Genomic DNA, 57,671 nt, shown 5'->3' with positions numbered 1-57,671 from the left:
GAATACCGCGCTCACAAAGGATAATATTTTCATTACCTTTTGACATAATGTATTCAGCAGCATGAATAAATTCATCAATTGTAGCAGCTAAGCCTCTTTTTAATAAGACTGGTTTATTTGTTGCGCCAACTGCTTTTAATAATTCAAAGTTTTGCATATTGCGGGCACCGATTTGGATAACATCAACGTAATCTAGAGCTTCTTCAATATGCGTTGGAGTAACAATTTCCGTTACAACTGCTAAGCCGTACTCTTTTGAAATTTGCTTTAAGATTTTTAACCCTTCTAACCCAAGACCTTGGAAATCATATGGAGAAGTACGAGGTTTATATGCCCCTCCGCGAATTAACTTCAATCCTTTTGATTGGATAGAAGCTGCAACAGCTGCTACTTGTTCATAGGATTCTACAGAGCAAGGACCAAATACAAAAGTTGGATCCCCTATTCCTACTTTTTCATTATTAATCTCAATTATAGTATCTTCGGATTTTTTCTTACGAGATACGAGTAATTCCTTTTTCTTGTCTGCCTCTAGTTGTTTTAGTGCCGTTTTAAAAATTTGTTTAAATATATAATCAACCGTCATTTGATTTAACGGGCCTTTATTGTGTTCTTTTAATAAATCTAACATATGTCGTTCACGAAGAGGATCATATCGGTTTACCCCTTGTTTTTCTTTAATTTTACCAATTTCATTTACAACCTCAGCTCGCTCATTAATTAGACGTAGTATTTCGAGGTTTAAAGCGTCTATTTGACTGCGAAGGATTTCTAAGTTTTTTTCACTCATTTCCTTTTCTCCTCTCCCTGTACCGAACTCTTTCAGAACGTTGAAATGTATGATACATTGTTAGTTATAGTCTTATTATAGTCAACAATATACATATTGTCACGCAATTTTAATTTAGCGCTTCAACTCGCTAAAGTTAGTATAGATTCCATCTGAAAGGAAGCGATTTCATTGAGTTCCAAACTATTCGCTTTAGATATAGGTACCCGTTCTGTCGTTGGTATTATTTTAGAAGAACAGGACGACCATTTCCATGTTATTGATATCCTTATAAAAGAACATAAAGAACGGGCTATGGTAGATGGCCAAATACATAATGTGTTATACGTTGCGGAATTAATAAAAGAAATCAAAATGGAGCTTGAAGAAAAGCATGGCCCTCTATCTAAAGTAAGTGTTGCCGCAGCTGGACGTGCCTTAAAAACAGAGCAAGCAAGTGTTACGATTAATATAAAGAACCGACCTATCTTCACGGAGGAAGATATAAATAGACTTGAACTACAGGCTGTACAACATGCCCAACAACAACTCCTTTCCACGAAGGAAGAGGAATCGTTTAATCATTATTATTGTGTAGGCTATTCTGTCCTATACTATAAGTTGGACGGCGAAGAAATCGGTAGTTTACTAGACCAACAAGGCAATGAAGCGACAATTGAAGTAATCGCAACTTTCCTACCCCGCGTAGTCGTAGAATCATTACTCGCTGCCCTGAAACGGGCTGATTTAGAAATGGAAGCATTAACTTTAGAACCGATTGCAGCAATCAACGTGTTAATCCCCCAATCGATGAGACGATTAAACGTTGCCTTAGTCGATATCGGTGCAGGAACTTCTGATATTGCCATTACAGATAAAGGAACCATTGTCGCCTATGGAATGGTGCCAACAGCGGGAGATGAAATCACGGAAAGCTTAAGCGATCATTATTTATTAGATTTCCCTGTGGCTGAAATGGCAAAACGGCAATTAGCAACGGAAGAAAACATTCTGATTAAAGACATATTAGGATTCGATCAATCTTATCCAAGAGATGAAGTGATCCAAGCTATTCAACCGTCTATTCAAAATTTAGCAAAAGCAATTGGATCAGAAATTTTACGATTAAACAATCAAACACCTCCAAAGGCAATTATGTTAGTTGGTGGTGGTAGTTTAACTCCTAATTTAACAAATGAACTAAGTCATGTTTTAAACCTTCCTGCAAATCGGGTTGCGGTTCGTGGAATTGACGCCATTCAAAATGTAACAAAAGATGAAACAATCCCATCAACCCCTGAGTTAGTCACTCCAATCGGTATTGCGATTGCTGCAAAAAAGGCACCCATCCAGTACATGACGGTAACAGTGAATGATCAAGTTGTTCGCTTGTTTGAAATGAAGGAGATGACTGTATCAGATGCCTTTTTGGCTGCAAATATACGAGCAAAACAACTCTATGGTAAACCTGGTCAAGGCATTTCCATTACAGTGAATGGCCAAGACATTTTTTTACCAGGAGAACATGGTGAGCCAGCAACAATTATGGTGAATGGCGAGCCTGCATCTACAAAAACACTCATTCAAAATGGAGATTGTATTACATTGGTAGAAGGTAGACATGGTAAAGATGCGAAAGTAACTGTCCGTGATATAGTGGATGATGCCCTATTTAAATCTATAACGGTACAAGGTACTCTTTATCCTATTGAACCGAAAGTAAAAGTAAATAACCAATACTGTTCGCTTGATATAGAATTACAGGACCGAGATCAAGTTTACATTGAAACGATTGAAACGGTAGAAGACGTATTTAAACATATAAAAGCAATTGATCTAATGCATAAATTACAGCCTTTTTGCATTCATGTGGATGGTCAACCAATGTTTTTACAGGATTTCACACCAACCTTATTGATTAACGATAAACCAAGCAAACTTCACTATCCAGTAAAAAATGGTGATCGTTTAAAAGTAGAAGTGAGCTCCCTTCCTACGGTAGAAGTAATTATGGCTAAATTAAATTTAACATTAGAAGAAAAAATCATCGTAACTTTCCAAAATGAAACAGTAGAATTAACTAAACAATGTCGTGAAGTATTGCTAAATGGAACTGCTTTGTCGCCTTCATCAACAATTCGAAACGGCTCAACGCTAACAATTGTAGAAAAGGATTTAAGCCGATGGAAATTTCAAGATGTGTTCCGTTTTTCAAATTGGCAACTTCCCCGGGATTTTCAAGGTACTTTTACGATTTTAAGAAATGGGACAGCTTCATCCTTTGACGAAGAAATTTTCGGTGGCGACCAATTAGAAATTATTTTATCGGAACAACCTATCTCGAACTAAAATAACAGGTTCAAAACAAAAAAACTGCCCATTTCCATTTGGAATGGGCAGTTTCTATAATCATGGTATTTTCCATTAAATTGATGAAGGTTTTGAAGCTTCTGCAATGTCTATCCCTTCATACGTATCATTTTCTAAAGGTTCTTCCCCTTCGTATGAAACCGTACCATCGTCAAATACAGTTGGTACTTTTGCAGTTTTTGATTTTACTTTATCAACTAGTTGGCTCGATTGTTCTTTCAACTGATTGGATAATAGAACGGTTTTTTCTTTCGCAGTAGATGATAATGTAACACCTTTATCCTTTAGATTTGCCGCTTGGCTTGCTACATCACTTCTTAAATCTCTACCTGTTTTCGGAGCAAGTAATAATCCTACCGCTGCTCCTACAATCCCTCCTACAAATGCTCCAATAACAAAATCTTTCATATTCACCGACTCCTCTTCGTAAATAGCATCTGCTCCTGTATAAAGTTGTGGTAAATTTGGTATCGCATTTTTCACTTCGTTATAATTTGGTTTTTCCCCTACCATGTTCAACATCCCCCTATTTGTTATTTTCGTCGTTTAAATTTAGAAGATTTTTTGACGATTTCATCTGTTGCTTCATCCACATCATGTTGGCTAATTGCTTTACGTTGTTTCCATTTATCAGCAATTTCCATTGCCACATTGCTCCATTGGACTACTTGAGCAATTTTTTCTTCATTTTTACTTACTTCTGAAGAAATAGAAGATGTAATTTGTTGAATAGAAGTATTCAATCCATTTACGGATACCCCAATATTTTTCACTGCATCAACGACTGTGTTCAATTTTTCAGATTTCTCCGTAATATCTTCAGCTAATGTATTTGTTTTGGCTAATAGGGAGGTTGTCTCACGCGTGATTCCTTCCATTTGTCCTTCAATTCCAGCAATAGTACCTGCCATGCTATTTAGCGTATTTTTTAATGAAAACAACGTCATTCCTACACTAATACATAAAATTAAAAAACCAATTGCTGCAAGTAATGCTGCGATGTATAAAATGATCTCCATTTACAATAAAACCTCCTACGTCTACTTACATCTTACTATTCGACAAAATATGTGAAAATCCTTCATTTAGAAAAAACAGCCTAAACATAGGCGTTTAAGCTGTTTCTTCATTGTCTTTCAACACTTCCTCAAAAGCCTCTTGATACTTATGAACATCACCTGCACCCATAAACAAGAAGACAGCATCGTTATGTTCTTTCAACATGTCAATTTGATCTGTTTGAAGGATTTTACTTCCTTCGATTAAAGTTGCCAAATCATTGATCGATAAAGCGCCTTGTTTTTCCCGTGCAGAGCTGAATATATCACATAAATACACAGCATCTGCCTTTGTTAAACTATCGGCAAAATCTTGTAAAAATGCTTCAGTACGGCTAAATGTATGAGGTTGAAAAACAGCAACAATTTGTCGCTCTGGGTATTTCTGACGTGCAGATTGAATCGTCGCATTAATTTCGGTTGGGTGATGTGCATAATCATCTACAAGTACACTATTCCCAATTTTCGTCTCCGTGAAACGTCTTTTTACCCCACCATAAGTATTTAAACGTTCTTGAATAAGTGACGCAGGGATTCCTTCATAATGACATAAAGAAATGACTGCCAACGAATTTAAAACGGTATGGTCGCCAAACATTGGAATGAAAAACTTATGGTAAAATTCGTTTCGCACGTAAACTTCAAAGGATGTACCTTCTGTTGTTTTTTCGATATTTCTTGCTGCAAAATCATTATGGGTACCAAATCCATAAAAGACAACTGGTACATTTGCTTGAATTTTTTGAAGATGTTCATCATCTCCGCAAGCAATAATCGCTTTATTTACTTGTAAAGCTAATTGTTGAAATGCTGCGTTAACGTCTTCTATATCCGAAAAATAATCGGGATGATCAAAATCGATATTCGTCATGACCGCATAATCTGGATGGTACGCTAAAAAGTGACGACGGTATTCACATGCTTCCATCACAAAATAAGAAGCATCTTCCTTCCCTGAACCTGTACCATCACCAATTAAAAAGGATGTTGGCATATAGCCGCCTATCACATGACTCATTAGTCCAGTCGTAGACGTTTTACCGTGCGCTCCTGTAATCGCAATCGAAGTATATTTATTAATATAATCACCTAAAAATTTATGGTAACGAATCACTTCTACCCCTATTTCCCTCGCTCGAATAAGTTCAGGATGCTCATCAGGAAAGGCATTACCAGCAATCACAGTCATCCCTTCTTGAATGTTTTCCGGGTCGAAAGGTAGTATCGTGATATTACGATCTCTTAATGGTTTTTCTGTAAAATAATAAGTTTCATAATCAGATCCTTGTACTTGTTCTCCAGAATCAAACAAAATTTGAGCTAATGAACTCATACCTGAACCTTTAATTCCTGTAAAATGATAAAATGTCATATTGAAAACCTCCCGGGATACATGATCCCAATGAATGAACGTTTGTTATTTAAGTTAGTTTGTGCCAAATTTTAAAAACATACCCCATTATAGCATTAAATTTAATAAAGGATAATTACTTGTTAGCTCATTTTTTCTACTTATTCACTCATTCATGTATATTTTTATTATACCGAAAAAAATGAGAGGGAAATCTCCCTCATTTTTACATATTTGTGTAATTTCTAATCAAACATATTAGCTAGATCAGATTCTGTTATATAAACTTCCCTCGGTTTACTTCCTCTTTGTTCGGAAATAAAACCGTTACTTTCTAACATATCAATTAAGCGAGCTGCCCGATTATAACCAATATGATACTTTCTTTGGATCGATGATGTGGAGGCTGTACCTTGTTCAAAAACAAATCGGCATACCTCTTCAAATAATTCATCTTGTTCTTCCACCATTTCGGATTTTTTTAATAATTCATCTTGTTGGAAGAAATATTCTGGTTCTCCTTGTGAGCGGACATGCTCGATAATTTCCTCGATTTCATCGTCCGTTACAAAGGTACCTTGTAAACGGATTGGAGCACTCATCCCATTTCCTAAATACAACATATCTCCCCTTCCTAGTAAACGTTCCGCACCTTGACTATCTAATATCGTACGAGAGTCAACTTGTGACGAAACGGCAAAGGCAATACGAGTTGGAATGTTGGATTTAATTAAACCAGTAATGACATCAACAGAAGGACGCTGTGTTGCAACGATTAAATGAATTCCACAAGCCCTTGCTTTTTGAGCTATACGACAAATCGCTTCCTCAACATCCGCAGGTGACATCATCATTAAATCTGCTAGTTCATCAATGACGATTAAAATGTAAGGTAATTTATGACCATACTGCCCATTGGATTCTGCAAGTTTATTAAATCTTGTTAAATCTCGGACTCCTGCATGGGCAAACAATTGATAACGTCTTTCCATTTCCTCTACCGCCCATTTCAACGCTGCTGTTGCCGCTTTCACATCGGTAATAACAGGACTTACTAAATGGGGAATGTGATTAAATGGCGCAAGTTCCACCATTTTAGGATCAATTAACATTAGTTTTAAGTCATTTGGATTTGCTTTATATAATAAACTTACTAATATCGAATTAATACAAACCGATTTACCAGATCCAGTAGCACCCGCAATTAGACCATGAGGCATTTTGCGCAAATCAATCGTTAACGGTTTCCCAGTTAAATCTAATCCTAAAGCTGCTTCTAAAGGAGATTCGGAATTTAAAAAGGATTCACTGCTCGTGACTTCAGATAAACGAACTGCTCGAGAAATTCGATTCGGTATTTCAATTCCAATTGAACTTTTCCCTGGAATCGGTGCCTGTATTCGGATATCCTTCGCTGCTAAAGCAAGCTTTAAATCATCTGCTAAATTTCGAATTTTACTTACTTTCGTCCCGTGACCGACCGTTATTTCAAATTGGGTAACAGCTGGACCTTGCATAATCGATTCTACTTGAGCTGTTACTTGGAAATAAGATAATGCTTCGACTAAAACATCTGCTTGAGATTCCAACCATTCCCGATCCTCCGTTTTTTCTTCCGGAGGCGATAAAAATTCTAATGAAGGCTTTACATATAGTTTTGGAAGTATTTTTTCCTCTGTTTCGTTAGATACATCCAAAATTGTTGATTCTTCCTTATCATGGAGAACTTCCATCTCTGCCTCAAGGATTGGTTGTTTGACTTGTTGGGTTGCAGTTGTTTCCAACGCCACTGGATCCTTCTGTTGTATTTCCATCATAGTTTGCCGCTCTTGTAATTCTCCATTAGATGTTTGCCTAGAAAATTCTTTAATATCATCATTATGTTCGTTCTTTTGTTTTTGTGCTAATTTTGCGGCATATTTTTCTTTATCGGATTTCAGCATAAGGACATTAAAAGGCAATGTTTTTCGTTTAATTTCCTTCGTTTCTTCTTGTTCTACATATCTTTCTTGCTCATCTTGTTCAACTTGTTCTTCATATTCTGTATTTACTTCATGTTCAACTAGATGATTTTCTTTTTCGATTGTCTCAAAAGAATGACGTTTAAATTCATGTCCTTGTTCATCCAGCTTGTCCCTTAAAGCAATGTCGACAAGACGTTGAATTTGTTGATGCTCTACTTTTGTTTGTAGTATTTCCTCGACTTCTGCTTCAAACAGCTCTTTGTTTCCATATCCATTTTGAACTTCCTCCTCAATAGGAATTTGAATAGGTAACAATAGAGTGTTTTGTCCCATCCCTTGTTGAAGATCCTTTTGTTGAGTTTGGTTATCTTCTATTTCGCGTTCCTCTTGTTCTACGTCGACCGTCCATGCAGCACCACTTAAAGGAACATGAGGAGTTGATTGAATTTTATCAACCTTTTGATTGGATACAGATTCCCATAGTTGTTCTTCAATTCCATGCCCTTCCGTATTTTCGATTGGCACTTCTAATTCAGTTGTTGAGCCATCCAATACTTCCTCAGCTAATATAGGAAACGCTTCAACTTCGTTATAAAGAGTGTCTTGTAACACGATAGGTTTTTCTTCTAGTTCATCTTCTATTTGTAAAAAATGATTTGTAGAATTTTCTTCCGATTTTTCATTTGATAAATTTTGATTCTTACTTTCTAGCAAAGAAGTCGTATCAACTGTACTTGCCACTTCATCTTTTATTTTTAATACATCTACGTAAATCTTTTCAACTTTACTTTCCTGTTGTGCTACGATTGCACGATTATCTCCCTTTTCTTCTACTTTCTCTTCTACTAGCTCTGTCCTACTTTGTTTTTTTAATAATAAGTCATTAATATTACTCGGTCTCTTAAAACCGTATATAGGGGAAGGTACTTGACTAGGAACAAATTTCCTTTGGGCAACAGGAACATTGACATTTTCTATACTTTTATTATGAGAATACGTTGCCCCTTTCCTATCTTCTTTAATTGTTTCCTTTATTTTAGACGGTTCAACTCGTCGTACTTTGTACGTATCCTTCCGTACATGATTGGAGCTCCTTTTAGTAGAACTTCCTTTGCCATTTTGTCGTTTTTCCAGTAGCTCCCGAATTCCCGAAACTTCCACATCAAACACTTCGGAAATGGCATTTGGTTGGTAGAAATAATTTGACTTCCCATTCACCTGATGAATGTTTGTATGTATCCCTTGTTGTTCATATGGAGTAAAATGTTGATTTGAATGTTTCTTACCGCCCATTTCCTCATCATCGATTAAAGGAAATCGAAAACTTTTTCGATTATTTTGTACATTATCTTCCTCTATTAATTCATCATTCGTTATCGATTTTCGACGTTCATCTTCATAGTATTCCTCTTCATAATATTCTTCATTTTCTATTTCATCATATAGTAATTTATTTAACTGTTTTTTAAACCAATTCAATGTAGACCACTCTTTTCTATTAACATAGCATTTTTTATTATAAAGTAATTATATGTAAGTAGGCATCATTATTTAACCTTTCTATCACATTTGCTATAACTTTTTTAGGTATTTTTTCTATTTATTTTTCATTTGAAGTAGTTTAATAGATAAATAGTATAAATATGCCTTAGTTAGCAAAATCATATCATAATTACATTTCAATAAGATAACAATGTGAAAACATTTCGATGAAAACAAAAAGAACGCCTCTATTAAAGAGACGTCCTTTTAGATAATGGGTTTTTACTATTATAAATTAGAAGGAATTGTAAAAGATGCGCCAACTTCTGCATCCGGTTCTAATACTAAAATTCCTTTAGCAGATGGGGCATTCGGAATTGCTAATTCACGAGCTGAGCAAATCATACCACTTGATGAAACTCCACGTAATTCAGAATGTTTAATCACTAATCCAGATGGCATTACAGCACCTATTTTTGCTACAACGACTTTTTGCCCGGCTTCAACATTTGGTGCGCCACAGACGATTTGTAGCACTTCTTCCCCGACATTCACTTTACAAATACTTAATTTATCTGCATTTGGATGTTTTTCCTTTTCTTCTACATAGCCAATGACAAATTTAGGGGAAAAGTCTACATCTAATGAGATGGAAACATTATTTGCTCTCATTGCCTCTTCTATTTTTTGTACAAGTTCTGGATTTACTTCTACATTTCCTTGTACATTTAAGTCCATATACTTACTTGCATTAAATAAATTGAAAGCTTTTATTTCACCAGTTGCTTTCTCTTTTAAAATAGCAAAGTCTCCTACCTTTTCAACTTCTGTATGAACGATTTTTTCTGTAGCGAGTTGGACTAAAAGTACATCTCCAACAAATTGTTTATTATAAGCGGCGATCATTGTTCATCTTGCTCCTTTTTTACTCTGTTTTTTGCCAATATAAAAATAGGTTCTAATTCTCCTTTTTCATATACGAATGATAAGGAAGTAATTGGGACTGCACCTACGGAAAAGAAGTGCATCGTCATTTGGGCTAATACATCATACCCTACTTCGTTACGAATATCACCAATAATTAAAACATCTTGATGGGGAACGGATAACGTCATATCCCCTTCCACTTTTGATTCCATCTCTTTTAAAAAGGATTCATTTAAAATACGACTTGCATCATAACCATCATTTTCATTTAGGAAGTAAAAAATATTTCCCGCAACCTCATCTTTTTTCGTATTCGTTGGTAACTTTCGCACGGAAAAACGAGCTGCTTCCCTTATTTGATTTGCCGAAACGTTTAATTTCTCTAACATGGATTCATCTATTAAACGGTAAGTAGTTCCTAAATCAAGAGCATAAAAAATACGGGTTTCAGCAGTATGATCTGTTGTGATGAAGGCATGCCCTTCATTGGATTTTAACGGGAAAGAAGTAGAACGAATAACAGGATATACTAACGATAAATCATGAAACCCTTCTGTTTGTTCCTTTTCCATCGCATGAAAAGTATGTTCAATCGTATAGACCACTTCATCAATTGCTTTTTCCTTTATTGTTTGATATTTTGCAATGATTTCCGGAAGAGAAATATCCATCCCCCGATTTAATGATTTATGATTAAGCCGCAACATATCTTTTTCTTTATCAAATTGATATTCAAATTGCTCGGTACCTAAGCGCAATTGCAATTGTTCAACTAACTGTTTTGATTTCATATCCATTCACATCCTTTCTAATTTTACAATACTTGCTTTTCTTTACCATTGCTCGTAGCAAAAATATTTCCATAAAATTTGCAAGTACAAAAATAAACGGTTCACATAAAGTGAACCGTACTTTAAAGTATTACTCTTATTGTAGCAAAACTTTTCATTTTTAGTCGATTAGTTTGTCTGCTTCTTAAAAACTTACTTTTCAATCAACTTCACAGAACGAACGATTGTCATCATATCGACTAATTTCTCATCGATATTTTTATCTTTTGAGATGGTAGACATTTTGACTCCACCACAACTTACAACAAGTTCAAATTGTTCTTCATCATGTTCAATGACTGCTGTAAATCCAAAGGCACCATCAATTTCAACTGTTTCTTCTTTGATGATTTTTCTTGATTTATCGTCTTTTAGTAATTGATAATGTAATTTGCTATCTTCTGTTTCATTTTGATTAACAAAAAGAATGTAACTATCTTGCCCTTTTGTCACAATGAAATTATTTGGATCTTCACTATTTTCAGCCTTGTAACCAGATGGAACATATAATTCGATTCCCTCAAGTTTCGTATTCGGTTCTTGAGGATTTTCTTCAAAAACTGTTTGAGCGCTTGCCACACCAGAATCAATTTGCTCTTCGACGGTTTTACCACAGCCTGTTAAAGCGAACAATAACATAAAACATGCCGCAGCTAGAAGCCATTTACGTTTCATATGTACTCCTCTCTTTCTATTCTATTAATATTAAATGATGAATAGGTCATGATGCAAGAGACTTGTTTTTAGTAATATTTTCATAGACTCATTTGTCATTCTTTGATAAAAACAAATATTGTCCTATTAATAACTTTACAATATGTTCAAACATTTCCGTTCGATCAACAAGTCCTGCTGTAAATATGCCAACAGCTCCTAAAGAAGATCTTATATCTTGCTGTTTCGTATAGTCATCCATAATAGGACCTAATTCTTTACCTGCCCTTAACTGTTCAGCAATTTCTTCAGGCAATAAAAATTGGGCACCGCTGGCTGTAATGACTGTGCCATCTTTTAAAGCCACTGCCCCCCAATTACAGCAGTACATATGGCCTTCTATTTCATGGACACCGCCTTCAAGTCCGAAGTTCAAATCGGCTCCTGAAGCGTGCCATGTATTTAAAGCACGATTAACCGCACCTTGTCTCGTTTCATCACTAGTAAAAGGTTGTTCCGAAACGTTGGAAGGAACAGCAAATTGTTCAAATTCCAAGTTATCAAAATATTTACTGACGATATTTTGAATCGCAGCTGTTTTCGCTTTATTTTTCGTACCGATTGCAATAAACAAGTTTGTCATCTCCTAATGAATACTTTTACTGGACGCTTCACTCAATAAAAAAGATGCCTTATTCGGCACCTTTCTCCTTAGTAATTTTATCCATTGTGGATAATTGTATCCACTGTACTTCTGTCTAACGTACGAACTAATTTCACAAGCAACTCTTTTGCAGCTGCATAATCATCAACATGAATGATGGAAGCTGAAGTATGAATGTAGCGAGAACAAATACCAATAACAGTACTTGGAATTCCTTCATTGGAAATATGTACTTTACCAGCGTCCGTACCACCATTGGAAACAAAATATTGATACGGTATATCATTAGTTTCTGCCGTATCCAAAATAAATTCACGCAATCCACGGTGTGTAACCATCGTTGGGTCATAAATTCGTAGTAACGTTCCTTTGCCTAATTGACCAAATTGGGTTTTGTCTCCCGTTGTATCATTTGCAGCAGAAGCATCAAGGGCGAAGAAAATATCAGGTTTAATCATGTTTGCAGACACTTGTGCCCCGCGCAATCCAACTTCCTCCATTACGTTTGCACCTGAATATAGATTATTCACTACTTTCTCGCCTTTCAATTCTTTTAGCAATTCGATCGCTAAACCACAACCATATCGGTTATCCCAAGCTTTCGCCATAATTTTTTTCGGGTTTGCCATCGGTGTAAATGGACAAATTGGAATAATCGATTGACCTGGTCGAATACCCATTTGTAGGGCATCTTCTTTACTATCTGCTCCTACGTCAATTAACATATCTTTAATTTCCATCGTATGATTTTTATCTGTTCCTCTTAGTAAATGAGGAGGAATCGATGCAATTACACCTGGAATTTCTTGTTCTTTTGCATAAACAGTTACTCTTTGGGCTTGTAACACTTGATTCGACCAACCACCTAGTGGCTGGAATCGAAGCATCCCATTTTCCGTAATATCCTTCACCATAAAAGATACTTCATCCATATGACCAGCAACTAATATTTTGGGTGCATTTTCATCTTCAGCTTTTCTTACGCCAAAAATTCCACCTAGATTATCTTGAATAATTTCATCCGCATACTTTTCTAGTTCCCCACGCATAAACTTTCGAACAGCCGATTCATCGCCAGGGGCTGCAGGTAATTCCGTTAATGTTTTAAATAATTGTAATGTTTCAGTATTCATGAAAGAACACTCCCTATTTTATTTAATTATTCAATCTTATTCTATCATATATATTTCGCAAATCGAATTGTATCGATGAAAAATTTTCATCCTAACTGTCCATATTGAATCTTTTTAAAGCATGGTTCAATTTATTCCGTTCTATCCATAAGGGAATCTATTTATAGGATTGAACAAGACTTCTGTTTTAATTGGTGTTAAAATAAAGAATAGTTTAAAGGAGGATGGCAAATGAAATTAAGGGATTTTTTAATTGGTGTAGCAACAGGTTTAGCTGCATCCATTATTATTAAAGAAACTTCTGAAAGAATTTCGCCTTTTGTACCCGCCAATCAAGTATTAGACAATATAAAAGCCGAATTTAAAAAAGAAAGTCCTATTGATGGTTCTTGGATTTATATGAAAACTGATGATTATCACAATGGAATTATGACAATTCCTGTTTACCGCGGAGGTATTACTAGAGTTACTAATGGTGAGATGGAAACATTTGAATTTGCAGCAGATGCTCGTTCTGGAGTAGTTGTTGAGTTATTAAAAGTATAAATGTCCTTCATAAAAGAAATGGGCTGTTTGATTCAATCATCAAACAGCCCATTTCTTTTATACGTTTGTTTCAAATTGAATACGTGCTTCTTTACTGCGCTTCAATGAGTCCGTCACTTCTTTTCCATCGGCACTCCATTGAATTAATCGAAAATAAGCGTCATGATAGAAAATAAATTTATACCCTTCTGCTAAAGCTTCTTTCATTATTTTCTCTTTAGCAAATACACTTGTCATTGGATAATCGTCATAGGCTAATACCCATAAAGGATTTTGATGGGCATGGGTTGGCATAATGTCCGCCATATGAATTAATGTTTCCCCATTTTGAGTCAACTTAATAATCGCATGTCCATCACTATGTCCACCTGTATGAATCATTTCAATTCCTGGTGCTACCGTCAAAGAATTAGAAAAAGTCTCCACTTGATGTTGAACTGGTTCCCAATTTTCTTTCCAATACGTATTTTTAGATCGAATATTAGGATTACGCATTTCATCCCATTCAATTTCGGTCGTATATATTTTTGCTTTCGGGAATGTAGATACAAGTGTGTCCCCTTCCCAACGAGTTAATCCCCCTGCATGGTCAAAGTGTAGATGTGTCATTAACACATAATCAATATCTTCGGCCGTAAGTCCCATTTGTTCCAAACTTTCTAAAATGGTTGATTCTTCCGTAACACCAAAGTTACGAAGTTGTTTTTCTGTTAACTTATTAAAGCCGACACCACTGTCAATTAAATAATTTTTCCCTTCGTATTGAATTAAGATTGGTTCACAAGCTAATTCAATTTGATTTTTGTCATTGACTGGATATTTTCTTGACCAAAGTGGTTTTGGTACGACTCCAAACATTGCTCCGCCATCTAAAGAAGTGACGCCCCCATTAAGCCATGTTAAGGACATATTGTGAAATTGAAGTTGATCCATCCCTATCTCCCCTTTGTTGTTATATTTATTTAAAAATCCGATTAAACGAGAAATCGAATTGAAAATAAACGATTTACATTATTTCTTCGTTATAAATTGCGATTCTAAACGATAGATTGGCTGACCTTTAGCAGAAAATTTCTCTTCATATTCTGTCATAATGTTGTCTTCCGGCATGTTGGCATGTAAATCTAATGATACATATTTCAATAACATTCCATATTCCGACATACTAACGAGAGAATATTCAAATAAGCCACGATTGTCCGTTTTAAAATGAATTTCCCCGTTATCAACTAAAATAGATTCATATAACTTCAAAAACCCTTCGTGGGTTAAACGACGTTTTGCATGACGCGTTTTCGGCCAAGGATCTGAGAAATTTAAATAAACTCGACTTACATCATCTTTTGCAAAATATTTTGCTAAATCTGCTCCATTTACTTTTAATAATCGTAAATTAGGTGGTGTATTAGCATCTAACACTTTTTCTAGTGCACTTACAATCACACTATCATATAATTCTATGCCGATATAATTAATATTCGGATTGGCTAATGCCATTCCTGTTACAAATTGACCTTTCCCGGTACCTACTTCAATATGCAGTGGGTTTTCGTTTCCAAAAACCGCTTTCCAATTCCCTTTAAACTCTTCAGGGTTTGGTATAATCACTTCTGGATGATTTGTAATAAATTCTTCAGCCCATGGTTTATTTCTTAATCTCACTGATAAATCCTCATTTCTTAGATGTTCCTAATTTCATTTTATTATAGCTTATTTTTCTTCCTATTTCATAAATTCGCTATTTTCTTTTAACCGCCGACCAACTTTTCTGTCGGACAATATATTGAATACGTGAACCTTTTTTTGTTGTTCCTATTATTTCTCCATCGGTATGACAAGGTAATTCATCGTTTATGTACAGTGTAAACTGATCACTATTTTCTTGAATGACTTCTCGCAATCTCGTATGGCTGCCAAAAAATACGGTTATAAACATGAATAATAATTTGATCCGCGATAAATCATAAACGATCGTCAATTCGAATCGCCCATCTTTTGGATCCGATTTCGGTGAGATTTTCATCCCTCCACCGAAATAAGGTTGATTGGATATCGTAGCAAACCATACCTTTTCATATTTTCTTCGAACTCCATTTTGTTCAACTGTTATGGAAAATAATTTAAATGTAAACAAACCGAGCAACACAAAATAAACATAACAAAACTTACCAAGTCCTATTTTATTCAGACGTTTTTTTATAGTCGATTGGTTCGCCTGTTCAGCTACAAAGGCATCAAAACCAATACCTGAATTGTTAACAAAATGAACTTGTTTATCATTATCCCAATTTAATAGTCCGCTATCAAACTTTTCGAAAGATTGTTCATTACTTAAAAATTCATTTACTTGTTGAGCTGATTGAAATGTAAAATATCCCCGTGAGTAATCATTACCAGAACCTGCACCGATTGCTCCAACATAAACATGGTCATAACCAATTACCCCATTTACGACTTCATGGATTGTTCCGTCTCCTCCAATCGCAATAACAAGTATTTTTTTTCCTGATGGTCTAGAGGTGTTCGCAAGTTCCCGGGCGAGGATAATGGCATGTCCACTTTTGTTTGTTTTGTAATAAGAAAAAGATATATTTAGTTCTTTTTTTAACTTTTTCCAGATTTTTTTTCCTTTTCCATTACCAGCATGCTCATTAATAATAAAAAATAATTCCACTTTTATTGCTCCTGTTGTTCAGCTTTCCAAATATCACGTTTAAAAGAAGTCGTTTGCACCGTCTGTAAAATTGCTTGTGCTGCTTGCATTTGCATCCGTTTCATCGGTGAAGAATAGCGGGATAATTGATTTATCCATTGCGGAAATTCTCGTTTATCAATGAATTGGACATTAAAAACAGAACCAGGATAATCAAAATATCCATTTCTTGAAAGGAGCACTTTTCGAATTGGAATGTCAACGTTATTCGTAGCAAATAACTGAGTAATAATGGACTCCATCCGATTTAATTGAATTAATGGATTCAACATTTTTTTCGATGTTTTCCCTACTTTTTTTGTCCAAAAACGATCACTATTCCCAACAAAAACCGCTTGATTTTCTTGTTCTACTAATGTGATACATAAACATTCAGTCGGTGTTAATAGAATGATATCTAATTCAACAGGTGCTTTCTTTACTTTTACAATTGGATAATATAGCACTAAAAAGCTATCAGGTAACCGTTGAAGAATGGTCCGAAGTAATGAATCTCTTAAAAATTTCGGATCTACATAGGATTTTTCCCTTAATGTTGAACTTGCCCATTTAATTTGAAAATGAAAAAACTGATCCATGAACATTTTCTTCAGCTCTTCTATGGAACTCGGTTGATAGACAATTTTTGGTTCAAAAAATAAAGTTGTTTCTTCCTCAGGAATTTCTTCTTCCGGATTCATTAGCTCATTTGAAACATCCACATTTTCTATATTTTCTATTTCCTGTGGCTCTTTTTTCAACTTTAGTTTTTCAAAAAGAGAAAAAGTTTTTTTGCTATGTTGTATGTCTTCATCCGATTCAATATGTTGCCACTCAGGTGTTTCTTCACCTGATTGCCATTGTTGTTTTACACGTTCCCACTGGCTTTTTTTCAAACGAACAAATTGGGTTGGATATCTTGAGAGATCGACTTGATATCTTGAAATGTAATCTTGTAGTTTCACTAATTGAGCCAAAAAAAACACTCCTATTCTTTATATCCCCTTTTTAATTTTACATGAGGAAACGCAAAAAAAATAGTGGATAGGTGATGTCCTACCCACTAGTAAACTTAATCAATTATTTAGATAAATTTAATTGAAATTGTTGAGGAAGTTTTGATTCAAATTGTGCTTGTAATTTGCGCGTCCATTCTCCGATGACTCCATTGTTGATAGCTGATTCTTCCAATTCGATAACTGGAGTAATTTCAGAAGTTGTAGATGACACAAATAATTCATCCATATTCAATGCTTGTTCTTTCGTAAATGGTTCTTCTTTTACCGGAAGGCCAATTTCCTTTGCACAAGTTAAAATCACATTACGCGTAATCCCGTTTAAAATGAAATTATCCGTTGGATGTGTATAAAGAACTCCATCTTTAATACCAAATACGTTTGTGGACGATCCTTCCGTAATGATATTTCCACGGTGTAGAATTGCTTCGTAACACCCTTTTTCATAAGCTTCTTGTTTTGCTAATACTGCACCTAATAAATTTAGTGATTTAATATCACAACGTAACCAACGAATATCTTCTGCAAATACCGCTTTTACTCCTTTTTCCATATTTTCCGTTGAACGAGGAGCCTCTTTCACATTACCTGTCAGTACAGGTAATACGTTGTCCCCTGGGAATTGGTGGATACGTGGAGCAGTACCGCGCGTAATTTGGAAATAAAGATTTCCTGTCTTAATTTCATTCGCTTCCACTAATTGGTGTAATAATTGGTGAAGTTTATCTTTTGTAAACGGAATCGTAATTTTAATTTTTTCTGCGCTTAAATAAAATCGATCGATGTGCTCCGTTGCAGTAAACATTTCACCATCATAAATTTTAATTACTTCATAAACTCCGTCACCGAATTGATAACCTCTATCTTCTTTATCAATTATTACTTCACTTTCATCGACAATTTTGTCATTCCATAATACATAGCCCATTTTTTATCATCCTTTTAATTTTTATTTACCTGCTAACTCAACAATCGTTTCCGCATAAATAGCGGCAGCTTTCACTAAATGATCAATCAACACATATTCATCTGCTTGGTGAGCCACATCTGGTTCACCAGGGAAGAGCATCCCAAAGGCTACCCCTTTTTCCATCGTCCTCGCATACGTACCTCCACCGGTAGATAACGGTTTTGCTTCGTCTCCTGTATATTTTCGGTATACTTTTAACATAGTTTGCACAAGCTCATCTTCTTCCGGTACATAGTGAGGAGTTGAATTTGATGCCACATCTAAAGCAAACCCTAATGCAGATACTTCTTTTGTTGCATCTGTTATTTTTTCTTCAAAAGGATAGCTTACCGAGTAACGCATACTTACTTGAATATGGCCACCCCGTTCATGGTGAAATAATACAACACCAGGATTTAAAGTTGTAGGACCAGACATAGCATCTTCAAAATCTAGTTTAATTTTTGTGCCCTTGTAGTCCTGACCAAACGTATTGACGATGAAAGAAAGAAATTGGTTACTTGCCGGAGTAGTAATATAGTTAATAAGAAATTTTGCAAGTAATACAGCCGCATTTCTACCTTTTTCAGGCTCCATTGCGTGGGCTGATTTTCCTTTAACCGTTATTATATATCGTCCTTCATCTTGAATTAAAGTACCTTCTGTCACATTTTCTTCTAAAAATTGCTGAAATTCTTCTTCCATACCAGAGCTTACATTTTGAATGATCGCTTTTGCATGATCCGGTACCATATTCGAACGTTGTCCGGCCTGGAATGCAACAATTTGTTCATCTGCCGTTACTTGCCCTTTTTGGGAAAAGTTTATCAATGCAATCCCTTTTTCTGCATTAATCAATGGAAAATCTGCGTCTGGTGCAAAGCCAATTGTAGGCATTTGTTCTTTTGTGAAATAATGGGTTACACAGCGGAATCCCGTTTCTTCATCTGTCCCAATAATCATTCGAACACGTTTATTTAGTGAAACACCTGCATCTTTTACCATTTTCATAGCTAACCATGCAGCAATAGTTGGACCTTTATCATCAATAGCACCTCTGCCAAATAATTTCCCGTCGACTACTTTCCCTTTAAAAGGAGGATATGTCCAGGAATCTCCTACTGGCACAACATCCACATGGCATAATATTCCGAGCAAGTCGTCGCCTGATCCCATTTCAATATGGCCAGCCACATTATCTACATTTTTCGTTTGAAACCCTTGTTGTTCACCTTTTGAAAGCATAAATTGTAGAGCCTTTAATGGACCTTGACCAAATGGAGCTTCCTCTGTTGCACTCTCTTCATCAAGAACACTTTCAATTTGAATTAACTGTTGTAATTCTGAAATCAATTCTTCTTTTCTAGATTCCGCTAATTTTAACCAATCCATTTAATCACCTCTATACTTATTACCGATTATTTTACTCTTTCTATTATAAAGTACAAGCCTAATTGTCATATTCCACCGGTGTTTTTCGTATTATCACATTAAAGACTTCGTAAAAATTATAATAATTAACTGAGAATTATGGAAAAATTACTAGTTTACTGATATAATGGCGTTGTCATAGTAAATTACTTGACAAAAAAATATATAAAAAAGGGGATGTCTAAGGCAGAAATTTAATTAGCCAAAGTAGCCTCTACACTTTTGTCGTCCGCTAGTCTTTTCCATGAGAATTAAGATCGAAGGAGTGGTTCATGATTATGAAACCAACTACTGACAGAATGCTTAATCGTATTAAAGACGTGTATATGTTCATCCTTGATAAGGGGACGGTATCTACACAGGATTTAGTCGAAGAGTTCAATATCACTCCTCGCACCATTCAAAGAGATTTGAATGTGTTAGCCTTTAATGATTTGGTCGAAAGTCCAAGTCGGGGTAAATGGACAACGACGAAGAAAAAAGTAAAATTAACATCTTAGATACAATGCAACAAAAAACCTCAATTCTATGAGGAAAGTTTGCTTAAACATACATTAAGCTTAGTGAACAATGTTGCTAGACTTCGTTATATAGATAAAGAAAAAAGAATGACCTGTCGTCGGGGTCATTCTTTTTTTCTATTCATTCGTCTCTATGAATAAGTCTTATCATCATTTGAAGGAATCATTCATAGAACAAGAGAAACTTATTCATCTATCATTGTGTAACTTGAGATGAATTGATTAATGTTACCAATTCATTTTCCGATAACTCCCGATATTCCCCTAGTTTTAATTGTTCATCAAGTTTTAAACTTCCCATCGATAATCGTTTTAAATAGGTTACTTTCTTTCCAACAGATTCAAACATTCTTTTTACTTGATGGAACTTCCCTTCTTGGATTGTTAGTTCAATCTCTGATTTTTCACCAGATGAAAGGATAACAAGTTTCCCAGGTTTTGTTACATAGCCATCATCCAATTCAACTCCTTGTTGAAAGGCTTCGATATCTTCCTCAGTAACAACCCCATCAATTTTCGCATAATAGGTTTTCGGGACATGTTTTTTCGGTGATAGTAAATTATGTGCCAATTGACCATCGTTTGTAATTAAAAGCAATCCTTCCGTATCCTTATCCAATCTTCCTACTGGAAATGGCTTAAAATGACGAGCTAAAGGATCTAATAAATCAATTACCGTTTTTTCAACTATATCTTCAGTAGCTGAAATGACTCCTGGAGGCTTATTCATCATAATATAAATGAATTCAGTGTATTGAACCCGTTCTCCATAAACACTAACGTCCTGACTATCTGGATCCACATGCATCGAAGCATCCTTCACTGTTACCCCATCAACCGTTACAACCTTTTGTTTCAACAGTTGTTTCACTTCTTTTCGAGTACCAAACCCCATATTGGATAATAATTTATCTAATCGCAAAAGAGAGACTCCCCCTATTTAAATCCAAGTTTATTGCCTAATTTGGCAAATCGTTCGCCTAAAAGTTTTTGTGCAAGTCCTAATCGGAAGGAAGCATATCCATAAATAATAACTCCGACGCCAACACAAATAAGTAAATAAAGAGCTGTTATTCCTTTATTAGACGGTTCTGCAATGATATATAATAATTTATTTGTAGCGATGACGGCAACGCACATAATAAACGTTAAAATACTAATTAACAATGTTCTTCTAAATACGACTTTCGAGCGATAATGTAAAACTTTATGAATAACAGCGATGTTAATTATAATTGTTACAATATATCCAATCGCCGTAGCAAGTATCGCGCCATCTACTTCCATCACTTTAATAAGCGGTGTATTGAGCATAAGTTTTATTAATAATCCAGTTAATAAACTAAAAATAATCCATTTTTGATAATCGATTCCTTGTAGAATAGCAGCTGTTACAGAGAACAGTGCAAAAAGAATAGCCAATGGTGCATAGTGAGCTAAAACTTCAGCTCCCATTTCGCTTTGTTCATAAAGTACATGGTATATATCTGGCGCTAAAACCGCAATTCCGAAACTTGCTGGTACCGTTATAAATAATAAAATTTGATACGTTTTGTCCATCGAATGATGGAGGACTCCATATTCCCCTAAAGTAAAGTGTTTCGTAATCGTCGGAATTAAAGCCATTGAAAAACCTGTCGCAAGCATCACGGGAATAATGACAATTTTTTGCGTTGTGAAATTCAACATGGTTAAATACGTATCTGTCACTTTTGCTAAACCAATGGAAATCATCGCACTATTAAAAGTTAACATATCGAGTAATTGGAATAAGGAGTTGGACATTCCTACGAACACAATTGGAATCGAGTATTGAATAATTTCTTTGTATATATCTTTATACGAAAGTTCTCCAGAAGAAACATTACTAAGTAAAAGGGTATTCATTTCTGGTTTTAATTTTTTCCAATAGAAATATAAAACAACTAAACCACCTAGAGCACCAACAAACGCTGCAAATACAGCAAACTTAATGGCAGTTTCCGTTTTTCCATCCAATAGTACGACGACGATAAACGAACCGCCTAGTAAAACAATAATACGTACGATTTGCTCAACTAATTGGGAAACCGAAGTAGGCATGTAATGATTATATCCTTGGAAAAATCCTCTTATTAAACTCATAATCGGTACTGCTAGTAATGCGTAACTAACCCAACGAATAACGGACGCAATTTGTTCAACAGAATAAATTTGTTCATCATCCTCTATAACGATATTCGCTATCGGATTTGCTAACAAATTGAGGAAAATAAATGACACAACTCCTGTAATGAGCATGACAGAAAATCCAGATTTAAAAAGTCTTCTACCTGCTTCATAATCTCCTATTGCATTATATTTAGAAACAAATTTTGAAACCGCAATCGGTAGACCTGATATCGCAATAGAAAGCATAATGTTATAAGGTATATAGGCGTATTGGTATAATCCAATATTTTCTTCGCCAACAATGGAATAGAACGGGAAAACATAAACTAAACCAAGGACTTTCGATAAAAACAAGCCGATTGTTAAAATCGCAGTACCTTTCATTAATGAAGACATAAAAACATTCCAATCTTTATGAAATTAATAAGAATAAAGTATGTATATATTTGAAAAATAAAAGTCGACTGAAATAGTCGACGATTTCAAACAAATATTGTTTCGAAAACGAATCTACATGTTAGTTTACATGTGAAAGTCGATTAACTCAAATAGTTTCTCCATAATTATGTATAATGTGTAGAGTAAGCTATTGAAATGAACAAAAACGAACAATTAAATGAAGAAAGTGAGACGAACTATGTTTGATGTAATCGTAATTGGTGGCGGTCCATCGGGATTGATGGCGGCAATTGCTGCTGGTGAACAACATAAAAAAGTACTATTAATTGAAAAAGGAAACAAACTTGGAAAAAAACTTGCAATTTCAGGCGGTGGACGATGTAATGTAACGAATCGATTATCCGTAGATGAAATTATACAACATATTCCCGGAAATGGTCGCTTTTTATATAGTCCATTTACCGTTTATAATAATGAAAATATTATTGAATTTTTTGAAGGATTTGGTGTCCATTTAAAAGAAGAGGACCATGGTCGGATGTTTCCTGTATCAAACCGGGCTCAAGACGTAGTGGATGCCCTCGTTAACGAGCTAAAGAAGCTCCACGTTGAAATTCGGCTTCAAACAGCAGTCAGTAAATTATTAATGGATGATGAAAAAATTTTAGGTGTTCGTTTAACGGATGGAACTGAACTTTTATCAAAAACAGTCGTAGTTGCTGTCGGCGGTAAAGCTGTTCCTCAAACAGGATCAACGGGAGATGGCTATCCTTGGGCAGAACGGGCAGGTCATACAGTTACCGAACTTTACCCTACTGAAGTTCCTGTAAAATCCAATGAACCTTTTATTCAATCTAGACAGTTACAAGGTTTAGCTTTACGGGACGTTGCTGTATCCGTATTAAATAAAAAAGGAAAACCGATTGTGACACATCAAATGGACATGCTATTTACCCACTTTGGTGTGAGCGGTCCTGCCATATTACGGTGTAGCCAATTTATTGTAAAAGAACGTAAGAAAAATGGCCATGCTCCTGTGAAACTTCGAATTCAAACGTTAACAAATTATAACGAAGAAACATGCCTACAATATTTGAACAAACTTTCTAAGGAAGACCCAAAAAAGGCAGTGAAAAATAGTTGGAAATCCGTTGCTCCTGAAAGATGGTTATTATTTTTAATGGAGCGGGTTGCCATAGATCCATCCAAAACAGCAGCAGAAATTTCCCAAGAAAAAATTCGCGAGCTGGCACGGGAGCTTGTTAGTTTTACAATGGATGTACATGGTACTTTACCATTGGAAAAAGCCTTTGTCACTGGTGGCGGTGTTTCAGTTAAGGAAATTGAACCAAAAACTATGGCTTCCAAAATGAAAAAAGGTTTATTTTTCTGTGGTGAAATTTTAGATATTCACGGTTACACCGGTGGATACAACATTACGAGCGCTCTGGTTACCGGAAGGATCGCTGGAATGAGTGCCGGTTCATTTGAATAAACACTCAAAGCAAAAAGTACAATCCAGTTGAACTGGATTGTACTTTTTTATTATTTTTCCATCAGGAAAATTTTACCTGAATTTAAAATAAATTTTCAAGGAATAATTCCCTTTCCACTTCATTTTTACGGAAACGGTCTTGCAATAGTTCATGTAATAAAAATAATTTTCTTTTTTCATCCAAAACGTTTGTTTTAATTTTTTGGCGTGCCTTTTGGAGGAAAAGTAAATAATCATCATAACTATCATCTAAAAAACTCATTATATCTTGCTTGATCTGTTTTGCTAATAGAGGACTCGCTCCTTCTGTCGAAATCGCAATTTTTAACATCCCATGGTCTAAATATGCCATATTAAAAAAATTGCTATCGATAGGAGAATCTACCACATTAATAAGTTGGTTGTCCAAGCAACCATCCTTCACTTGTTCATTTACATGATGTTCATTCGTTGCTGCAATAACTAAAAAAGCGTTTTCTGTATCCCCTTCTTTAAAAGGACGTTTTACCCACTCGATTTCACCATTTACAGCGTATGTATTTAACTTATCCGTAATTTCTGGACTAATCACAACTATTTTCGCTTTTTGCTGCAATAGTTTCTCCGTTTTTTGAGTCGCAACTTTCCCACCACCAATGATTACGACTTGCTTATTTTCTAAATTCACCATAATTGGATACATAAAATCTCCCCTTTATAGAAAAAGATAGGTTGCAAACAAGCAACCTATCTTCACTTTTAAACTTGATTATGGAATTGACGACCATCCGTTACAGCTTCTACATATCCTGCACGAATAACGAAATCACCAAAATGTTCTCCCGTTAAACGTTCTTTCGCATAATGTTCGATAATAGGTCGAAGAGTTGCTAAAATTTCCTCTTCCCCAATATTTTCTTTATACATTTTATTTAATCTGGAACCTGTATGGCTCGCACCTAAGTAAAGATTATACTTACCTGGGCCTTTCCCGATAAAGCCAATTTCACCCATTGCAGCTCGAGAACAACCATTAGGACAGCCAGACATACGAATGGTAATATCTTGTTCATGCAAGCCGCTTTCATCAAGAATTGTTTCAATTTTTTCAATTAAAGAAGGTAAATAACGTTCTGCTTCAGCCATCGCTAAACCACATGTTGGTAAAGCTACACAAGCAATGGAATTTCGACGTAATGCCGAATACTTATCACTATCAGTTAAATGGTATTTTTCAATAATTTCATCGATTGCCTTTTTCGCTCTCGGTCCAACATTTGCAATAACTACATTTTGATTACCAGTAAAACGGAACTCTCCTTTATGGATTTGGGCGATTTCACGTAACGCTGTTTTTAATGGATAGTTATCAAAATCTTTCACACGGCCATTTTGGATAAATAACGTAAAATGATATTTTCCATCTTCACCTTTAATCCAGCCAAAACGATCGCCCGTATGTTCAAAAGTATATGGTCTTTCTTCTTCAAACTCATAACCTAATCGATTCTCAATCTCTTTTTTTACATTTTCTAACCCTAATCGGTCAACTGTATATTTAAATCGTGCATATTTACGAACGGAACGATTTCCATAATCCCGTTGTACCGTCATTATTTTTTCACATGCATCGACAACTTTATCCTTTGGGATATAACCGATTAAACGGCTTAGTTGTGGATACGTTGCTGTATCTCCATGGGTCATTCCCATACCACCACCAATGGCGACATTAAAACCGATTAACTCATCATTTTCTACGACGGCAATTAAACCGATATCTTGTGAAAATACATCCACATCATTTGCCGGTGGAATGGCAATGGCAATTTTAAATTTACGAGGTAAGTAAAGTGCCCCATAAATTGGTTCCTGTTCTTCTTGGGTATCTACAATTTTTTCTTTATCTAACCAGATTTCATAATATGCATTGGAACGTGGTAATAAATGCTCACTAATTTTTGAAGATAATTCAAAAATTTCTTGATGCAATTTGGATTGATAAGGATTTGCATTACACATAACATTTCGGTTTACATCCCCACATGCAGCATACGTATCAAATAAAACACTATTCAATTCTTGCATATGTTTTTTCATATTCCATTTTAAAATACCGTGAAATTGAACTGTTTGGCGAGTTGTAATTTTAAAGGATTGATTGCCATAACGGTCTGATAATTCATCTAATTTTAACCATTGGGTCGGCGTTGCAACACCACCTGGCATACGAACACGAACCATAAATTGATAAGCAGGTTCAAGCTTTTGTCGTTCCCGTTCCTGACGAACATCCCGATCATCTTGCAAATAACTTCCATGGAACTTCATTAAACGGTTATCCCAATCTGAAATTCCTGCACTTAGTTCATCTTCCATCGATTCCGCCAATGTACCGCGTAAATAATTACTTTCAGCTTTTATTTCTTCCACATCACTTGGTTTACCTTCTTGAGGCGGTAATACTATTTTTTCTACCATGCGTACTTCCCCCTTAGTATACATCCCGTTGATAACGTTTTTCTTTTCGTAAATTGTCTAAATACGCTTTTGCTTCTTCTTCTGTTTTATTTCCTTGTTCCGCAATGATATGTAGCAATGTATTATGAACATCCACAGCCATTGAGTTTTTATCCCCACATACGTAGAAAACTGCTCCTTGCTCTAACCAATCATATATTTCTGCCGCATGTTTTTGCATTTTATGTTGTACATACACTTTTTCAGCTTTATCCCGAGAAAAGGCAACATCTAATTTCGTTAATACGCCCGATTTTAACCAGCTTTGCCATTCAGTTTGGTATAAAAAGTCTGTCGTGAAATGCTGATCGCCAAAGAATAACCAGTTTTTCCCTTCAGCTCCCCGCTCTTCCCTTTCTTGAATAAAGGAACGGAACGGTGCAACGCCTGTGCCAGGACCTACCATAATAATAGGTGTATCATCTGAAGGTAATTTAAAGTTCGGATTACGTTGGACATAAACACGTACTTTATCACCGATTTCTAAACGATCTGCTACTTGCGTTGAACAAACTCCTAATCGCTGTCTACCATCTACTTCATAGCGAACTGTACCGATTGTGACATGGACTTCATCTGGATATGCCGCTAAACTGCTGGAAATAGAATATTGTCTTGCAGGTATTTTTCTTAATAGGTTCACAAAACTTTGTTCGTCCCAACTAAATGGTCCGAATGTTTGGACAACATCTAATAAATCACGGCCATGTGTATACTGTTTAAATAAGTCTCGATTAGCAAGTAACCCATGGAATTTTTCGTTGACTGTAAAGTCCCCAATTTTTTGCATTACCGGCTTTGAAAGCACTGTAATTTCAAGAATATCTGTTAACGCTTCTTTTAATGAAATTGTTTTGTCATCCACTGTTACTTTCGTATCTGGATTAAAATGTAACGCAGTAAGTAATGAATCAACCAAGTTTTCATTGTTCGTCGGGAAGATGGCTAAACTATCACCCGGTTCAAAAGTGATACCTGAATTTTCAAGGGATATTTCCAAATGAATCGTTTCTTTGTTCGACCCACGACCGTTTAAATTAATTTTCTCTAATACTTCCGCCGTATATGGATTTTTACGAGAATATTCAGTAGTTGTTGCGAGCACTGTAGGAGCCGCTTCTTGTACTGTTTGCTCACTGATTTCTCCCTCTTGCAATTTCGCTTTTACTTTATCAAACCATTTTGCAGCTGGCTCATCATACTCTAGATCACAATCCACCCGCTCAACGAATCTTTTAGCACCGAGCTTTTCTAACTGCTCATCGAAATCTTTTCCTGTTTTGCAGAAAAATTCATAGGAGCTATCCCCTAATGACAACACAGCAAATTTCACATGCTCCAATTTAGGGGCACGATTTCCAAATAAGAAACGATGGAACATGATAGCATTATCCGGCGGCTCCCCTTCCCCATGGGTACTTGCAATGACAAGTAAATGATCAACTTTTTTTAATGCGTTTGTTTTAAAGTCACTCATAGAAGAAACGTTTACATCAAAACCAGCTTGTTGTAATTGTTCTCCAAATTTTTTCGCTAACCCACCCGCATTACCTGTTTGTGATGCATATAGAATTGTAATATGTTTCTTCACGTTAGCAGGAGTAGATATAACAGCACTATTAGGGACTGCTTGATTTCCTTCAGTTGCAACTTCACCAGCTTGCACTGATACGACTGCGCTTAAATATCCAGTTAACCATACTTTTTGGTTGTGTGATAAATTCGCTAAAACTTCATTTAATTGCTTCACTTGTTGTTCGGTAAAAGGGCTATTGGTTACTTCTAACTTCACTTACGACACACCTCTTTGCTTAATTATTTTAATCGGATTTTTTCATTTTTTTCGATTTGAACAATTGTATTGTCTTGAACAATTAATGTAATAGAACCGTAATTCATTGTCGTTAGCATTTTTTTTATATTCTCAATTGCTTGCTCAAAATTCGCCTGTTTTTTATCCATTCGAGACACTCTCCCTATATGAATATATTGTTTCTTTAACACGCTCTATTAATACTTGTCGAACGTTTTCGTCATACCCTAAACAGTCACATAATACGACTTGATTTGCTAAATAACCTTGCTGTTCAATTTTCTTTTGAATCCCTATTTTTAATAATCCGGTAAATAAAAGATACGGTACGATATAAACTGGTTTATGCCGTTCCTTTTTTAATTGCTCTAATGTTTTTTCAAAGGATGGCCCTTTACCATATAAAAAACAAACATCCACCTTTGAGTAGTGATACCGGCTTTGAAGAGTATCCGCAATTAATCGGAGATCTAGTTCCACACTTGGGTCACTGCTTCCACGTCCAATTAGTAAAATATCAATCTCACGATTATTTTTAGCCCCCTTTTCCAACACTCTTTCATGGAGGCTTTCTATCAACTTTTCATGTATTCCAAAAGGTCTTCCAAAGGTAAAGGTGATATCGGGATATCGTTCTTTTGCTTTGTTTATTTCAATGGGGATATCTTGTTTGGCATGATTAGCAGTTAACAGTAGAATTGGAACGACAGCAATGTGTGTTGCTCCTTTCGCAACACATGCTTCAACTCCCTCTACAATCGAAGGGGCAGCTAATTCTAGAAAACAAATTTCTTGGATAGCTATATTAATTTTTGGTTTTACAGTTTCTATAAATTCAATTGCTTCATCTATACCGGCTTTTACACGGCTACCATGGGCAACATATAATACAGCTTGCATGATCATCCCCTCCTTGTTTAAATCGATACTTCATGTAAAGGTTTTGATTGTTCAAACCAGGCGATTTTTTCATGCATTTTTACAACTTCTCCAACGATAATCATGCTAGGATTTTGAATTTCCTCTTTATTCGCAATTTCTACAATCGTTTCCAATGTTCCTGTTATCGTTTTTTGAAATTCTGTTGTTCCCCAATGAATTAATGCGACAGGTGTTTGTGGATTACGCTTATACTTCATAAGCTGTTCCGTAATATAGGGTAAATTACCAACCCCCATATAAATTGCGAGGGTATCAACCGATTCTGCCAGACCCTTCCACTGAATGGAATCATCCTTTCCTTCACGCATATGGCCCGTTACGATAGCAAAACTAGACCCTAGATCACGATGGGTAACTGGGATTCCAGCATAAGCCGGTGCGGCAACACCCGAAGTGATGCCTGGTACGATTTCAAACGGGATACCAGCTTCCACTAACACTTCTGCTTCTTCTGCACCTCGCCCAAACACAAATGGATCCCCGCCTTTTAAACGGGTTACTATTTTCCCTTTGCTAGCATGTTGAACGAGTAATTTATGAATCCGCTCTTGAATAACACCATGCAATTTTGGTAACTTACCAACGAAAATTAATTCTGCATTTGGTTTTGCATATTCCAATAGTTCTTTATTCACTAGACGGTCGTAAAGAATGACATCGGCTTGTTGAATACATTTCAACCCTTTAACAGTAATTAAATCGACACTTCCTGGTCCTGCTCCAACAATATATACTTTTCCCATTACGAACCCTCCACACGTAAACACTTTCCATTTCAAAAAAGTGTGAATATTATCTTAATAATAAACATACTAATCTTATTGGTCAACTATGTTTTTAAGTTAAAAGACTTTTTAAAAGATTAAAAAATTAATATGATATTATTAATAAACGATTTTATTCAATAAAAAAGGAATGAATCATTTGATTCATTCCTTATTGGAAGCTTTTTAATGTTAACCTTTTATATCTTACGAATATAAATAAGGCAGCAATTATCCCGATAACAGCGATAAACCCATCAAAAATAAATATAAAATTAATCGCTCCTCTTTCAGCAATCGCACCAGTAATAAGTGGCATGACAACGGATGCTACACTGGATGCTGTCGCAACTAAACCTGTTACAGTCCCCTTTCTCATCCAAAATAACTCGGTCATTAAAGTAATCGCAAGTTGAAGTACCCCAGCTGTTGAGAAGCCTAAGAAAAAGGAGGCCATTGTAATAATAGAAGGTTCTTTAATCGTTAAAATAACGGCAACGGTTATTACCGTAATCATTGGATAAACAATCAAAATCGTTGTTGCCTTTATTTTATTGCCTAAAACAAAAGCCAATGCTAATACTGAAACAACCGATCCGATACTATAGTAACTTAGTAATTTCACCGCTTCATTTGTTGCCATAAAGACAGCTTCTTGCCCATAGCTCGGCAACCAAATTTGAGCTACAGTAAATAGGGCAGTCGATGTAAATCCAATAACTATTAACGATAAGCCTTCTTTTAATAATTTCGGTTCCGAGTTAAATTTTGCGATTGATTTAACTGATTCCTCATTGTCTTCTATTTTAACTTCATTTCCTTTTGGAAACGTGGACAACAGTAAAATCATCATATTGAAAAGATAAATAATGGCCAGTAAGAAAAAGGAATAACCGAAGAATAAATGATTATCGGCTAAAAATAAAATAATAAACGGCAAAATCGTTGCACCTGTCGACATAAAAGCTTTTACGAGTACATTCGCTGAACCCGATTTTTTCGTAAAGATTTCAACTAATGCCGGGTAGGAACCAGCATCCATCGCTGCATTTGCCACACCAGCTAAAAGAGCAAATAGAAAGGCTAACTTATAATTCGGTAATAATGGAATACTAACTAAAAACACTGCCATAAATAAGCTGGCAAATATTAATAATGGTTTTCTTCCAATCTTGTCAGATAAAACTCCTAAACTACTATATGTTAAAAGTTTTCCAAATCCGATGGCAGCTATAATGTAACTAATAACCGTACTAGTTGTACCCCATTTTTCCGTCAAACTTTCCATATTCGAGGAAAGGATGATATTCACCATTCCTAACAAAAAGTAATTACTATATAAACCTATTGCGGCTTTCATATACGTATTTTTCATTGTATTCTCCTAACCAATCGCACTTCAGCGCTTTAAAGTGTTGAACTTAGTTTAACATATTTGAATAAACAATCGAAATAGTTTTTTTGAAAGTTAGAAGATTATCATTTTCCCTAATTTAAATACAAAAATGCCTCAAATATATGTGAATGATATATTTGAGGCAGAATAAAGGATTTATTTTACAACAATATTTACTAGTTTACCTGGTACCGCAATTACTTTAACGATTTGTTTTCCATCTGTAAACTCTTTTACTTTTTCGTCCGCTTTTGCTATTTCTTCAAGTTGTTCTTTTGAAACATCTTTTGCCACTTTCACTTTTGAACGTAGTTTACCATTTACTTGTACGACCACTTCTACTTCATCATCGACAAGTTTTGATTCATCATACGTAGGCCATGCTGCATAAGTAAGTGTTTCTGTATGACCAAGTATTTCCCATAACTCTTCTGATACGTGTGGTGCAATCGGTGCTAATAATTTCACGAAGCCTTCAGCATATTCCATCGGGAAGGTATCAGCTTTATAACACTCATTAATAAATACCATCATTTGAGAAATGGCTGTATTGAAACGAAGATGTTCATAATCCTCTGTCACTTTTTTCACCGTTTGATGATATGCCTTTTCTAGAGCTGCATCAGAACTATTTTGTATTTTTTCTGATAGCTTTCCTTCATCCGTTGTATATAGACGCCAAATTCGATCTAAGAAACGACGTGCACCGTCAAGACCATTCGTTGACCATGCAACAGAAGCATCAAGTGGTCCCATAAACATTTCATATAAACGAAGTGTATCGGCACCATGACTTTTAATAATATCATCAGGGTTTACAACATTCCCTTTAGATTTTGACATTTTTTCGTTACCTTCACCTAAAATCATTCCTTGGTTGAATAATTTTTGGAATGGCTCTTTTGTTGGGACCACACCTAAATCATATAGTACTTTGTGCCAGAAACGAGCATAAAGTAAATGAAGTACTGCATGTTCTTGCCCACCAATGTATATATCCACTGGTAACCAACGTTTTAATAATTCTGAATCAGCAATAGCTTTATCATTTTTCGGATCGATATAACGTAAGTAATACCAACTAGAACCAGCCCATTGTGGCATTGTATTCGTTTCACGACGACCCTTTTTCCCAGTTACAGGATCTACTACATTCACCCATTCATCAATGTTAGCTAATGGAGATTCCCCTGTACCAGAAGGGCGAATGTTCGAAGTTTTTGGAAGTACTAATGGAAGTTCCTCTTCAGACAAAGTAGTCATTGTACCATCTTCCCAATGGATAACAGGAATTGGTTCTCCCCAATACCGTTGACGTGAGAATAACCAGTCACGTAAACGGTATGTTACTTTCTTTTCTCCTACACCTTTTTCCTCTAGCCATTCAATTGCTTTTGCAATTCCATCAGCTTTATTTAAACCGTTTAAGAAATCGGAATTAATATGTGCACCATCACCAGTAAAGGCTTCATTTTTAATATTTCCACCTTCAAGTACTGGTATGATTTCTAGACCAAATTCTTTCGCAAACTCATAATCACGTTCATCATGAGCTGGTACTGCCATAATAGCACCAGTTCCATAGGAAGCTAATACATAGTCAGCAATCCAAATCGGTATTTGCTTACCATTAATTGGATTAACTGCATAAGCACCTGTAAATACACCTGTTTTTTCTTTCGCTAAATCAGTACGTTCCAGATCAGACTTCATTTTCACTTTTTCTAGATATTCATCGACCGCTTGACGTTGTTCGGCAGTCGTAATTTCTTCAACTAATTTATGCTCTGGTGCTAACACACAATAGGTTGCACCAAATAACGTATCAGGGCGAGTTGTGAATACTTCAAAGTTTTTCTCTGTACCGGCTACGGTAAATTTCACCTCGGCACCTTCAGAACGACCAATCCAGTTACGTTGCATATCTTTAATCGATTCTGGCCAATCTACCTCTTCTAAATCGTCAAGTAGACGGTCAGCATATTTTGTTATACGTAATACCCATTGACGCATAGGACGTCGTTCTACAGGATGGCCACCACGCTCAGATTTACCATCGATGACTTCTTCGTTCGCTAGTACTGTTCCAAGAGCAGGACACCAGTTAACAGGAATTTCATCTACGTAAGCTAAATCCATTTCAACTAATTTAGTAAAAATCCATTGCGTCCATTTATAGTAATCTGGATCTGTCGTATTAATTTCCCGATCCCAATCATAAGAAAATCCTAATTCTTGAATTTGTCTTTTAAATGTTGCAATATTTTTTGCTGTAAATTCAGCTGGATCGTTACCTGTATCTAATGCATATTGTTCAGCCGGAAGACCAAAGGCATCCCACCCCATCGGATGAAGAACATCATATCCTTGCATACGTTTAAAGCGGGAAATAATATCTGTTGCTGTATATCCTTCCGGGTGTCCTACATGTAAACCTGCACCAGAAGGGTAAGGGAACATATCCATTGCATAAAATTTAGGTTTGGATTCGTCATTTAATGTTTTAAATGATTTTTTCGCTTCCCAATATTGTTGCCATTTTTTTTCGATTTGTTGATGATTAAAACTCATGAGCATATTTCCTCCTTTTTTTGTTTTCTGAAATAATCATTCGACATGAAGAAAAGTTAAATAAGGTCAAAAAGCTATATAATAAGTAGATTATCCTAGAAAAGGAAATAATAAACAAATAGACCTTGGAGTACATTGGTAACTAGATTTTTTAAAATGCAAACTGTAAAACAGTATAAACACTAGTGAAAATAGGGCTTAAGTCTACAAAATAATTATGAAGATGAAGTTGACGAAATATTTAAAAAATAAAAAAACCCGCCCCTTTATTAATAAAAGGGACGAGAGATATTTGCAAACTCCCGCGGTACCACCCACATTAGTGACACTACACTCAGCTCTAATACCTTAACGCGGTATGACGGTTTTAGCTACTCTTTTCACTAAAACAGACTCCAAGGCGAGTTCGATTTATCTACTTACTAGCTTCCACCAACCGCTAGCTCTCTAAAAAGCTTCAAGATCTACTATTCCTTCTCATAGTCGTACTTTTTTATTATTTTATTCATTTTAATGGAAATACATAAAATATACAAGTCCCCCAGTTAAATGCCTTTCAGAACAAAAATCACTCTTCATTGGAAATCGAATGGGAGGATTTTTTTATCGGTTTATCATACAGTAAGCATGGGATAATACTAATAATAAACAAACTACATAAAACTAAAATTAGTACGTTCATACTATAGTAATCGACAATCATACCTCCGATAAGTGGACCTATCATTCTTCCGATTGAACCTATACTATTCACAATTCCTTGATATGTTCCTTCTTTACCTTTTGGAGCTAACATATTGGCTATTGTCGGCACAGCTGGCCATACGAATATTTCACCAACTGTTAAAATGACCATAGCTGCTGCAAACATTTTAAAACTATCAGCAAACAAAATAACCGTAAAGGATAACATCATAATGATGACACCGATAACTAATTGCGATTTAATTTGTTTTTCATACTTTTGAACAATCGGGCTAATAATTGGCTGTAGCGTAATAATTAACACGCCATTAATTGTCCAAAGTAAACTATACTCTTTTAAGCTGATGCCCTGTTGTTGTATATAGGTTGAAAGGGTTGTTGCCCATTGGGAATAAGCTACCCATGTTAACAAAAAGCCGCTACTTAAAATAATTAACGAATAGAAATTGGTTTTTGATGTTGACACTTTAACCTTTTCCCCACTATTACTTTTTTCCGTTTCCACCTTTGGAACAATATCTCGATAAGTGAAAACAGCTAAAAGTAGAAAAACAATATACAAAGCTAAATTGGAAATAAATAAATAATCAAAACTCTTTTCGGCAATAGGTCCTGCCAATGCTGGTCCTACCGCCACACCTAAATTTTGAGCAAGATAGATGGCATTAAATCCTTTTCTCCCACCTTCTGGCCAAACGGATCCTACCAATGCAAAGATAGAAGGAATGACAATACCACTTCCGAAGCCCATAATCGTTAAAAACCAAACATAATAAGGCCAACCATGCCAGAACGTAATCCCAATTAAAGAAATAACGGTTATGATAATGCCAAGCATAATCGATTTATAACCACCAAGTTTATCGAATAAATGACCGCCCGCTAAGTTCCCTAATACAGTTGCCCCTGCATTGATCATTAATACAAGCCCTGCAACTGATAAAGATTGTCCTAAATGATCGTGCATATAAATTGTATTTAATGGCCATAGAAATGAGCTACCCGTTATATTTATAAAGGTCCCAATAACTAACAGCCATACCTTTTTAGGCATATGAATACCTCCAAAACTCTTTTTCCACAAAGAATAATAGTATTATTCTTTTCCTAGAAGTACAAGAAAAAAGATTAAAGGATGGGTAAAAATTATTGATACAAAATGCACAATACAAAAACCCGTGTTAGAATACTTGGTAGAGGAGTGAATCAAATGATTGAACAACAATTTCCTTTCCCTTCCGACGGGAAACGTTACTATACATGGAACAGATATTTACGAGATGAATTTGGTAAAAAAGTATATAAAGTAGCTTTAGATGCTGGTTTCGATTGTCCGAACCGTGACGGCACTGTTGCGTTTGGCGGCTGTACTTTTTGTAGTGCTGCCGGAAGTGGTGACTTTGCAGGTGATCGGGTCGATCCAATCCCTGTTCAATTTGAAAAAATTAAAGAAAAAATGCAGCATAAATGGAAAGATGGTTTAACTATGGCTTATTTCCAAGCATATACAAATACCCATGCACCGCTACCTGTATTAAAGGAAAAATTTGAAGCGGCTTTAGCTTGCGAGGGCGTTATGGGAATAAGCATTGCTACTCGACCAGACTGTTTACCTGACGACGTTGTAGAATATTTAGCCGAGTTAAATGAGCGAACTTATTTATGGGTGGAATTAGGCTTACAAACGGTTCATGAGAAAACTGCAAATCTAATTAACCGCGCCCATGATTACGCAACTTATGTAGAAGGTGTCGAAAAACTACGTAAACATAACATTCGAGTTTGTACACATATCATTAACGGTTTACCGTTAGAAGATTACGATATGATGATGGAAACAGCCCGCGAAGTGGCAAAATTGGACGTACAAGGAATAAAAATTCATCTTCTTCATTTACTAAAAGGAACTCCGTTAGTAAAACAGTACGAAAAAGGTATGTTGGAATTTCTTGAAAAAGACCAATACATTAAACTTGTAGCGGATCAATTAGAAGTTATTCCACCTGAAATGATTGTCCATCGTATTACAGGTGATGGTCCGATTGATTTAATGATTGGCCCAATGTGGAGCGTTAATAAATGGGAAGTTTTAAACGGTATCGATGCTGAACTTGAACGTCGCGGAAGTTGGCAAGGAAAATTTTATGTTCCATCCAAAACTCAAATTGTTTGATGGAAATAAAATATTTGCCAAAAGGAAGTGACATTAGTGAAATTACAACGTGTATTACAATATGCAAAGACCCTTCTATCCCAGTCCATAAATGTAGGTGACATAGCAGTTGATGCCACGGCTGGAAACGGTCATGACACTTTATTTTTAACAGAGCTTGTTGGAGAGAATGGTCATGTTTATGCTTTTGACATACAGCAACAAGCCATCGATTCAACGTTGAACCGTTTAAAGGAAAAAGGAGTCAGTGACTTGGCGACTGTTATTTTAGACGGACATGAACACATATCCCAATATGTTCAACAAGAAATTGGTGGAGCTATTTTTAACCTTGGATATTTACCAGGTGCCAATCATCATGTAGTGACGAAAAGTAATACAACCATTGAAGCGATTCACCAATTACTACAACTTTTAAAAATCGGTGGCATAATCGTTTTAGTGATTTATCATGGTCATGAAGGTGGTAAAGAGGAACGGGATGAATTATTAAAATTCGTTAGTACACTTCCCCAAAAATATGTACATGTTCTTCGTTACGAATTTATGAACCAAAAAAATGATCCACCATTTATCGTGGCATTGGAAAAGGTGAAAGATTTTCCTAAAGAATAAAAAAGAGCGAGGCAAATTTTGCCCCGCTCTTTGTATCATTTATCTTTTTTATAATTCTCCCAGAAAGTCGCATTTTTAATTCCTAGTTTAATAGGGTCAAATACCGGATCTTTCCCCTCTTTTTTCTGCTGTTCGTAATCCTTCAATGCTAACATAGCTGGTTTCATTAATATGAGTATTCCGATTACATTAATCCAAACCATTAAACCTAATCCTAAATCGCCAAATTTCCACGCTAAATCCGATGTACGGATTGCCCCATAGAAAGTGGAAATGATGAGGACAAATTTTAAAATCCAAGTAAAGATCTGTTCCCTTTTCTGGGTGAATAAATACGCAACGTTCGTTTCAGCAATATAATAATAGGCCATAATTGTTGTAAAGGCAAAGAAGAACAGCGCAATCGCAACGAACATAGAGCCAAAATCATTTAAGGCAGGGAAGGCTTTGTTTACTGCTAATTGGGTAAATTCGGAATAGGTAGCCCCTGCTACGTTTTCTACTATTAATTCGCCATTAGCATCTCCTACATTAGTGTTATATGTACCCATAAATAATATCATTAATGCTGTTGCTGAACATACGAATAATGTGTCGATATAAATGGAAGCTGCTTGTACTAAACCTTGTTTAGCTGGGTGTGATACTTCAGCTGCAGCTGCAGAGTGAGGACCTGTACCTTGACCTGCTTCATTGGAATAAACAGCACGTTTTACACCCCAAGATATTGCTGCACCAATCATCCCACCGAAAGTAGCATCGGCATTAAATGCACTACGAATAATAAGAGCAAAAACATCTGGAACTAAAGAAATATTCATTATAATTACAATAACGGCTAATAAAATATAAGCAACAGCCATAAAAGGAACGATAATTTGGGCTGCGTTGGCTATCCGCTTTACACCGCCTAAAATAATAAATGCTAAAATCGCAACAACAATTAAACCTGTAACCCATTGTTCAATTCCAAATGCATTATTCACCGCGCTGGTAATCGCATTTGATTGTACCCCTGGCATTAAAATAGCTACTGCTAAAATCGCTGCGATAGCAAAGACAATTCCAAACCAACGATGACCTGTTCCTTTTTCTAGATAAAAGGCAGGACCTCCACGGTAAACACCATTTTTCTTTTCTTTGTAAATTTGAGCTAATGTTGATTCTACATATGCAGTTGATGCCCCAATGAATGCCGTTACCCACATCCAAAATACAGCACCAGGTCCACCGAAAGCAATGGCCGTAGCGGTACCTACAATATTACCAGTACCAACACGCCCGGATAGTGCGATTGATAAAGCTTGGAAGGAAGAGATACCCGCTTCCGATTTTTCTCCAGTAAACATGAGCACAAACATATCTTTAATTTTTCTAACTTGAACAAATTTCGTTAAGATGGAGAACAATAACCCTACGATTAAAATACCGTAAATCATTACTGGACCCCATAATAAATCGTTTAACCAAGTAACAATTGATTCAATCATGAATACACCCCTTTTTCATTTACTATTTAGAATATTCTTTATATTACATAAATTAAAACCTCAATTCAATAAAAATTTTTATATTTTGCTATAAAAGTAGTTTGATTGATTCATAAGTCAGAATATTGGGAAATTTAAATTTACTATTACTCCATTACTTTTTTCTCACAAAATCGATTTCATATAGAAAAAGAACTACCCAAGAAAAAAATTTTCATGGATAGTTCTTTCATCTCGATTACTATTTTATTTAATAATATATCCCAATGAGCGAATGACATTATTAATAAAGTCCTTTTCATATGTAAATACTTCTTCCCGTTCATGGTCATGATATAGGTTATGATAACTGTTTGACCATTCTTTATATTGAATTTCGGATGACAGTTGATTAAATAACCATTTTCTTGCAGGTTGTGGATCCGTAATTTTATCTTCCTTTGCTACCATTAACAAAATCGGTAATGATAAAGTTCCTTCCTGTTCCGCTGTCATATTTCTCATTAAATTATGAATGTCTTTAAACCACCGAACAGTTACATTCGAATGGTAAGGTAAATAATCAACCATTTCATTGTAGCCATCTAAATTTCTCGTTAACATATTTTTATCAAACTTTAACGAGATCTTCTTGTTCGATGCTAAAGTTCCTAAGCTTGTAATGGCATTCGTAAGTAAATTCGCCGTTTTTCTTAAATGAAGCCAAGGTGAAGCTAAAATAAGCCCTGCACATTCCATTGGATTTTTCTTTAAAAATTTGATCGCCAGAGTTCCCCCTAGCCCATGCCCAATCACAAAAACAGGTAATTGATAGGTTAAAGCACTTGCCATTAATTTTTTTATATAATCTAAATAGTCTTCAATTGTTTCATCATGTACTTTTGAATATTTTAAATGTTCACCATGCCCGGGCAAATCTCCCATAACAATGTGATACCCTTCTAAACGAAGTTTTTCAATTAACCAGGCATACCAACGGTGATGTTCAAAAACGCTATGTACGATAACGACTACTGCCTTCGCTTGTCCATCTGCTTCCCATTTCCACATAACGCACCCTCCTACCTATTCCTCATTCAATCGTGGATATATATACCAATAATTGTTTTCCATACATTTATTTATTTGATACGATAATAATATATCATACTTAGAAACGAGGTATATTTCGATGATTTATCCATTTAAAAATAAAAATCCTAAAATAGACCCATCTGTATTTATTGCCGACAATGCCGTAATTACTGGTGATGTTACAATTGGTGAAAAAACATCCATTTGGTTTAATACAGTCATTCGAGGAGATGTAGCACCTACTATAATCGGGAATCGTTGTAGCATCCAAGATTTAAGTTGTTTACATCAAAGTCCGAACAACCCTCTCATCATTGAAGATGAAGTAACAGTTGGCCACCAAGTAACATTACATAGTTGCGTGATACGAAAAAGAGCTTTGATTGGGATGGGATCTATTATATTAGACGGCGCGGAAATCGGAGAGGGTGCCTTTATCGGTGCTGGGAGTTTAGTACCACCAGGTAAAAAAATACCACCTAATTCTTTAGCTATGGGTAGACCAGCAAAAGTAGTTCGTACGGTTACTCCAGAAGATCGAGAAGATATGGACCGCATTATTCGGGAATATGTTGAAAAGGGACAATATTATAAATCCATTCAAAAATAATGACCATTTAAATGAGTGTAACTTCCGTGTTACACTCATCTTTTCAATCTTCATTAGAAATAATTTATAGTATTACCTCTACTTTTCGTTCATATAGATAAAGAAGGGGTGTTATGAAATACATTTTAAAAAGAAGAGTACTGGGTGGATATTCATCAGCCTCATTATTATTACCGCACCGGTTATCGTGTTTTTAACTCCTCTTATTCTCTCAATCTTTTTAGATGAGATAAGTAACGATCAGCAAAATTTGTTTTTTCAAAAACTGTTCATGTATTTCTTTATATTTGTTCTCTCATTTATCGCTTTATTGTTTTTATCGATTGTAAAAACTATCCTAAAAAAATTGTTTATCTTTTTCTTCCTTTAAGCTTTTTTACATATTCTTTCTCAAACTATCGGAACAACAAAAAAATCTGCTTCATTTCTAATGGGTGGATAAGGCCTTCTATTCTATAAGATAAATGGCTTTATCCTCCCGATTTGTAGAAATCTCGCAGATTTTTTATTATTTTCTTGTTAACTATGAAGTAGCCTTGTAATTATTAAAGGCCAGCTTTTTCTTTTAATTTTTGGGCGATATCAGTATTTTCCCATGGAACATCTAAATCTGTACGACCAAAATGACCATATGCAGCCGTTTGTTTATACATTGGGCGTCGTAAATCAAGCATTTTAATAATACCAGCAGGGCGTAAATCAAATAGTTCACTTACCCATTCTACTAATTTATTTTCTTCTACTTTCCCAGTACCAAACGTATCAACCGAAATGGATACAGGTCGTGCTACACCAATGGCATAAGCTAATTGGACTTCAGCACGCTCTGCAAGACCAGCTGCAACGATGTTTTTGGCTACATATCTTGCGGCATAAGCTGCAGAACGGTCTACTTTTGTTGGATCCTTACCTGAAAATGCACCGCCACCATGACGAGCATAACCACCATACGTATCGACAATAATTTTACGGCCTGTTAAACCTGCATCCCCTTTTGGTCCACCGATAACAAAACGACCTGTTGGGTTAATGAAGTATTTTGTTTCATAGTCAATTAAATCAGAAGGAACAACTACATTAATCACTTTTTCTTTTAAGTCTTCTTGAATTTGTTCTAATGTTACATCTTCATCATGTTGAGTAGAGATAACAATTGTATCAATACGAACTGGGTGATTGTTTTCATCGTATTCTACTGTCACTTGTGTTTTACCATCCGGACGTAAATATGGAATTTCCTTTGATTTACGAACTTCTGTTAAACGACGCGCTAATTTGTGCGCTAAGCTTATTGGTAATGGCATTAATTCTGGTGTTTCATTACATGCGTATCCAAACATTAACCCTTGGTCACCAGCACCAATTGCTTCAATATCTTCATCAGTCATAGAACCTTCACGAGCTTCTAAAGCTTGATCCACACCTAACGCAATATCAGGGGACTGTTCTCCGATAGCCGTTAATACGGCTAAATTTTCTGCATCAAAACCATATTTCCCACGTGTATAGCCAATTTCTGCAACAGTGTTGCGAACGACACTTTGAATATCAACATATGTAGATGTTGTAATTTCCCCAGCAACTAACACTAATCCAGTTGTTACCGTTGTTTCGCAAGCTACACGTGCATTTGGATCTTCAGAAATGATTGCATCTAAAATAGCATCGGAAATTTGATCACAAATTTTATCCGGATGCCCTTCTGTTACACTTTCTGATGTAAACAGTCGACGGTTTGTCATTTGATTTCCTCCTAAGTTTATAGCGAGACTCTTTCCTCGTTGTTGATACGGTACTCTATTACCCATGTTTAGCCCACTTAAAAAGATTAGTACTTCAAGCCGTCACAATACTACCTTTTGTTTAGCTTAAATTTTCCATCTTATGAAAGATAGTTAAAAAAGACAGTAATTGTATAATGGAATATGTACAAAAACATGTTCTGAACAATTTTTAGCTACCTTTTGTGTTAGATTTCGTTTAAAATGTATTGTAGAACATTTTTGAAATCTAGTTTTATCGAGTGGCATCAAAAGTTATGGCAAGTGGAATTCACTTATTCGTAATTTGATACATGGATTTAGAAAGGCACATATAAAATAGGTAGTTGAACTATCCATTTCATTGTGTTCTAAATTGAAAAAAAAAATTCCTCTACTCAAGTACTTTTGCATGAGTAAAAGGAATTGTCGTTTCATTACATTACCTTTCACTCTTATCGTTCAAGGGTATCCCCTTGCATCAGGTTGGCACCATCGCATCAAAAAAATGCAGGTTGCCGGGCTTCATAGGGCCTTGACCCTCCACCAGCTCGGGATAAGAGTATCCGTTCAACACAACATCTTACGTAAAGTAACTATAAATGTCAATGGATTTTACCTAAATCACGAAATGTTTTAAAATTAAAAAATAATTTTCAGGGATTAGTATAGATTATTTAAATCAATGTGTTATACTATTTTTGAAATTACTCAACCCTCCCAAGCAAGCGGGAATACTTAAAAAAGGATGGTATTTAATCGATGAATTCAGTAGAAATTGCAAATGAACTGAAGGAATTATTAAACGGAGAAAATATAAATGTTCAACTTTCAGTACCACAATTAGTGGAAAAAGCTACCGAGCGTGGAGAAGCAACATTAACTGTAGATGGTGCATTACGTGCTGAAACAGGTAAATATACTGGCCGTTCTCCTAAAGATAAATATATTGTAGAAGAAGAAAGCACAAAAGACAAAATCGACTGGGGTAATGTAAACCGTCCGATTTCTGCTGAAGTGTTTGATAATCTTTACGTTAAGGTTGTAAATTATTTAAAAGAAAAAGATGAGCTATTTGTATTCAAAGGATTTGCCGGAGCAGATAAAGAATCACAACTCCCAATTCAAGTAATCAATGAATATGCATGGCACAATCTATTCTGTCATCAATTATTCATCCGTCCAACTAAAGACGAGCTAGCTTCTCATGTGGCTGAATTTACAATTGTATCAGCTCCTACCTTTAAGGCAGATCCAGCAGTAGATGGTACTACTTCCGAAACTTTCATTATTGTATCTTTAGAAAAGAAAGTCATTTTAATTGGTGGTACAGAGTACGCTGGTGAAATGAAGAAATCTATTTTTGGTATTATGAACTACCTATTACCAGAAAGTGATATCCTTTCAATGCACTGTTCAGCAAACGTTGGTGAAGCTGGTGATGTAGCACTATTCTTCGGTTTATCTGGTACAGGTAAAACTACTTTATCTGCTGATAGCAATCGTAAGCTAATCGGTGATGATGAGCATGGATGGTCAGACAATGGTGTATTCAACATCGAAGGTGGATGTTATGCAAAAACGGTTAACCTTTCGGCTGAAAAAGAACCGGAAATTTATAACGCAATTCGTTTTGGTTCCGTTTTAGAAAATGTTGTGATTGATCCGGAAACTCGTATTCCTGATTATGACGATGTTACATTAACAGAAAATACTCGTGCAGCTTATCCAATTCATTTTATCGATAATATTGTCACACCTTCTGTTGCAGGACATCCGAAAACAATCGTTTTCTTAACTGCTGATGCTTTCGGAGTATTACCTCCAATCAGCAAATTAACGAAAGAACAAGCAATGTACCACTTCTTAAGTGGTTTCACTTCAAAATTAGCAGGTACAGAACGTGGCGTAACATCTCCAGAGCCAGTATTCTCTACATGCTTCGGTTCACCATTTTTACCGCTTCCAGCAACTCGTTATGCTGAGATGTTAGGTCAAAAAATTGATGAACACGGTTCTCAAGTATTCTTAGTAAACACTGGTTGGACTGGTGGAGAGTATGGCGTTGGAAACCGTATGAAACTTTCCTATACACGTACAATGGTTCGTGCTGCTATTGATGGGAAACTTAATGATGTAGAAACTACACAAGATGCAATTTTTGGATTACATATTCCAACTGCAGTAGAAGGTGTACCTAGCGAAGTATTAAATCCTCGTGAAGCATGGGCAGATAAAGATGCTTATGATAAAAAAGCGGCTTATTTAGCGGACTTATTCAAAGAAAACTTCAAAAAGTTCACAAACGTTTCTGAAGAAATTTTGAAAAAAGGTGGCCCTTTAGCTTAATTTAAATAGAAAGGACGTCTAGTAGACGTCCTTTTTTATTTTAGTTTCATCCATTCACAGAGGGCTTTTACCGTCTGTCTATTTAATTGGGGAGGATAATGATGGGATAGCCCGGATGAATACCATGTTTCTACTTGTTTATTTTCTTTTATTAATGCTTGTTCCAAGTCGTATGCTTGATCAATACTAACATTTTCATCCTCTGTTCCGTGGATAATTAAAACTGGTGCATGTATATCCTTTACTTTAAAAATAGGGGTACGTTCATCGTATTTCTCCTGTTCTTTATTTGGAGAACCACCGATAATTCTTTTTAAAGTTCTTCGCATGTCGACCCGTTCCATATACATAGAAGTAACATTTGATACACCAGCCCACGTCACAACCGATTTAATATCATTCCGTAAAATCGCCGTCCATAAAGCCATTAACCCACCGCGGGAAAAGCCAAATAAATGTATCTCTTTTTTATCAACGAATTGTTTTAACACTTCCACACTATGAATTGCATCAAAACGATCATCCCCTGCCATTTCGTCTCTTCCTTCTCCACCACGGTTTCCACGGTAATAAGGGGCAAATACAATAAATCCTTGACTAGCAAATTGGGCGATACGGGAAGCACGGACCATACCTATAGATTGTAATCCTCCGCGCAAATATAGTAATGCTTCATAATCTCCATCAAGTACAGGTTTTGCTAATAAACCTTTTACTCGAAGACCTTGGGACCAATAAATAATTTCTTTTAGTACAACATGTGGATTTGGTGAAGGATAACTACGAATTGATTCAATACTACCATTGTCTTTCATGATGCTTCACTTCCTGTAACATCTTTTTCATTCCCCAATCCTTCATGTAGAAACTTAAATGGGGATGGTTCATTAATTCTTCTGTCGTCAGCCACGTCATCCCTAACGTCTCATATTCTTCCACGAAGTCATCTATTCTTTCCACTTTTCCAGTAAAAACAGCTTTGCAAAATGGAACTTTATCATGGACAACATAATAAGCAAACCATTTTAAATCTGAAATATGTACAGCCGTTTCTTCATATACTTCGCGAATCGCCGCTTCTTTCAACGTTTCACCCGGCTCTACTTTGCCGCCTGGGAATTCAACACCGCGCTTTTTATTAATCGTACATAGCCATTTTCCTTCATAACAAACGAAAACAAGTACATGTTTTGGTTCAATTTCAAATGGTCCATCATCAAACCTTAGATCAACTTTGCAACCATTTTCATCAATAAAAGTAAACATCCCTTTGCTCATCTCCTATACATAATTATAGTCTAGCGAAGGGATGTTTCATAATCAATGGAAATACGGTAATTGTTCAACAAATTGTTTTGTATAATCATCACCAAATTCATGAATTAGCGCATATATCTTTTTTAAACGATTGTCAATTTCATCGTTGGATTCATCTAAATGATAGGGTAAATAAGGTAAATGGGCACGAACAATATTATCAAATTCCAGTGAATCCATCTGCATGAATAACCTCTCAAATATTCTTGCTTTGTCACTATCCATTTTTAATTTAAATTCACAGGGTAACCCTAATGGATAATAACTATATGACTGGTTCACAACAGAAACATAAATCGTTGTATCGATGACAATCACTCCTTTTATTCAGTATGGAGCGAAAAAATGTGAACTATTCATGAACAACTTTTATGAAAAACAACGGTACTTTTCTAAAATTACTGGTTATTCCCTAAGAAAGCTGAAAGCATCCAAGTATGTTTTTCTAAACTTTGAACCATTTCATTTAACATATCTTCCGTGCGATCATCGCCTTCTTCAGCAGCTTGTTGCATTGCTTCCTTTAAAAATCCCATAATGGTTTTAAAATCACTAATTGTTGTTTGAACCATTTCTTCCGTTGTTTCAGAACCCGTAGCTTCTTTAATATGTGACATATCAAGATGTTCTGTTAATGTTGCAACAGGTTTTCCTCCTTTTGTAAGGATTCGCTCTGCCACCTCATCCAAATTTAATGTGACTTCATTGTATAGTTCTTCAAACTTTTCATGAAGGGTAAAGAATGAAGGACCATTTACATACCAATGATAATTATGGAGCTTTGTATAAAGGACTGACCAAGTAGCTACAAGATCGTTTAATTGTTCAATTAATGGTTTGTTTGTCATTATATCCACCTCTTAAATCTTATTGACAATTATCAATAATTTTTTTGTCTCCATTCGTTCATACTATAAATAGTTTGGACAACTACCAAAAAATTATGAACCTTTAATGACATTATTGTTTTTGTCATCATTACTATAACCGTTCTTTACTACTTTAAAACATCATGGAAACGTCCATGACAATGCAAAATTACTAATCTTGTTCCCGAATTTGTTTTATAATAATAAAGGAATAGATGTTTAATCTGTCTTTTCGATGAAAACAAAACGATTTATAAGATTAGGAGTTAAAAAATGAAATATCCTTTTATATTAATTATTAAATTTTACCGTAAATTTATTTCACCTGTTACGCCACCTACGTGCCGTTTCCATCCTACTTGTTCCGAATATGGTCTTGATGCTTTTCGAAAGCACGGTGCCATAAAGGGATTTATCCTAACGACAATCCGAATATTAAAATGCCAACCTTTCCACCCAGGAGGATATGATCCTGTTCCCGAAAAATGGCCTTCGAAAAAAAAATAATTCGAAGGCCTTTTTTTATTGTATTTTTTCAATTAATCATGTATTATTGAGAATGTTGAAAATTCAAATCGTAATTGTTACTATTTAGAGAGGATTGAAATGAAATGAAAAGATTATCTTTTTTATTGCTAATTGCTATTCTATCCATTGGTTTAGCTGCATGTAATAATGAATCTACTAAAACTTCCAAAAAAGAATCTGCTAGTGAGCAAGATTCATCGAAATTAAATGTTTATACAACGGTCTATCCATTAAGTTATTTTGCTGAACGTATAGGTGGAGAATATGTGAATGTATCTTCCATTTATCCTCCAGGTTCAAATGAACACACTTATGAACCGACACAACAAGATATGATGTCATTAGCGGATGCTGACCTATTTTTCTATATCGGCCTTGGTTTAGAAGGGTTTGTTGAAAATGCCCAAAATACTTTAAAAGGTGAAAATGTGAAATTAGTTGCAGCAGCAGACTATATTTCTGATGAACAATTAAATGCCTCAGCAGAAGAAGAACATGACCATGAGCATGAAGAAGGAGAAACACATGATTATGATGAAAGTGAAGGACACGAAGGCCATCATCACGGTGATATTGACCCTCATGTTTGGCTATCTCCAATTTTAGCAAAAGATTTAGCATTGGCAGTTAAAGAAGAGCTTGTTGCTTCTTTACCTGAACAAGAACAAACTTTTAACGAAAACTATGAATTATTAGTGGAAGAACTTGATTCATTAGATCAACAGTTTAAAGAAATGGCGTCAGCAGCAAAAACGAAAACATTCTTTGTTTCCCATGCCTCTTTCGGATATATTGCAAAACAATATGGTTTAGAACAAGTAGCGATTGCAGGAATCAATTCTCAAAGCGAACCTTCTCAAAAAGAGTTGGCAAGTATTGTTGAACAAGCGCAAGAATTAAATGTTCAATACATTTTATTTGAACAAAACGTCTCCTCTAAACTTTCTTCAGTTATTCAAAATGAAGTGGGTGCTGACACACTGGAGTTACATAACTTAAGTGTGTTAACAGAAGATGATATAAATAATAACGAAACATATTTCACATTAATGGAACGAAATATAGAAACATTTAAAAAAGCTTTAAATTAAGTAGAAAGGTTCGTCTCACATTTGAGACGAACCTTTTTTACATTATATATTCCTTTAGCTTCCTTCTCATTAATTTATTGGAGCCATTTCGAGGAAGGGATGGGACAAAGTAAATGTATTTCGGGATTTTATATTTCCCCAACTTTCCACGACAAAATTGAAGAAGCTCTTCTTCCGTAATGGTCGTTTTTAGGACAACAAATGCTGCAGGAACTTGTCCCCATACGTCATCTTCTACTCCACATACTCCAGCCTCTCTTACCGCCTCATGACTCATTAATACGTTCTCTATTTCAGCAGGATAAATATTTTCTCCTCCAGAAATAATTAAATCGGATCGACGGTCGAGTACATATAAATACCCATCCTCATCTAAATAACCAATATCGCCTGTATGTAACCAACCATCAATAGTTGAGCTTTTATCGGAAAAACGACCAATATAGCCAGGTGTTACATGGGGACCGCGAATTAATATTTCCCCTTCTTCATTGGGCATTGTGGAATTTGCAATTTTTATTTGATTAAAAAATAGCGGTTTTCCAGCAGAACCTATTTTTCTAAAAGCATCTTGGTTCGATAAAGTAGCCGTTTGAGAAGAAGTTTCTGTCATACCGTAAGTTTGAGAAACGGGTAAATTTAATCGACTGGCCCGTTCAAGATAGTGTACCGGAACAGGTCCTCCCCCGGCAAGAATTAACTTAAACTTAGGAGAAGCTTGACTGTCCTTTTCTTCTAAACCTTGAAGTATACGCTCTAACATCACCGCCACAACAGACATGTGGGTCACATTTCCTTTAGCGATATCATTGACACATTGTTCTTTATCGAATTTTTTATACAATTTCACTTGATTGCCATATAGTAATGAGCGGACTAAAATTGAAAATCCACTTATATGAAATAAAGGGACTACGCAAAGCCACACATCATCTTCAGAAAGACCGATATTTAACACAGATGATAAGGCACTTGCTTGATGGTTTCCAACAGTTTGACGGACCCCCTTTGGAAATCCTGTCGTACCTGATGTATACATGATGGATATTGTTTGTTCATTTGACCATTCATTGTGAATGTTAATTGAAGTTGCTTCACTACTCTCGATTGTTGTAAATAAAAGATGGGGAGTATTTTCAGGTATGAGGGAAATATCTTCATCATCAACTAATACAACTTCTACTCCTGCATCTTCAATTTGATACTGTAACTCTTCCTTTGAAAGCTTACGATTTAACATGACCATTTCACACTGCAGATGCATGCATGCATACATCATAAAAATAAGCCGAGGTTGACTCGGTCCTATTATCGCTATACGGCTATAATGTTGGACACCTAATGTTGCTAATTGTTTCGCTCTGTGGACTGATATGTTTTTTATTTCTTCAAAAGTCCATGATTGATCTTCAAAAATTAATGCACGACGAGTCGGTGTTACATGTGCACGTTGTAAAATCCAATTTGGATTCATATCCATTCCTCCAGTACATTGCATTTCTATTTTAACTCTCTATCGCTAGCGATTCAAAAAATGAGGATTTTCTCTTTGTTTATAGCCCTTTATATATGTAAAATATAACGCTTCTCTTTCCTTGTTCTATTCTGTTCTTTTCCATATAAAAAAGCAAGAGAATCGAGATTCTCTTGCTTTCTATTTATATCTTTCCTATTAAGGGAATCTTGGGAACTGACCGAAGTCTGGTTTGCGTTTTTCTTTAAATGCATCGCGGCCTTCTTTTGCTTCATCCGAAGTATAGTAAAGAAGTGTAGCATCTCCAGCAAGTTGTTGGATACCTGCTAAACCATCAGAGTCTGCATTAAATGCTGCTTTTAAGAAACGTAATGCCATTGGTGATAATTCAAGAATTTCTTCACACCATTTAACTGTTTCATCTTCTAATTGTTCTAATGGAACAACTGTATTTACTAAGCCCATTTCAAGTGCTTGTTGTGCATCGTACTGACGACATAAGAACCAAATTTCACGAGCTTTTTTATGGCCTACGATACGTGCTAAATAGCCTGCACCATATCCCCCATCAAAAGAACCTACTCGTGGGCCAGTTTGACCGAAACGAGCATTCTCAGCTGCAATTGTTAAGTCACATACGATATGTAAAACGTGACCTCCACCAATTGCATAACCTGCCACCATTGCGACAACCGGCTTTGGAATTTTTCGAATTAATGTTTGTAAATCTAAAACATTTAAACGTGGGATATTATCTTCTCCGACATATCCACCATTTCCACGAACTTTTTGGTCTCCACCTGAACAGAAGGCTTGATCACCTTCACCTGTTAAAATGATTACCCCTACACGTTCATCATCACGTGCACGTGAAAATGCATCAATCATTTCTGCAGTTGTTTTCGGACGAAATGCGTTACGCACTTCTGGACGGTTAATCGTAATTTTTGCGATTCCGTTGTAAAATTCATACTTAATATCTTCATAAGTATGTAAAGTTGTCCACTCACGTGTCATGTATATACCCCCTTATTGATTTATAAAATACGATGACGTATTTGTTGCAACATATATTGCAACTTATTGCGGCAAGATGATTAGGAATTTGTACTAAGTTATCAATCGTCATTACCTTGAAGACATTGATAAAGCTTATCCAGTCGTCCCTTTAAAATCTATAGCATCCTTTACTATTGTAGCAAATTGTTTAGGATTTTCCACATGAATTGCATGCCCAACATTTTCAACTAATCGGTGTTGGGAAAAAGGCAATCGCATTTTCATTTCTTGAGCAATATTGCAGAACTTTTCATCTAAAGTTCCTGTTATGAGTGTAACTGGCGTATTGAGTCCATAAAGCTGGTCCCATAGGGATTTCTGCGCCCCTGTTCCCATTCCTCTAAGACTGTTGGCAAGTCCTATTTCAGATTGGGATAATCTCTCTTCTCGCACCGATTGTTGTACAGCGGATGGTAAGTCTTTTTGTGATTGAAATAGAGGGATGTTTTCCCATTTCTGAACAAATGATTGAATCCCGTTTTGCTCAATTTTTTTCGCCAGTTCTTCATCTGCTTTTCTTCTAGCTTTTCTTTCTTCTTCTGTTTTTAATCCGGGAGAAGCACTTTCTAAAATTAACTGCCGGATTCTTTCCGGATACTTAGCAGTGTAAGAAAGAGCTACTCGACCACCTAAAGAATAGCCGATTAAAATAACTTGATTTAGGTCCAATTGATGAAAAACATCTTCTAAAATATCAATTTGCTCTTCCATTGTATAATGTGACAAATCTTTTGGAATATCTGTTAGACCATGTCCAACTAAATCAATGGCTACTAGCCGACAGTCAGAAAGGTACGAAACGGTTTTTTCCCATGTTCTAACAGTACCTGTAAAACCATGGAGCAGGACAATTGTTTCTGCTAAATGATCATTCCATACTTGAACATTGACGTTTATACCACGGGCTTGTACAATCATCGTTCAAGCTCCTCGTGAATTCGTTGCCAAAGCTTACGATGGGCAGCAACATTTTCCTTTCGATCCGTAAAAATTTCAACTAAACGTAACGGTTTTTCCTTTGGTTGTTCAAAGAATGGAGATAGCTCGTCCAATGAATGGATTGAAAGATAGTCCATATCATACATTTTAGCTACTTCTTCAAATTGTAAAGCAGTTGGAGTACCAAATAAATCTTCATAATACTCTTTCACCGTTGATTGGGATAAATATGAGAAGATTCCTCCACCATCATTATTAAAGACAATCACATTTATATTACATGGCTGATAACGGGTAGCGATTAATGCACTTAAATCATGTAAAAAGGCTAAATCTCCAATGAATAAATACATTTCACGGTTCGGTCTTGCTTGACTAAAGCCTATAGCAGTTGACATTACACCATCAATCCCATTTGCACCGCGATTTGCAAATACTTGAATATCTTTAGTAGTTGGTAATAGGAATGTATCTATATCGCGAATCGGCATACTACTACTTACAAATAAATCGCTCTGATCAGGAAGCTTTTCTAAAAACATTCGTACCATCGCCCCTTCATCGGATTCATAGGCAATATAGCTGTCAACATTCTTTTTCGCGATTGTCTCTCCTTTTTGCCACTGTGTTACATATTCTTCATTAATATGATTACCACTTAGCTTTAACTCGTTTAACCATTTTCCAATGGATGCATGAATAAAGTGGGTTGAAACCGCAGCTGAATCACGGAACATAGGATCTTCATCGATTACGACATAATGAGTTGGCTCAGTTTCTGTTAAAAAAATCGTTAAAAATTTAGATACAGGTTGAGCACCAAAACGAATTACTGTATCAGCAGCAACTAGTTGTTTAAAAGGTCCGCTTTTTAATAATGCGTCATATGTAGTAATAAGATATGGCTCACAATCCTCCGGAACGTTTGTTCTCAAATTCGATAAACTTTCAACTAACACTGGCCATTTCAATGTACGAATGAAGGACCAAATATAATGTAAGTCAGTGCCTAAGGCTAGCTCACCGACAACGATAAAACCTTTTTGCGTTTGACGAATGATTTCTTCTAATGTTTCCTTTGCTTTTTCAGATGGAGTCACTTCTCCCACATAACTATTTTGAAAAGATGGCATAGGAAGTTCTTCTTTAAAATCAATGAGCAAAGGCTCACGGAATGGGACGTTAAAATGTACCGGTCCAAAGGGTGCTGTTGTAGCAATATTTACTCCTCGAGCAATATGACGTTCTATATGTGGCAACGTTTGTGGCGAATCGTCAGGAATTGGAAATTCGGCACTCCATTTAACCCTTTCCCCATATAAGTTCATTTGATTTATAGCTTGAGGTGCTCCGACTTCCCGTAATTCGTGAGGGCGATCTGCCGTAATGACGATTAACGGTATTCGAGCATACTTAGCTTCAACAATTGCTGGATAATAGTTAGCAGCTGCTGTACCTGACGTACATAGTAGAACTACCGGTTTAGCCTTTGCTTTCGCAATTCCTAAAGCAAAAAATGCCGCGGAACGTTCATCAACTTGTCGATAAACTTTTAAATTCTTCGTTGAAGCAAATGCATAAGCAAGGGGTGTAGAACGAGATCCCGGACTTATTACAACATCTTCTACTCCATTTTGCATAAGTGAAGCAACCATTTTATACACATAATTTGTTAATATTTCTCGATCATTCATGTAGTTGTCCTCCTAAAGCACGCAACATCGGACGGAACTTCACTAAAGTTTCTTCATATTCCGAAATTGGTTCGGAATCAGCGACAATACCGCCACCAGCATATAAAAATGCCGTATTTTCTTTTAATGCAGCGGAACGTATCGCCACAATAAATTCTCCATTGCCTTCTGCATCCATCCAACCTAATGGAGCCGCATATAATCCACGGTTCATCGATTCATATTGACGAATTATCGAAAGTGCTTCCTGTCGAGGAACGCCTCCTAATGCTGGCGTTGGGTGTAAATGTTTAACAAGTTGCAATATCGTTGCATCCTGTTTTAGCAACCCTTCAACAGGTGTGTAAAGATGTTGAATATCACGAATTTTTAACAGTTTTGGTTGTTTAGGTAATCGATACTGGGTGCAATTTTGTTGAAATGTTTGAGCAATCATTTCAACAACATATTGGTGCTCCCCTAAATTTTTTGAATCTGCTAAAAGGCTATCTCCTAGTGCTTGATCTTCTTCAACCGTTTTACCACGTTTAATCGAACCTGCGACACATGAAGAAAAAGCATGACCATCCTTTACCTTTACTAAACGCTCTGGAGAAGCACCAAAAAATAATAGATTGTCACGTTCTAGTCCAAATAAATAGCTTTCAGGCTGCTCACTGATTACGTGGGATAATACTTGAGGAGCTGTTAAAGTGTCATCAAATTGCATTTCCAAAGCACGGGCAATTACTACCTTTTCAGCTTCCTTATTTTTAATTAAGTTTGTAACCGTTGCAATCGTTTTTAAATATTCTTCTTTATAAACTTCTCGATAATTTGTCATGACTGGTTTATCATACATTTTTAACTCTCTTACTTGAGCAGCATGAATTAACTGATCTCGTTCTTTCCGTAACAGATCAAATTCTTCTAGACAATTATCGTTGTCGGTAACTAAATGGATGTTTACATAAGCTTTATCATCCCGAATTACAAGCTGATAAGTCGCTACTGAAAAATAACTTTGGGGAAAACCATTCCATTCTCCCTCTTTCATATTGTTCGGATCAAAAGTAAATCCACCAAATAGAATCGGTTGTTGCTCACTTTCTTCCTTTACAATATTTTTCGTTAAAGCTTTCCATTCTTTTTCTATGAAATCAAATCGTTCATCATTTGCATTATTCTCGAGTTTATATGCATGTCCTAGTCCGACTAATGTGAACGTTTTCTCACGGTTTTGCCAGAAAAACCGTTGTCCTTTATATTGTTTTTCCCCTGCTGCAAAGAATGCTAGGGCCGATAATCGGTTTACTTCAATCGTTTCAATATAGAAGGTTAATGTCGAATTGACTGTTTCCACTTCTACTCCAGTGGTTTGTAACCACTTCTGGTGCATGAATTTTCCCTCCAACAAAGGCAATTTGCCATAAAAATAACAGACAATAATATATCTGTTTGTTTAAATAATCTTTTCGATTCACTCGATATCTATTCTATCATATCATTTTTTTCTTATATACCATATCGATAATCCTTGTCACTTTCTTTTTTAATGTGTAAAAGTAACTAATTTATTCCATTAAAAAAAGCGTAAGATTTATTTCTTACGCTTTTCCAACTTCCATCACAAAATCTTTAAATCCTTTACTTGCCATCATAAGAACTTCATCAGTTGAATAACTTTTCAACAAGGCATTAATAAGATTTGGATATTCACTAGCATTAGATAACTTTTCAATAGATAACGGATCCATTCCATCAAAATCAGAACCAAATCCAATGGATTCGACACCTACTAGTGTAGTTAAATATTGAATATGTTGAAGAAGATTATTTATCGTCGTACTTTCTTTATCTTGTTCTACAAACGGAGGATAAAAAACTACATGAATTCTTCCTCCATATTGAACTAATGCTTTGATTTGCCCATCTGTTAGATTTCTTGGATGATTGCATAGACTTCTAGCATTACAATGACTGGCAATGATATGTTTTGCTAAAGGCAGTACTTCGTAAAAACCTTGTTCATTTAAATGAGCCACATCAAGTATGATATCGTGCTTATTTAATAATTGAATGACTTTATGGCCAAAGGGTTTTATACCTTTTGATGGCAATTCTGATGTCCCATATGCGACAGTATTTTCATCATTCCAAGTAAGACCAACAATTTTAACGCCTGCATTGATTAAAAGTTGAAGTTTCTCTAAATCGTCTCCAATACAATCGCAACCTTCAAGACTTAAAACGGCTCCGATTTCTCCTTCTTTCAGTTCATCTAATTGTCTCCAATCAGTAATATGAACCATCTCGGTTTTACTTAACACTTTTGTATGAAATGCCTCTATTTGACGAGCAGCTTCTAAAAACTTTTCTTTTTGAGGCACACTTGGATGAACAAAGATGGCAAATACTTGAACCTTTACTTTTCCTGCCTTTAAATGATTTAAATTGGCGTGCAGTCTACCATCATTTTGAAAATCGGCCTCTTCTAATCGAGTTAATTTCTCCAATACATCACAATGTAAATCAATAATATCCACTTTTTTACCGCCTATCCATGTTTTTCTCTATTGTATAGGAAAATGGATAGTACGTGCTATCTATGAAGTGACAATAATTCATTTTATTGTAGACGATCTCGAATAGATGTCTCTTGGTTATTTTGATGAATAATCTCTTGAGGAACATCTTGTGGACTATCAGATGACGGGTATTCACCAGAACCATCTTCGAAATCTACCGTTAATAATGACTTATGTGTAAGTTCATTCATAATTTCTTCTTCCACTGGACGAGTTTCCATATCAATTTTTTCATGACTATGTTCTTTACAAGTCAATGTCGTAGGAACTGCCTCTAACCTCTCAAATGGAATTTCCTTTTGGCATACTTCACATTTTCCATATGTTCCATTTTCCATTGCATTTAACGCGGCCTCTATTTTTTCAATACTTTCTTGTTTAAAATCATCCATTGCATATTCTGTTAATTGTGATGTTAAATCAGAAGCATTATCTCCAGGGTGATTATCATAATTTGATAATTCCGTACGATCTATATCATCGTGGGTTTCTAAACCTTCTTTTAAATCCTTCAATTCCTCTAATAAATTGTTTTTTAATTGTGCCATTTGTGATTGATTCATTTATTTTAAACCTCCTTCTATCTATTATTTAAGGTTCACCTAATTTACCCTTTTCAAACGTAAAATATTGTACAATAAAGAGAAATTCTTTCATTATAAACAAAAAAACACTCTCAAGATAATCTTTATCTTGAGAGTGTTTAGTAATGACCCGTACGGGATTCGAACCCGTGTTACCGCCGTGAAAGGGCGGTGTCTTAACCACTTGACCAACGGGCCTAACACAAAATTATGTATGGCGGAGAAGGAGGGATTTGAACCCTCGCGCCGGTTACCCGACCTACACCCTTAGCAGGGGCGCCTCTTCAGCCTCTTGAGTACTTCCCCAATATGGCTCCGAAGGTAGGACTCGAACCTACGACCGATCGGTTAACAGCCGATTGCTCTACCACTGAGCTACTTCGGAA

Annotated in this window: 51 protein-coding genes, 3 tRNA genes, 1 riboswitch and 1 other annotated feature (1 of these 56 running past the window's edge); of the genes, 10 read left to right on the top strand and 44 right to left on the bottom strand. The window is 35.7% G+C overall.

Annotated elements, in window-relative coordinates; genetic code table 11:
• On the bottom strand, window positions 1–790 hold the 5' portion of the coding sequence (locus tag H9636_RS10550; RefSeq protein ID WP_191707572.1) for a bifunctional 3-deoxy-7-phosphoheptulonate synthase/chorismate mutase. Its footprint begins 296 nt before the window's first position; only the first 790 of its 1,086 coding nucleotides appear in the window; its start codon is at window positions 788–790; its stop codon lies beyond the left edge, outside the window.
• Window positions 791–961: 171 nt separating this feature from the next.
• On the opposite strand from H9636_RS10550, the gene H9636_RS10545 reads away from it, so the two are divergent.
• Complete coding sequence (locus H9636_RS10545; RefSeq protein WP_191707571.1) at window positions 962–3,118, top strand: cell division protein FtsA; 2,157 nt, start codon at window positions 962–964, stop codon at window positions 3,116–3,118.
• Between the two features lie 75 nt (window positions 3,119–3,193).
• Here H9636_RS10545 and H9636_RS10540 read toward each other — a convergent pair whose 3' ends face one another.
• The 9 genes from H9636_RS10540 to H9636_RS10500 form a co-directional block, all read right to left on the bottom strand.
• Window positions 3,194–3,652 carry a YtxH domain-containing protein gene (locus tag H9636_RS10540; protein WP_191707570.1) on the bottom strand — a complete coding sequence of 153 codons (459 nt, stop codon included), beginning with the start codon at window positions 3,650–3,652 and terminating at the stop codon, window positions 3,194–3,196.
• A 20-nt stretch (window positions 3,653–3,672) separates the two neighbouring features.
• On the bottom strand, window positions 3,673–4,158 hold the full coding sequence (locus tag H9636_RS10535) for a DUF948 domain-containing protein (RefSeq protein ID WP_191707569.1): 486 nt from the start codon (window positions 4,156–4,158) through the stop codon (window positions 3,673–3,675).
• A 94-nt stretch (window positions 4,159–4,252) separates the two neighbouring features.
• Entirely contained in the window at window positions 4,253–5,569 is a 1,317-nt protein-coding gene (gene murC, locus H9636_RS10530; RefSeq protein ID WP_191707568.1) for a UDP-N-acetylmuramate--L-alanine ligase, read from the bottom strand.
• Window positions 5,570–5,793: 224 nt separating this feature from the next.
• Window positions 5,794–8,991: a DNA translocase FtsK gene (locus tag H9636_RS19050; protein WP_225230176.1), complete on the bottom strand. Its 3,198-nt coding sequence runs from the start codon at window positions 8,989–8,991 to the stop codon at window positions 5,794–5,796.
• A 291-nt stretch (window positions 8,992–9,282) separates the two neighbouring features.
• On the bottom strand, window positions 9,283–9,900 hold the full coding sequence (gene ytpR, locus H9636_RS10520) for a YtpR family tRNA-binding protein (RefSeq protein ID WP_191707567.1): 618 nt from the start codon (window positions 9,898–9,900) through the stop codon (window positions 9,283–9,285).
• Complete coding sequence (locus H9636_RS10515) at window positions 9,897–10,712, bottom strand: DUF1444 domain-containing protein (protein ID WP_191707566.1); 816 nt, start codon at window positions 10,710–10,712, stop codon at window positions 9,897–9,899. The genes ytpR and H9636_RS10515 overlap by 4 nt, the downstream gene beginning before the upstream one ends.
• A 192-nt stretch (window positions 10,713–10,904) precedes the next feature.
• Complete coding sequence (locus H9636_RS10510; protein ID WP_191707565.1) at window positions 10,905–11,426, bottom strand: hypothetical protein; 522 nt, start codon at window positions 11,424–11,426, stop codon at window positions 10,905–10,907.
• 88 nt (window positions 11,427–11,514) lie between these two features.
• Window positions 11,515–12,039, bottom strand: a complete 525-nt coding sequence (locus tag H9636_RS10505) for a DUF84 family protein (RefSeq protein WP_191707564.1) — start codon at window positions 12,037–12,039, stop codon at window positions 11,515–11,517.
• 86 nt (window positions 12,040–12,125) lie between these two features.
• Window positions 12,126–13,202, bottom strand: coding sequence for a M42 family metallopeptidase (locus H9636_RS10500; protein ID WP_191707563.1), 1,077 nt, complete (start codon window positions 13,200–13,202; stop codon window positions 12,126–12,128).
• 231 nt (window positions 13,203–13,433) lie between these two features.
• Between H9636_RS10500 and H9636_RS10495 the strand changes: the two genes are divergently transcribed.
• Entirely contained in the window at window positions 13,434–13,748 is a 315-nt protein-coding gene (locus tag H9636_RS10495; RefSeq protein WP_191707562.1) for a hypothetical protein, read from the top strand.
• Window positions 13,749–13,805: 57 nt separating this feature from the next.
• On the opposite strand, the gene H9636_RS10490 is transcribed toward H9636_RS10495, so the two are convergent.
• The 6 genes from H9636_RS10490 to pepV all read right to left on the bottom strand — a co-directional run bounded on the left by H9636_RS10490 (window position 13,806) and on the right by pepV (window position 19,797).
• Complete coding sequence (locus tag H9636_RS10490; RefSeq protein ID WP_191707561.1) at window positions 13,806–14,681, bottom strand: YtnP family quorum-quenching lactonase; 876 nt, start codon at window positions 14,679–14,681, stop codon at window positions 13,806–13,808.
• 78 nt (window positions 14,682–14,759) lie between these two features.
• Window positions 14,760–15,410: a tRNA (guanosine(46)-N7)-methyltransferase TrmB gene (trmB, locus tag H9636_RS10485; protein WP_191707560.1), complete on the bottom strand. Its 651-nt coding sequence runs from the start codon at window positions 15,408–15,410 to the stop codon at window positions 14,760–14,762.
• Window positions 15,411–15,486: 76 nt separating this feature from the next.
• The gene (locus tag H9636_RS10480; RefSeq protein ID WP_191707559.1) at window positions 15,487–16,422 is read right to left on the bottom strand and encodes a diacylglycerol/lipid kinase family protein; all 936 of its coding nucleotides are present in this window, start codon (window positions 16,420–16,422) and stop codon (window positions 15,487–15,489) included.
• Between the two features lie 2 nt (window positions 16,423–16,424).
• Window positions 16,425–17,417, bottom strand: coding sequence for a nuclease-related domain-containing protein (locus H9636_RS10475; protein WP_191707558.1), 993 nt, complete (start codon window positions 17,415–17,417; stop codon window positions 16,425–16,427).
• Window positions 17,418–17,520: 103 nt separating this feature from the next.
• Window positions 17,521–18,384, bottom strand: coding sequence for a D-amino-acid transaminase (dat, locus tag H9636_RS10470; RefSeq protein WP_191707557.1), 864 nt, complete (start codon window positions 18,382–18,384; stop codon window positions 17,521–17,523).
• 21 nt (window positions 18,385–18,405) lie between these two features.
• Complete coding sequence (gene pepV, locus H9636_RS10465) at window positions 18,406–19,797, bottom strand: dipeptidase PepV (RefSeq protein WP_191707556.1); 1,392 nt, start codon at window positions 19,795–19,797, stop codon at window positions 18,406–18,408.
• A gap of 317 nt (window positions 19,798–20,114) precedes the next feature.
• On the opposite strand from pepV, the gene H9636_RS10460 reads away from it, so the two are divergent.
• The gene (locus H9636_RS10460) at window positions 20,115–20,336 is read left to right on the top strand and encodes a DeoR family transcriptional regulator (RefSeq protein WP_121212652.1); all 222 of its coding nucleotides are present in this window, start codon (window positions 20,115–20,117) and stop codon (window positions 20,334–20,336) included.
• Window positions 20,337–20,553: 217 nt separating this feature from the next.
• On the opposite strand, the gene H9636_RS10455 is transcribed toward H9636_RS10460, so the two are convergent.
• Both H9636_RS10455 and H9636_RS10450 read right to left on the bottom strand, forming a co-directional pair.
• Window positions 20,554–21,279 (bottom strand): pseudouridine synthase, encoded by a 726-nt coding sequence (locus H9636_RS10455; RefSeq protein WP_191707555.1) that lies wholly within the window; start codon window positions 21,277–21,279, stop codon window positions 20,554–20,556.
• A gap of 14 nt (window positions 21,280–21,293) precedes the next feature.
• Window positions 21,294–22,904, bottom strand: a complete 1,611-nt coding sequence (locus tag H9636_RS10450; protein ID WP_191707554.1) for a putative polysaccharide biosynthesis protein — start codon at window positions 22,902–22,904, stop codon at window positions 21,294–21,296.
• 241 nt (window positions 22,905–23,145) lie between these two features.
• Here H9636_RS10450 and H9636_RS10445 point away from each other — a divergent pair, with 241 nt between their 5' ends.
• Window positions 23,146–24,402 carry a BaiN/RdsA family NAD(P)/FAD-dependent oxidoreductase gene (locus H9636_RS10445; protein WP_191707553.1) on the top strand — a complete coding sequence of 419 codons (1,257 nt, stop codon included), beginning with the start codon at window positions 23,146–23,148 and terminating at the stop codon, window positions 24,400–24,402.
• 82 nt (window positions 24,403–24,484) lie between these two features.
• Here the strand turns inward: H9636_RS10445 and H9636_RS10440 are convergent, their stop codons facing one another.
• The 9 genes from H9636_RS10440 to H9636_RS10400 all read right to left on the bottom strand — a co-directional run bounded on the left by H9636_RS10440 (window position 24,485) and on the right by H9636_RS10400 (window position 36,146).
• The gene (locus H9636_RS10440) at window positions 24,485–25,084 is read right to left on the bottom strand and encodes an NAD(P)-binding protein (protein WP_191707552.1); all 600 of its coding nucleotides are present in this window, start codon (window positions 25,082–25,084) and stop codon (window positions 24,485–24,487) included.
• A gap of 56 nt (window positions 25,085–25,140) precedes the next feature.
• Entirely contained in the window at window positions 25,141–26,862 is a 1,722-nt protein-coding gene (gene cysI, locus H9636_RS10435) for an assimilatory sulfite reductase (NADPH) hemoprotein subunit (protein ID WP_191707551.1), read from the bottom strand.
• A gap of 13 nt (window positions 26,863–26,875) precedes the next feature.
• Window positions 26,876–28,693 carry an assimilatory sulfite reductase (NADPH) flavoprotein subunit gene (locus H9636_RS10430; RefSeq protein ID WP_191707550.1) on the bottom strand — a complete coding sequence of 606 codons (1,818 nt, stop codon included), beginning with the start codon at window positions 28,691–28,693 and terminating at the stop codon, window positions 26,876–26,878.
• A gap of 23 nt (window positions 28,694–28,716) precedes the next feature.
• Window positions 28,717–28,863 carry a YezD family protein gene (locus H9636_RS10425; protein ID WP_191707549.1) on the bottom strand — a complete coding sequence of 49 codons (147 nt, stop codon included), beginning with the start codon at window positions 28,861–28,863 and terminating at the stop codon, window positions 28,717–28,719.
• The gene (locus H9636_RS10420) at window positions 28,856–29,614 is read right to left on the bottom strand and encodes a sirohydrochlorin chelatase (protein WP_191707548.1); all 759 of its coding nucleotides are present in this window, start codon (window positions 29,612–29,614) and stop codon (window positions 28,856–28,858) included. The genes H9636_RS10425 and H9636_RS10420 overlap by 8 nt, the downstream gene beginning before the upstream one ends.
• A 17-nt stretch (window positions 29,615–29,631) precedes the next feature.
• A complete protein-coding gene (cobA, locus tag H9636_RS10415; RefSeq protein ID WP_191707547.1) occupies window positions 29,632–30,399 on the bottom strand; it encodes a uroporphyrinogen-III C-methyltransferase in 768 nt (255 codons plus the stop codon).
• A gap of 193 nt (window positions 30,400–30,592) precedes the next feature.
• The gene (locus H9636_RS10410; RefSeq protein WP_191707546.1) at window positions 30,593–31,795 is read right to left on the bottom strand and encodes an MFS transporter; all 1,203 of its coding nucleotides are present in this window, start codon (window positions 31,793–31,795) and stop codon (window positions 30,593–30,595) included.
• 177 nt (window positions 31,796–31,972) lie between these two features.
• A complete protein-coding gene (leuS, locus tag H9636_RS10405) occupies window positions 31,973–34,387 on the bottom strand; it encodes a leucine--tRNA ligase (protein WP_191707545.1) in 2,415 nt (804 codons plus the stop codon).
• A 274-nt stretch (window positions 34,388–34,661) separates the two neighbouring features.
• Window positions 34,662–34,877, bottom strand: a binding site (T-box leader).
• Between the two features lie 78 nt (window positions 34,878–34,955).
• On the bottom strand, window positions 34,956–36,146 hold the full coding sequence (locus H9636_RS10400; RefSeq protein WP_191707544.1) for an MDR family MFS transporter: 1,191 nt from the start codon (window positions 36,144–36,146) through the stop codon (window positions 34,956–34,958).
• 156 nt (window positions 36,147–36,302) lie between these two features.
• Between H9636_RS10400 and H9636_RS10395 the strand changes: the two genes are divergently transcribed.
• Both H9636_RS10395 and H9636_RS10390 read left to right on the top strand, forming a co-directional pair.
• Window positions 36,303–37,265: a TIGR01212 family radical SAM protein gene (locus H9636_RS10395; protein WP_191707543.1), complete on the top strand. Its 963-nt coding sequence runs from the start codon at window positions 36,303–36,305 to the stop codon at window positions 37,263–37,265.
• Window positions 37,266–37,301: 36 nt separating this feature from the next.
• On the top strand, window positions 37,302–37,880 hold the full coding sequence (locus H9636_RS10390) for a tRNA (mnm(5)s(2)U34)-methyltransferase (protein ID WP_191707542.1): 579 nt from the start codon (window positions 37,302–37,304) through the stop codon (window positions 37,878–37,880).
• Between the two features lie 35 nt (window positions 37,881–37,915).
• Here the strand turns inward: H9636_RS10390 and H9636_RS10385 are convergent, their stop codons facing one another.
• Window positions 37,916–39,370, bottom strand: a complete 1,455-nt coding sequence (locus H9636_RS10385) for an alanine/glycine:cation symporter family protein (RefSeq protein ID WP_225230175.1) — start codon at window positions 39,368–39,370, stop codon at window positions 37,916–37,918.
• A gap of 246 nt (window positions 39,371–39,616) precedes the next feature.
• Window positions 39,617–40,420, bottom strand: coding sequence for an alpha/beta hydrolase (locus tag H9636_RS10380; protein WP_191707541.1), 804 nt, complete (start codon window positions 40,418–40,420; stop codon window positions 39,617–39,619).
• 121 nt (window positions 40,421–40,541) lie between these two features.
• Between H9636_RS10380 and H9636_RS10375 the strand changes: the two genes are divergently transcribed.
• Window positions 40,542–41,054 carry a gamma carbonic anhydrase gene (locus H9636_RS10375; RefSeq protein WP_191707540.1) on the top strand — a complete coding sequence of 171 codons (513 nt, stop codon included), beginning with the start codon at window positions 40,542–40,544 and terminating at the stop codon, window positions 41,052–41,054.
• Window positions 41,055–41,599: 545 nt separating this feature from the next.
• On the opposite strand, the gene metK is transcribed toward H9636_RS10375, so the two are convergent.
• A complete protein-coding gene (gene metK, locus H9636_RS10370; protein WP_191707539.1) occupies window positions 41,600–42,796 on the bottom strand; it encodes a methionine adenosyltransferase in 1,197 nt (398 codons plus the stop codon).
• Between the two features lie 470 nt (window positions 42,797–43,266).
• Window positions 43,267–43,377, bottom strand: a riboswitch (SAM riboswitch).
• A gap of 199 nt (window positions 43,378–43,576) precedes the next feature.
• On the opposite strand from metK, the gene pckA reads away from it, so the two are divergent.
• The gene (gene pckA / locus H9636_RS10365; protein ID WP_191707538.1) at window positions 43,577–45,163 is read left to right on the top strand and encodes a phosphoenolpyruvate carboxykinase (ATP); all 1,587 of its coding nucleotides are present in this window, start codon (window positions 43,577–43,579) and stop codon (window positions 45,161–45,163) included.
• Between the two features lie 35 nt (window positions 45,164–45,198).
• Here the strand turns inward: pckA and H9636_RS10360 are convergent, their stop codons facing one another.
• The 4 genes from H9636_RS10360 to H9636_RS10345 all read right to left on the bottom strand — a co-directional run bounded on the left by H9636_RS10360 (window position 45,199) and on the right by H9636_RS10345 (window position 47,328).
• A complete protein-coding gene (locus tag H9636_RS10360) occupies window positions 45,199–45,978 on the bottom strand; it encodes an alpha/beta hydrolase family protein (RefSeq protein WP_191707537.1) in 780 nt (259 codons plus the stop codon).
• On the bottom strand, window positions 45,962–46,429 hold the full coding sequence (locus H9636_RS10355; protein ID WP_191707536.1) for an NUDIX domain-containing protein: 468 nt from the start codon (window positions 46,427–46,429) through the stop codon (window positions 45,962–45,964). Before H9636_RS10355 ends, H9636_RS10360 begins: the two co-directional genes overlap by 17 nt.
• 54 nt (window positions 46,430–46,483) lie before the next feature.
• Complete coding sequence (locus tag H9636_RS19045; protein WP_225230174.1) at window positions 46,484–46,666, bottom strand: hypothetical protein; 183 nt, start codon at window positions 46,664–46,666, stop codon at window positions 46,484–46,486.
• 212 nt (window positions 46,667–46,878) lie between these two features.
• Window positions 46,879–47,328, bottom strand: coding sequence for a Dps family protein (locus H9636_RS10345; protein ID WP_191707535.1), 450 nt, complete (start codon window positions 47,326–47,328; stop codon window positions 46,879–46,881).
• Window positions 47,329–47,622: 294 nt separating this feature from the next.
• Here H9636_RS10345 and yidD point away from each other — a divergent pair, with 294 nt between their 5' ends.
• Together yidD and H9636_RS10335 are read left to right on the top strand one after the other, a co-directional pair.
• Window positions 47,623–47,856 carry a membrane protein insertion efficiency factor YidD gene (yidD, locus tag H9636_RS10340; protein WP_191707534.1) on the top strand — a complete coding sequence of 78 codons (234 nt, stop codon included), beginning with the start codon at window positions 47,623–47,625 and terminating at the stop codon, window positions 47,854–47,856.
• A 104-nt stretch (window positions 47,857–47,960) separates the two neighbouring features.
• A complete protein-coding gene (locus H9636_RS10335; RefSeq protein ID WP_191707533.1) occupies window positions 47,961–48,968 on the top strand; it encodes a metal ABC transporter solute-binding protein, Zn/Mn family in 1,008 nt (335 codons plus the stop codon).
• Window positions 48,969–49,005: 37 nt separating this feature from the next.
• Here H9636_RS10335 and H9636_RS10330 read toward each other — a convergent pair whose 3' ends face one another.
• The 10 genes from H9636_RS10330 to H9636_RS10285 all read right to left on the bottom strand — a co-directional run bounded on the left by H9636_RS10330 (window position 49,006) and on the right by H9636_RS10285 (window position 57,670).
• The gene (locus H9636_RS10330; protein ID WP_191707532.1) at window positions 49,006–50,442 is read right to left on the bottom strand and encodes an o-succinylbenzoate--CoA ligase; all 1,437 of its coding nucleotides are present in this window, start codon (window positions 50,440–50,442) and stop codon (window positions 49,006–49,008) included.
• Window positions 50,443–50,640: 198 nt separating this feature from the next.
• The gene (gene menB, locus H9636_RS10325; RefSeq protein ID WP_191707531.1) at window positions 50,641–51,459 is read right to left on the bottom strand and encodes a 1,4-dihydroxy-2-naphthoyl-CoA synthase; all 819 of its coding nucleotides are present in this window, start codon (window positions 51,457–51,459) and stop codon (window positions 50,641–50,643) included.
• A 135-nt stretch (window positions 51,460–51,594) separates the two neighbouring features.
• Window positions 51,595–52,419: a 2-succinyl-6-hydroxy-2,4-cyclohexadiene-1-carboxylate synthase gene (gene menH / locus H9636_RS10320; protein WP_191707530.1), complete on the bottom strand. Its 825-nt coding sequence runs from the start codon at window positions 52,417–52,419 to the stop codon at window positions 51,595–51,597.
• On the bottom strand, window positions 52,416–54,134 hold the full coding sequence (gene menD / locus H9636_RS10315) for a 2-succinyl-5-enolpyruvyl-6-hydroxy-3-cyclohexene-1-carboxylic-acid synthase (RefSeq protein ID WP_191707529.1): 1,719 nt from the start codon (window positions 54,132–54,134) through the stop codon (window positions 52,416–52,418). The genes menH and menD overlap by 4 nt, the downstream gene beginning before the upstream one ends.
• The gene (locus H9636_RS10310; RefSeq protein ID WP_191707528.1) at window positions 54,127–55,512 is read right to left on the bottom strand and encodes an isochorismate synthase; all 1,386 of its coding nucleotides are present in this window, start codon (window positions 55,510–55,512) and stop codon (window positions 54,127–54,129) included. The genes menD and H9636_RS10310 overlap by 8 nt, the downstream gene beginning before the upstream one ends.
• A 208-nt stretch (window positions 55,513–55,720) precedes the next feature.
• Complete coding sequence (locus H9636_RS10305; RefSeq protein ID WP_191707527.1) at window positions 55,721–56,659, bottom strand: dipeptidase; 939 nt, start codon at window positions 56,657–56,659, stop codon at window positions 55,721–55,723.
• Window positions 56,660–56,742: 83 nt separating this feature from the next.
• Complete coding sequence (locus tag H9636_RS10300) at window positions 56,743–57,264, bottom strand: TraR/DksA C4-type zinc finger protein (protein ID WP_191707526.1); 522 nt, start codon at window positions 57,262–57,264, stop codon at window positions 56,743–56,745.
• A 147-nt stretch (window positions 57,265–57,411) separates the two neighbouring features.
• Window positions 57,412–57,483, bottom strand: a tRNA-Glu gene (locus H9636_RS10295).
• A gap of 17 nt (window positions 57,484–57,500) precedes the next feature.
• A tRNA-Ser gene (locus H9636_RS10290) sits at window positions 57,501–57,591 on the bottom strand.
• Between the two features lie 4 nt (window positions 57,592–57,595).
• Window positions 57,596–57,670: transfer RNA gene (locus H9636_RS10285), tRNA-Asn, on the bottom strand.
• Window position 57,671: the final 1 nt, after the last annotated feature.

Origin of the sequence: Ureibacillus galli, assembly GCF_014836845.1 — a bacterium.
GTDB classification, from domain to species: domain Bacteria; phylum Bacillota; class Bacilli; order Bacillales_A; family Planococcaceae; genus Ureibacillus; species Ureibacillus galli.
This window is presented reverse-complemented; position numbering and strand designations above follow the sequence as displayed.

Coding starts and splice junctions, on each gene's coding strand:
- H9636_RS10540 (WP_191707570.1), bottom strand. CDS start 3,652: ATGGTAGGGGAAAAACCAAATTATAACGAAGTGAAAAATGCGATACCA.
- H9636_RS10535 (WP_191707569.1), bottom strand. CDS start 4,158: ATGGAGATCATTTTATACATCGCAGCATTACTTGCAGCAATTGGTTTT.
- murC (WP_191707568.1), bottom strand. CDS start 5,569: ATGACATTTTATCATTTTACAGGAATTAAAGGTTCAGGTATGAGTTCA.
- ytpR (WP_191707567.1), bottom strand. CDS start 9,900: ATGATCGCCGCTTATAATAAACAATTTGTTGGAGATGTACTTTTAGTC.
- H9636_RS10515 (WP_191707566.1), bottom strand. CDS start 10,712: ATGAAATCAAAACAGTTAGTTGAACAATTGCAATTGCGCTTAGGTACC.
- H9636_RS10510 (WP_191707565.1), bottom strand. CDS start 11,426: ATGAAACGTAAATGGCTTCTAGCTGCGGCATGTTTTATGTTATTGTTC.
- H9636_RS10500 (WP_191707563.1), bottom strand. CDS start 13,202: ATGAATACTGAAACATTACAATTATTTAAAACATTAACGGAATTACCT.
- H9636_RS10495 (WP_191707562.1), top strand. CDS start 13,434: ATGAAATTAAGGGATTTTTTAATTGGTGTAGCAACAGGTTTAGCTGCA.
- H9636_RS10490 (WP_191707561.1), bottom strand. CDS start 14,681: ATGGATCAACTTCAATTTCACAATATGTCCTTAACATGGCTTAATGGG.
- dat (WP_191707557.1), bottom strand. CDS start 18,384: ATGGGCTATGTATTATGGAATGACAAAATTGTCGATGAAAGTGAAGTA.
- pepV (WP_191707556.1), bottom strand. CDS start 19,797: ATGGATTGGTTAAAATTAGCGGAATCTAGAAAAGAAGAATTGATTTCA.
- H9636_RS10460 (WP_121212652.1), top strand. CDS start 20,115: ATGAAACCAACTACTGACAGAATGCTTAATCGTATTAAAGACGTGTAT.
- H9636_RS10450 (WP_191707554.1), bottom strand. CDS start 22,904: ATGTCTTCATTAATGAAAGGTACTGCGATTTTAACAATCGGCTTGTTT.
- H9636_RS10445 (WP_191707553.1), top strand. CDS start 23,146: ATGTTTGATGTAATCGTAATTGGTGGCGGTCCATCGGGATTGATGGCG.
- H9636_RS10440 (WP_191707552.1), bottom strand. CDS start 25,084: ATGTATCCAATTATGGTGAATTTAGAAAATAAGCAAGTCGTAATCATT.
- cysI (WP_191707551.1), bottom strand. CDS start 26,862: ATGGTAGAAAAAATAGTATTACCGCCTCAAGAAGGTAAACCAAGTGAT.
- H9636_RS10425 (WP_191707549.1), bottom strand. CDS start 28,863: ATGGATAAAAAACAGGCGAATTTTGAGCAAGCAATTGAGAATATAAAA.
- H9636_RS10420 (WP_191707548.1), bottom strand. CDS start 29,614: ATGCAAGCTGTATTATATGTTGCCCATGGTAGCCGTGTAAAAGCCGGT.
- cobA (WP_191707547.1), bottom strand. CDS start 30,399: ATGGGAAAAGTATATATTGTTGGAGCAGGACCAGGAAGTGTCGATTTA.
- H9636_RS10410 (WP_191707546.1), bottom strand. CDS start 31,795: ATGAAAAATACGTATATGAAAGCCGCAATAGGTTTATATAGTAATTAC.
- leuS (WP_191707545.1), bottom strand. CDS start 34,387: ATGAGTTTTAATCATCAACAAATCGAAAAAAAATGGCAACAATATTGG.
- H9636_RS10400 (WP_191707544.1), bottom strand. CDS start 36,146: ATGCCTAAAAAGGTATGGCTGTTAGTTATTGGGACCTTTATAAATATA.
- H9636_RS10395 (WP_191707543.1), top strand. CDS start 36,303: ATGATTGAACAACAATTTCCTTTCCCTTCCGACGGGAAACGTTACTAT.
- H9636_RS10385 (WP_225230175.1), bottom strand. CDS start 39,370: ATGATTGAATCAATTGTTACTTGGTTAAACGATTTATTATGGGGTCCA.
- H9636_RS10380 (WP_191707541.1), bottom strand. CDS start 40,420: ATGTGGAAATGGGAAGCAGATGGACAAGCGAAGGCAGTAGTCGTTATC.
- H9636_RS10375 (WP_191707540.1), top strand. CDS start 40,542: ATGATTTATCCATTTAAAAATAAAAATCCTAAAATAGACCCATCTGTA.
- metK (WP_191707539.1), bottom strand. CDS start 42,796: ATGACAAACCGTCGACTGTTTACATCAGAAAGTGTAACAGAAGGGCAT.
- pckA (WP_191707538.1), top strand. CDS start 43,577: ATGAATTCAGTAGAAATTGCAAATGAACTGAAGGAATTATTAAACGGA.
- H9636_RS10360 (WP_191707537.1), bottom strand. CDS start 45,978: ATGAAAGACAATGGTAGTATTGAATCAATTCGTAGTTATCCTTCACCA.
- H9636_RS10355 (WP_191707536.1), bottom strand. CDS start 46,429: ATGTTTACTTTTATTGATGAAAATGGTTGCAAAGTTGATCTAAGGTTT.
- H9636_RS19045 (WP_225230174.1), bottom strand. CDS start 46,666: ATGCAGATGGATTCACTGGAATTTGATAATATTGTTCGTGCCCATTTA.
- H9636_RS10345 (WP_191707535.1), bottom strand. CDS start 47,328: ATGACAAACAAACCATTAATTGAACAATTAAACGATCTTGTAGCTACT.
- yidD (WP_191707534.1), top strand. CDS start 47,623: ATGAAATATCCTTTTATATTAATTATTAAATTTTACCGTAAATTTATT.
- H9636_RS10335 (WP_191707533.1), top strand. CDS start 47,961: ATGAAAAGATTATCTTTTTTATTGCTAATTGCTATTCTATCCATTGGT.
- H9636_RS10330 (WP_191707532.1), bottom strand. CDS start 50,442: ATGAATCCAAATTGGATTTTACAACGTGCACATGTAACACCGACTCGT.
- menB (WP_191707531.1), bottom strand. CDS start 51,459: ATGACACGTGAGTGGACAACTTTACATACTTATGAAGATATTAAGTAT.
- menH (WP_191707530.1), bottom strand. CDS start 52,419: ATGATTGTACAAGCCCGTGGTATAAACGTCAATGTTCAAGTATGGAAT.
- menD (WP_191707529.1), bottom strand. CDS start 54,134: ATGAATGATCGAGAAATATTAACAAATTATGTGTATAAAATGGTTGCT.
- H9636_RS10310 (WP_191707528.1), bottom strand. CDS start 55,512: ATGCACCAGAAGTGGTTACAAACCACTGGAGTAGAAGTGGAAACAGTC.
- H9636_RS10300 (WP_191707526.1), bottom strand. CDS start 57,264: ATGAATCAATCACAAATGGCACAATTAAAAAACAATTTATTAGAGGAA.